The sequence below is a fragment of the Tianweitania sediminis genome, from assembly GCF_017813335.1.
Classification (GTDB): Bacteria; Pseudomonadota; Alphaproteobacteria; order Rhizobiales; family Rhizobiaceae; genus Tianweitania; species Tianweitania sediminis.
Genome location: NZ_JAGIYY010000001.1, coordinates 1,257,990 through 1,314,082 on the forward strand (window position 1 = coordinate 1,257,990; position 56,093 = coordinate 1,314,082).

Annotated in this window: 51 protein-coding genes and 1 riboswitch (2 of these 52 cut by a window edge); of the genes, 29 read left to right on the forward strand and 22 right to left on the reverse strand. The window is 61.6% G+C overall.

The annotated features are described in order from the left end of the window. Nucleotides 1–1,114, forward strand: partial view of an NAD(P)(+) transhydrogenase (Re/Si-specific) subunit beta gene (locus J5Y06_RS06140; RefSeq protein ID WP_209334138.1) — the 3' portion only. Its footprint begins 284 nt before the window's first position; only the last 1,114 of its 1,398 coding nucleotides appear in the window; its start codon lies off the left edge, out of view; its stop codon occupies nt 1,112–1,114. A 52-nt stretch (nt 1,115–1,166) separates the two neighbouring features. Here the strand turns inward: J5Y06_RS06140 and J5Y06_RS06145 are convergent, their stop codons facing one another. The 3 genes from J5Y06_RS06145 to rpsU all read right to left on the reverse strand — a co-directional run bounded on the left by J5Y06_RS06145 (nt 1,167) and on the right by rpsU (nt 3,008). After that, nucleotides 1,167–1,640, reverse strand: coding sequence for a DUF992 domain-containing protein (locus J5Y06_RS06145; RefSeq protein WP_209334139.1), 474 nt, complete (start codon nt 1,638–1,640; stop codon nt 1,167–1,169). A 114-nt stretch (nt 1,641–1,754) separates the two neighbouring features. Then, complete coding sequence (locus J5Y06_RS06150) at nt 1,755–2,582, reverse strand: tetratricopeptide repeat protein (RefSeq protein ID WP_245247578.1); 828 nt, start codon at nt 2,580–2,582, stop codon at nt 1,755–1,757. Between the two features lie 177 nt (nt 2,583–2,759). After that, nucleotides 2,760–3,008, reverse strand: coding sequence for a 30S ribosomal protein S21 (rpsU, locus tag J5Y06_RS06155; RefSeq protein ID WP_209334141.1), 249 nt, complete (start codon nt 3,006–3,008; stop codon nt 2,760–2,762). A 346-nt stretch (nt 3,009–3,354) separates the two neighbouring features. Here rpsU and J5Y06_RS06160 point away from each other — a divergent pair, with 346 nt between their 5' ends. The 4 genes from J5Y06_RS06160 to J5Y06_RS06175 are packed head-to-tail and all read left to right on the forward strand — an operon-like array spanning nt 3,355 to nt 8,577. Continuing rightward, nucleotides 3,355–4,608 carry a sarcosine oxidase subunit beta gene (locus tag J5Y06_RS06160; RefSeq protein WP_209334142.1) on the forward strand — a complete coding sequence of 418 codons (1,254 nt, stop codon included), beginning with the start codon at nt 3,355–3,357 and terminating at the stop codon, nt 4,606–4,608. A gap of 42 nt (nt 4,609–4,650) precedes the next feature. Further along, complete coding sequence (locus J5Y06_RS06165) at nt 4,651–5,040, forward strand: sarcosine oxidase subunit delta (protein ID WP_209334143.1); 390 nt, start codon at nt 4,651–4,653, stop codon at nt 5,038–5,040. Then, nucleotides 5,040–8,033, forward strand: coding sequence for a sarcosine oxidase subunit alpha (locus tag J5Y06_RS06170; RefSeq protein ID WP_209334144.1), 2,994 nt, complete (start codon nt 5,040–5,042; stop codon nt 8,031–8,033). The genes J5Y06_RS06165 and J5Y06_RS06170 overlap by 1 nt, the downstream gene beginning before the upstream one ends. Next, entirely contained in the window at nt 8,026–8,577 is a 552-nt protein-coding gene (locus tag J5Y06_RS06175) for a sarcosine oxidase subunit gamma (RefSeq protein ID WP_209334145.1), read from the forward strand. Before J5Y06_RS06170 ends, J5Y06_RS06175 begins: the two co-directional genes overlap by 8 nt. Nucleotides 8,578–8,592: 15 nt before the next feature. Here J5Y06_RS06175 and J5Y06_RS06180 read toward each other — a convergent pair whose 3' ends face one another. From J5Y06_RS06180 to J5Y06_RS06195, 4 genes are all read right to left on the reverse strand, one after another. Then, on the reverse strand, nt 8,593–9,369 hold the full coding sequence (locus J5Y06_RS06180; RefSeq protein WP_209334146.1) for an SDR family NAD(P)-dependent oxidoreductase: 777 nt from the start codon (nt 9,367–9,369) through the stop codon (nt 8,593–8,595). 34 nt (nt 9,370–9,403) lie between these two features. Further along, nucleotides 9,404–9,886 carry a MaoC family dehydratase gene (locus J5Y06_RS06185; RefSeq protein WP_209334147.1) on the reverse strand — a complete coding sequence of 161 codons (483 nt, stop codon included), beginning with the start codon at nt 9,884–9,886 and terminating at the stop codon, nt 9,404–9,406. Nucleotides 9,887–9,961: 75 nt separating this feature from the next. Continuing rightward, entirely contained in the window at nt 9,962–13,129 is a 3,168-nt protein-coding gene (locus J5Y06_RS06190; protein WP_209334148.1) for an efflux RND transporter permease subunit, read from the reverse strand. Next, complete coding sequence (locus J5Y06_RS06195; RefSeq protein WP_209334149.1) at nt 13,126–14,310, reverse strand: efflux RND transporter periplasmic adaptor subunit; 1,185 nt, start codon at nt 14,308–14,310, stop codon at nt 13,126–13,128. Before J5Y06_RS06195 ends, J5Y06_RS06190 begins: the two co-directional genes overlap by 4 nt. Nucleotides 14,311–14,696: 386 nt before the next feature. Between J5Y06_RS06195 and J5Y06_RS06200 the strand changes: the two genes are divergently transcribed. The 12 genes from J5Y06_RS06200 (at nt 14,697) to J5Y06_RS06255 (ending at nt 28,775) form a co-directional block, all read left to right on the forward strand. Beyond that, nucleotides 14,697–16,067, forward strand: coding sequence for a glutamine synthetase family protein (locus tag J5Y06_RS06200; RefSeq protein WP_209334150.1), 1,371 nt, complete (start codon nt 14,697–14,699; stop codon nt 16,065–16,067). Nucleotides 16,068–16,080: 13 nt separating this feature from the next. Then, nucleotides 16,081–17,247 carry an iron-containing alcohol dehydrogenase gene (locus J5Y06_RS06205; RefSeq protein ID WP_209334151.1) on the forward strand — a complete coding sequence of 389 codons (1,167 nt, stop codon included), beginning with the start codon at nt 16,081–16,083 and terminating at the stop codon, nt 17,245–17,247. Between the two features lie 120 nt (nt 17,248–17,367). Further along, nucleotides 17,368–18,441, forward strand: coding sequence for an ABC transporter substrate-binding protein (locus J5Y06_RS06210; RefSeq protein ID WP_209334418.1), 1,074 nt, complete (start codon nt 17,368–17,370; stop codon nt 18,439–18,441). 138 nt (nt 18,442–18,579) lie between these two features. Next, nucleotides 18,580–19,419, forward strand: a complete 840-nt coding sequence (locus J5Y06_RS06215; RefSeq protein ID WP_209334419.1) for an ABC transporter permease — start codon at nt 18,580–18,582, stop codon at nt 19,417–19,419. Then, complete coding sequence (locus tag J5Y06_RS06220) at nt 19,416–20,207, forward strand: ABC transporter permease (RefSeq protein ID WP_209334152.1); 792 nt, start codon at nt 19,416–19,418, stop codon at nt 20,205–20,207. The genes J5Y06_RS06215 and J5Y06_RS06220 overlap by 4 nt, the downstream gene beginning before the upstream one ends. A gap of 5 nt (nt 20,208–20,212) precedes the next feature. Further along, the gene (locus J5Y06_RS06225) at nt 20,213–21,280 is read left to right on the forward strand and encodes an ABC transporter ATP-binding protein (RefSeq protein ID WP_209334153.1); all 1,068 of its coding nucleotides are present in this window, start codon (nt 20,213–20,215) and stop codon (nt 21,278–21,280) included. 98 nt (nt 21,281–21,378) lie between these two features. Further along, nucleotides 21,379–22,275: an endonuclease/exonuclease/phosphatase family protein gene (locus tag J5Y06_RS06230; protein WP_209334154.1), complete on the forward strand. Its 897-nt coding sequence runs from the start codon at nt 21,379–21,381 to the stop codon at nt 22,273–22,275. Beyond that, on the forward strand, nt 22,272–23,114 hold the full coding sequence (locus J5Y06_RS06235) for an EamA family transporter (protein ID WP_209334155.1): 843 nt from the start codon (nt 22,272–22,274) through the stop codon (nt 23,112–23,114). The genes J5Y06_RS06230 and J5Y06_RS06235 overlap by 4 nt, the downstream gene beginning before the upstream one ends. 125 nt (nt 23,115–23,239) lie before the next feature. Further along, a complete protein-coding gene (locus J5Y06_RS06240; RefSeq protein ID WP_209334420.1) occupies nt 23,240–24,205 on the forward strand; it encodes a Tim44 domain-containing protein in 966 nt (321 codons plus the stop codon). A gap of 201 nt (nt 24,206–24,406) precedes the next feature. Then, entirely contained in the window at nt 24,407–25,510 is a 1,104-nt protein-coding gene (locus J5Y06_RS06245) for an SDR family oxidoreductase (protein WP_209334156.1), read from the forward strand. Further along, a complete protein-coding gene (locus J5Y06_RS06250; RefSeq protein WP_209334157.1) occupies nt 25,507–27,111 on the forward strand; it encodes an alpha-amylase family glycosyl hydrolase in 1,605 nt (534 codons plus the stop codon). Before J5Y06_RS06245 ends, J5Y06_RS06250 begins: the two co-directional genes overlap by 4 nt. Continuing rightward, entirely contained in the window at nt 27,108–28,775 is a 1,668-nt protein-coding gene (locus J5Y06_RS06255; RefSeq protein ID WP_209334158.1) for an alpha-amylase family protein, read from the forward strand. The genes J5Y06_RS06250 and J5Y06_RS06255 overlap by 4 nt, the downstream gene beginning before the upstream one ends. Before the next feature lie 241 nt (nt 28,776–29,016). Here the strand turns inward: J5Y06_RS06255 and J5Y06_RS06260 are convergent, their stop codons facing one another. Beyond that, entirely contained in the window at nt 29,017–29,664 is a 648-nt protein-coding gene (locus J5Y06_RS06260) for a hypothetical protein (protein WP_209334159.1), read from the reverse strand. Here J5Y06_RS06260 and J5Y06_RS06265 point away from each other — a divergent pair. Beyond that, a complete protein-coding gene (locus J5Y06_RS06265; protein WP_209334160.1) occupies nt 29,656–30,420 on the forward strand; it encodes a PRC-barrel domain-containing protein in 765 nt (254 codons plus the stop codon). The two genes, J5Y06_RS06260 and J5Y06_RS06265, sit on opposite strands and share 9 nt — an antisense overlap. Nucleotides 30,421–30,496: 76 nt before the next feature. On the opposite strand, the gene J5Y06_RS06270 is transcribed toward J5Y06_RS06265, so the two are convergent. The 8 genes from J5Y06_RS06270 to J5Y06_RS06305 form a co-directional block, all read right to left on the reverse strand. Continuing rightward, complete coding sequence (locus tag J5Y06_RS06270; protein ID WP_209334161.1) at nt 30,497–31,513, reverse strand: ABC transporter substrate-binding protein; 1,017 nt, start codon at nt 31,511–31,513, stop codon at nt 30,497–30,499. Next, the gene (locus tag J5Y06_RS06275; protein WP_209334162.1) at nt 31,510–32,286 is read right to left on the reverse strand and encodes an ABC transporter ATP-binding protein; all 777 of its coding nucleotides are present in this window, start codon (nt 32,284–32,286) and stop codon (nt 31,510–31,512) included. Before J5Y06_RS06275 ends, J5Y06_RS06270 begins: the two co-directional genes overlap by 4 nt. Continuing rightward, complete coding sequence (locus J5Y06_RS06280) at nt 32,283–33,062, reverse strand: ABC transporter permease (protein ID WP_209334163.1); 780 nt, start codon at nt 33,060–33,062, stop codon at nt 32,283–32,285. The genes J5Y06_RS06275 and J5Y06_RS06280 overlap by 4 nt, the downstream gene beginning before the upstream one ends. 30 nt (nt 33,063–33,092) lie before the next feature. Beyond that, on the reverse strand, nt 33,093–33,701 hold the full coding sequence (locus J5Y06_RS06285; protein WP_209334164.1) for a YkoF family thiamine/hydroxymethylpyrimidine-binding protein: 609 nt from the start codon (nt 33,699–33,701) through the stop codon (nt 33,093–33,095). Then, a riboswitch (TPP riboswitch) is annotated at nt 33,692–33,804 on the reverse strand. Its footprint overlaps the gene before it by 10 nt. A 46-nt stretch (nt 33,805–33,850) precedes the next feature. Further along, nucleotides 33,851–34,225: a DUF1850 domain-containing protein gene (locus tag J5Y06_RS06290; protein WP_209334165.1), complete on the reverse strand. Its 375-nt coding sequence runs from the start codon at nt 34,223–34,225 to the stop codon at nt 33,851–33,853. Further along, entirely contained in the window at nt 34,222–36,345 is a 2,124-nt protein-coding gene (locus J5Y06_RS06295; RefSeq protein ID WP_209334421.1) for a TRAP transporter permease, read from the reverse strand. The genes J5Y06_RS06290 and J5Y06_RS06295 overlap by 4 nt, the downstream gene beginning before the upstream one ends. 143 nt (nt 36,346–36,488) lie before the next feature. Next, nucleotides 36,489–37,445, reverse strand: a complete 957-nt coding sequence (locus tag J5Y06_RS06300; RefSeq protein ID WP_209334166.1) for a TAXI family TRAP transporter solute-binding subunit — start codon at nt 37,443–37,445, stop codon at nt 36,489–36,491. A 134-nt stretch (nt 37,446–37,579) separates the two neighbouring features. Beyond that, nucleotides 37,580–38,242, reverse strand: coding sequence for a GntR family transcriptional regulator (locus J5Y06_RS06305; protein ID WP_280818997.1), 663 nt, complete (start codon nt 38,240–38,242; stop codon nt 37,580–37,582). A gap of 157 nt (nt 38,243–38,399) precedes the next feature. Here J5Y06_RS06305 and dctP point away from each other — a divergent pair, with 157 nt between their 5' ends. From dctP to J5Y06_RS06335, 6 genes are all read left to right on the forward strand, one after another. Then, nucleotides 38,400–39,377 carry a TRAP transporter substrate-binding protein DctP gene (dctP, locus tag J5Y06_RS06310; RefSeq protein WP_209334168.1) on the forward strand — a complete coding sequence of 326 codons (978 nt, stop codon included), beginning with the start codon at nt 38,400–38,402 and terminating at the stop codon, nt 39,375–39,377. Nucleotides 39,378–39,496: 119 nt separating this feature from the next. Next, on the forward strand, nt 39,497–40,054 hold the full coding sequence (locus J5Y06_RS06315) for a TRAP transporter small permease subunit (RefSeq protein ID WP_209334169.1): 558 nt from the start codon (nt 39,497–39,499) through the stop codon (nt 40,052–40,054). Continuing rightward, complete coding sequence (locus J5Y06_RS06320) at nt 40,054–41,370, forward strand: TRAP transporter large permease (protein WP_209334170.1); 1,317 nt, start codon at nt 40,054–40,056, stop codon at nt 41,368–41,370. The genes J5Y06_RS06315 and J5Y06_RS06320 overlap by 1 nt, the downstream gene beginning before the upstream one ends. A gap of 29 nt (nt 41,371–41,399) precedes the next feature. After that, complete coding sequence (locus J5Y06_RS06325; protein ID WP_209334171.1) at nt 41,400–42,716, forward strand: malonyl-CoA decarboxylase domain-containing protein; 1,317 nt, start codon at nt 41,400–41,402, stop codon at nt 42,714–42,716. After that, nucleotides 42,709–44,226, forward strand: a complete 1,518-nt coding sequence (locus J5Y06_RS06330; RefSeq protein WP_209334172.1) for a malonate--CoA ligase — start codon at nt 42,709–42,711, stop codon at nt 44,224–44,226. Before J5Y06_RS06325 ends, J5Y06_RS06330 begins: the two co-directional genes overlap by 8 nt. A gap of 140 nt (nt 44,227–44,366) precedes the next feature. After that, nucleotides 44,367–45,245 carry a potassium channel family protein gene (locus J5Y06_RS06335; RefSeq protein ID WP_209334173.1) on the forward strand — a complete coding sequence of 293 codons (879 nt, stop codon included), beginning with the start codon at nt 44,367–44,369 and terminating at the stop codon, nt 45,243–45,245. Between the two features lie 30 nt (nt 45,246–45,275). Here the strand turns inward: J5Y06_RS06335 and J5Y06_RS06340 are convergent, their stop codons facing one another. The 6 genes from J5Y06_RS06340 to J5Y06_RS06365 form a co-directional block, all read right to left on the reverse strand. Next, nucleotides 45,276–47,489, reverse strand: coding sequence for a mechanosensitive ion channel domain-containing protein (locus tag J5Y06_RS06340; protein WP_209334174.1), 2,214 nt, complete (start codon nt 47,487–47,489; stop codon nt 45,276–45,278). A 202-nt stretch (nt 47,490–47,691) separates the two neighbouring features. Continuing rightward, nucleotides 47,692–48,459 carry an ABC transporter permease gene (locus J5Y06_RS06345; RefSeq protein ID WP_209334175.1) on the reverse strand — a complete coding sequence of 256 codons (768 nt, stop codon included), beginning with the start codon at nt 48,457–48,459 and terminating at the stop codon, nt 47,692–47,694. Then, complete coding sequence (locus J5Y06_RS06350) at nt 48,456–49,223, reverse strand: ABC transporter permease (protein ID WP_209334176.1); 768 nt, start codon at nt 49,221–49,223, stop codon at nt 48,456–48,458. Before J5Y06_RS06350 ends, J5Y06_RS06345 begins: the two co-directional genes overlap by 4 nt. Further along, the gene (locus tag J5Y06_RS06355) at nt 49,220–49,993 is read right to left on the reverse strand and encodes an ABC transporter ATP-binding protein (protein WP_209334177.1); all 774 of its coding nucleotides are present in this window, start codon (nt 49,991–49,993) and stop codon (nt 49,220–49,222) included. Before J5Y06_RS06355 ends, J5Y06_RS06350 begins: the two co-directional genes overlap by 4 nt. Further along, nucleotides 49,990–50,706 (reverse strand): GntR family transcriptional regulator, encoded by a 717-nt coding sequence (locus J5Y06_RS06360; RefSeq protein ID WP_209334178.1) that lies wholly within the window; start codon nt 50,704–50,706, stop codon nt 49,990–49,992. The genes J5Y06_RS06355 and J5Y06_RS06360 overlap by 4 nt, the downstream gene beginning before the upstream one ends. Then, nucleotides 50,703–51,638, reverse strand: coding sequence for an ABC transporter substrate-binding protein (locus J5Y06_RS06365; protein WP_209334179.1), 936 nt, complete (start codon nt 51,636–51,638; stop codon nt 50,703–50,705). Before J5Y06_RS06365 ends, J5Y06_RS06360 begins: the two co-directional genes overlap by 4 nt. Before the next feature lie 94 nt (nt 51,639–51,732). On the opposite strand from J5Y06_RS06365, the gene J5Y06_RS06370 reads away from it, so the two are divergent. The 5 genes from J5Y06_RS06370 to J5Y06_RS06390 form a co-directional block, all read left to right on the forward strand. After that, nucleotides 51,733–52,698 (forward strand): fumarylacetoacetate hydrolase family protein, encoded by a 966-nt coding sequence (locus J5Y06_RS06370; RefSeq protein ID WP_209334180.1) that lies wholly within the window; start codon nt 51,733–51,735, stop codon nt 52,696–52,698. 34 nt (nt 52,699–52,732) lie between these two features. Next, nucleotides 52,733–53,509 (forward strand): cyclase family protein, encoded by a 777-nt coding sequence (locus J5Y06_RS06375; RefSeq protein ID WP_209334181.1) that lies wholly within the window; start codon nt 52,733–52,735, stop codon nt 53,507–53,509. A 224-nt stretch (nt 53,510–53,733) separates the two neighbouring features. Then, a complete protein-coding gene (locus J5Y06_RS06380) occupies nt 53,734–54,027 on the forward strand; it encodes a PilZ domain-containing protein (RefSeq protein WP_209334182.1) in 294 nt (97 codons plus the stop codon). A 175-nt stretch (nt 54,028–54,202) separates the two neighbouring features. Then, complete coding sequence (locus J5Y06_RS06385; protein WP_245247580.1) at nt 54,203–55,552, forward strand: sensor histidine kinase; 1,350 nt, start codon at nt 54,203–54,205, stop codon at nt 55,550–55,552. Beyond that, nucleotides 55,549–56,093, forward strand: the 5' portion of a protein-coding gene (locus J5Y06_RS06390; protein WP_209334184.1) for a response regulator. The gene runs 115 nt beyond the window's last position; 545 of the gene's 660 nt are visible here — the first part of the coding sequence; its start codon is at nt 55,549–55,551; its stop codon lies beyond the right edge, outside the window. The genes J5Y06_RS06385 and J5Y06_RS06390 overlap by 4 nt, the downstream gene beginning before the upstream one ends.

Genomic DNA, 56,093 nt, shown 5'->3' on the forward strand with positions numbered 1-56,093 from the left:
GGTCGGCCTTGCTGCCGTGATGGTGGCCGCGGCCGCCATGTATGCACCTGGAAGCTTCGGCATCGGCTTGGTCGGTGCCATTCATGGCCAGGCGCTGGTGGAGATGAGCCTCGGTGTGGCGATCGGGGCGATCACCTTCACCGGCTCGGTTATCGCCTTCCTGAAGCTCGACGGACGCATGTCCGGCAAGCCGATCCTCCTGCCCATGCGCCACGTGGTCAACGCCGCACTCGGCGCGCTGCTGGTGCTTCTGATCATCCTGCTCGTCGGAACGCAAAGCTATGCCGTTTTCTGGCTGATCGTGCTTGTCTCGCTGGCGCTGGGCGTGCTGCTGATCATCCCGATCGGCGGCGCCGACATGCCGGTGGTCGTGTCCATGCTCAACTCCTATTCGGGGTGGGCTGCAGCGGCACTCGGTTTCACGCTCGGCAACCTGGCGCTCATTATCACTGGCGCGCTGGTTGGCTCATCGGGAGCAATCCTGTCCTACATCATGTGCAAGGGCATGAACCGCTCGTTTATCTCCGTCATCCTCGGTGGCTTCGGCGGCGAAACCGCTGCGGCGGTTGATGACGGCATTGAGCGCACGGTGAAGCAGGGTTCGGCCGACGACGCGGCCTACCTGATGGCGAACGCGTCCAAGGTTATCATCGTGCCCGGTTACGGCATGGCGGTGGCGCAGGCGCAGCACGCCCTTCGCGAGCTGGCCGACCGGCTGAAGGCGAATGGCGTTGAAGTAAAATATGCGATCCATCCGGTCGCGGGACGTATGCCAGGCCACATGAACGTGCTGCTTGCAGAGGCCAACGTTCCCTATGACGAGGTTTTCGAGCTCGAAGACATCAATTCGGAGTTCGCGCAGGCTGACGTTGCCTATGTAATCGGCGCAAACGACGTGACGAACCCGTCGGCACGCGACGACAAATCGTCGCCGATCTACGGGATGCCGATCCTGGACGTCGACAAGGCCAAGACGTGCTTGTTCGTGAAACGATCGCTCGGCTCCGGTTACGCCGGCATCGACAACACGCTGTTCTACAAGGACGGCACCATGATGCTGCTCGGCGATGCCAAGAAGATGACGGAAGACATCGTCAAGGCGATGGACCACTGACGAGTAAAAGGCCGGCGAAAGCCGGCCTTTTACGTTTCAGGCGCGAGGCGCCTCACTTGTAGGAATAGGTGAGCTCCAGACCGGCCACGGCCACCGCGAGGTTCAGGCCGGTTTGTGCCTGAGCGCTGAGCGGCTGCAAGGTGAAGCTTGTGCGAGGACCGCCTGTCAGCAGGTTCGCGCCTGCACCAACCACGATGCTGGCTTCGGCATTGGCACCATAGTAGTTGCCGGCCAATTCGCCTTCGCCGAGGTTATAATTCACACCAAACACGGCCCAATGAAGGTTGCCGTTCTGGGTCATGCCGAGGTCGAGGCCAAGCTTGGAGATCATCCCACTGTAGCGCTGGACCGAACCGCCGCGCGACGGGCGATATTCGCAATCCACCGCCTTGTTGGAGCCGATCACATAGCTGGTGCCGCCCTGAATGTCACAGCTGAGCACGCCAAGCTGGACGCGTTCACTCGCGGATGCAGGGACGGCGACAACGCCAGCTGCGAGCGCGGAAAGAACGAGCAAAGACTTCATGATGAAAACTCCCGATTTGAACGGGGAGTGAACTCAGCGAAGTCCGCCAGGTTCCCGGGACACGTCCGGCCGCCCATCACGATTTGCAACCGGATGTGGTTGATCCGGTTACGGTCAGCCGGTCCTGCGCGTGCGAGCGAGTCCGTCCACGGCGGGCTTGTAGTTCGGATCGAGCTGCGCTGCCCGCGCAAACGATTTGGAAGCGCGCGCGGTGTCGCCGCGCTTTTCGTAAACCAGCGCCTGATTTGCCCAGCTTTCGGCCACTTCGCCGTTGAGCTTGATGGCGACGTTGAAGTCGGCAAATGCGTTTTCATCGTCCCCGAGGGCGAGGTAGGACAGACCGCGACCATTGTAGCCATTCGGCTGGTCCGGCGCGAGCGAGATCGTGGTGGCGAAGTCCTCGATGGCGAAGTTGTGCTGGCCGCTTGTCTGATAGAGCAGACCGCGACCATTGTAAGCGCGTGGATCCGTGGTGTTCATCTGGATCGCGCGCTCATAATCCTGCAGCGCCTGGCGTGATTGCCCGGCGAGGCGGTACACGTCGCCGCGCCCGATATAGGCGACGTCGTAGCTGTTGTTGATCTGCAGCGACCGATTGTAGTCGGCAATCGCCGACGCCTGATCGCCGAGATAACGGTGGATCAGAGCCCGATTTGCATAAGCTTGGTAGAACTGCGGATTGATCGCAATCGCCTGGTCGAAATCCTTGAGCGCCTGGCGATATTCACCGGCGCGTCCATACGCCGAGCCGCGAACGTTGTAGGCTTCGGCGTCGCGCGGGTTGCGATCGATCACCGATGTCAAAGACGCGATGTTTTCACTCGATCCCTGCGCCGCCTGTATGCTGGCTACCTCACCCAAGCTCGCCGTTTGGCAGGCGCCCAAGGCGAGCACCGGCAAAAGAACCAGCAGCGGGGTTGCGCTTCGGCGTTTCAGTTGCATCGAATGATTCCACATCGGAGACTCTCTCCCCATCACGGCGTCCGCAGCGCGAACCCGAATCAAGCTCAGCCAAAGGCCAGCCTAGGCGCTTCTGGTAAACGAAAAGCGGCGGTGCGACCGATCCGTCGCGCCACCGCCTGCCTTAAGTCTCAGAAAAGCGTCGAAAAGTTGACGGGCTCAGCGCGCCGTCGGCCGAGCGGTTGCCGCAGGCTTCGGTGCTGCGATCAGACCTTCGCGCTGGGCGCGCTTGCGAGCAAGCTTGCGGGCGCGGCGCACGGCTTCCGCCTTCTCACGGGCGCGCTTTTCCGACGGCTTCTCGTAATGATCCCGCATCTTCATCTCGCGAAACACACCTTCGCGCTGAAGCTTCTTCTTGAGCGCACGCAGCGCCTGATCGACATTGTTGTCGCGAACGAGTACCTGCACGGGATCCCTGTTCCACCGGTTGGAGAGGCCAAACAAAAATTCGGCCCATGCCAAGCGGCATCGGGCCACTGCTGTCGCGTGCACACGGCCCGCGATCTTTCGCGCCATTATCAGATCGGCGAGGCAGTGTCCATCGGCTTTCCGTAACGTCGCCTCCCGCTTCTTAGCCGGGATGCGACCTCGCGAAGCAGGTGGTGCGGCGCAAAGCGGCAAGCCCCGTCGCAATCAGCGCAAAGGTGGAAGCGGCTTTTCAGTAGTGCTACACACCGGCAATGACGAAGCGGCCGCCGATCGACGCACGAGGGCTGGCGCTTCCGTTTTCACGCGGTTTCGACGAGGCTCTGCCATGCGGAAATATTCGGTCTTTGCGATCGCGCGCGAAGCGATGCGCGGCCATAAGGGCTGGGAACAGCAGTGGACGTCGCCCGAACCGCGCAAGGACTACGAGGTCCTGATCATTGGCGCCGGCGGGCATGGGCTCGCAACTGCTTACTACCTCGCCAAGGAACACGGCATCACCGACATTGCCGTCCTGGAAAAAGGCTGGCTCGGCGGCGGCAACACCGGCCGAAACACCACCATCATCCGTTCGAACTACCTGTATGACGAGAGCGCCGGCATCTACAACCACGCGCTGAACCTGTGGGACGGTCTTTCTCAGGACCTCAACTACAACGTCATGTACAGCCCGCGCGGCGTGATGATGCTCGCGCACAACGTCCACGACGTGCAGGTCTTGAAGCGGCACGTCCACGCGAACCGCCTGAACGGCGTTCCCAACGACTGGCTCACGCCCGAAGAAGCGAAGGAGTTCTGTCCTCCGCTCAACATTTCCAAGCAGGCGCGCTACCCGATCGTCGGTGCAGCGCTCCAGCGCAAGGGCGGCACGGCACGGCACGATGCGGTGGCCTGGGGCTATGCGCGCGCAGCTTCGGCGCGAGGCGTCCACATCATTCAGAACTGCGAAGTCACGGCCATCCGCCGCTCTTCCAACGGCCATGTGATCGGCGTCGACACCAATCGGGGGCCGATCGGCGCCAAGAAGATCGGCGTTGTTGCGGCCGGCCACACATCGGTGCTGATGGAGATGGCTGGCGTGCGCATGCCGCTCGAAAGCTACCCGCTGCAGGCGCTGGTGTCGGAGCCGGTGAAACCCTGCTTCCCTTGCGTGGTGATGTCCAACACGGTGCACGCTTATATCTCGCAATCCGACAAGGGCGAGTTGGTGATCGGCGCCGGCACTGACCAGTACATTTCGTATTCGCAGACGGGTGGCTTGCACATCATCAACCACACGCTTGACGCGATCTGCGAGATGTTCCCAATGTTTGCACGCATGAAGATGCTGCGCTCGTGGGGCGGCATCGTGGACGTGACGCCGGATCGTTCTCCGATCCTGGCGAAAACGCCTGTTCCGGGGCTTTATGTGAACTGCGGCTGGGGAACCGGTGGCTTCAAGGCAACGCCGGGTTCGGGCAATGTTTTTGCCCACACAATTGCCAACGACAACCCGCATCCGATCAACGCCCCGTTCACGCTGGAACGCTTCCGCACCGGTCGCTTGATCGACGAGGCGGCTGCGGCTGCCGTTGCACACTAAACCCTGTCCGCCGCTTGTTGCCATGCACGGGATGTCTTCATCATGCTGTTGATTCACTGTCCTTATTGCGAGGAAGCGCGGCCGGAACTCGAGTTCCGCAACGGCGGCGAAGCGCATATCGCGCGTTCAACCAGCATTGCCGATGAAAGCGACGAAGCGTTCGAAGCGTTCTTCTTCATCCGCACGAACCCGAAAGGCCTGGTGTACGAGCGGTGGCGGCACATCCATGGTTGCGGGCGTTTTTTCAACGCGGTGCGGGATTCCGTCACCGACAAGTTCCTGCATGTCTACAAGGCCGGTGAAGCAAAGGTCGAACCTTCCGCTCTGATGGCGAACCTGCCCGAGCACGGCGCTTATGCGAATGTGCCTGCAGCCGAACTCAACGCGAAGACACCGGCGCGCAAGCGCGCGACCAAGGACGGAGAGGCTTGATGACGGCCGCGAATTTCCGCTTATCGGGGCAGGGGCGGCTTGGATCAGCCAGGCCGGTTGGCTTCAGCTTCGACGGCAAGGCCTACAAGGGGGTGGAAGGCGACACGCTCGCTTCCGCGCTTCTCGCCAACGGCGTGCATCTCGTTGGACGATCCTTCAAGTACCACCGACCGCGCGGCTTCCTTTCCGCCGGGCCGGAAGAACCCAACGCGCTGGTAGGCATCCATCGCGATGCGGCGCGCCGTGCGCCCAACGTGCGGGCGACGGTCCAGGAGCTTTATGACGGGCTGACCGCGGTTTCGCAGAACCGCTGGCCTTCGCTGGAGCGCGACGTCGGCGCGGTGAACGACCTTGCCTCGCCGTTCTTTTCCGCAGGATTTTACTACAAGACCTTCATGTGGCCGAAGGACGCCTGGGCGCGGCTTTATGAGCCGCGCATCCGCGAGGCGGCCGGTCTTGGCGTCGCGCCTCATCTGCCGGACCCGGATACTTATGCGCAGCGGTTCGCCCATTGCGACGTTCTGGTTGTCGGCGGTGGTGCGGCAGGGTTGGCGGCCGCTCTCGCGGCGGCTGAATCCGGCCAGCGCGTCATCCTTTGCGATGAACAGCCAGAACTTGGCGGCGCGCTGCATTTCGAAAACGGTGCCGTGATCGACGGTCAAGATGGGTGGGCGTGGTCGCAATCCGCCGCCGCTGCATTGCGCGCCCGCGACAATGTCCGTGTGCTGACCCGCACCACCGCCTTCGGCTATTATGCGCAGAACATGGTCGGTCTCGTAGAACGCATCACCGACCACCTTGCAGATCCCGAACCGACGGCTCCTCGCGAGCGCCTGTGGCAGGTCCGCGCCAAGAAGGTGATCCTCGCCACCGGCGCGATCGAGCGGCACATGGTGTTTGCCGACAACGATCGACCCGGCATCATGCTGGCTTCCGCGGCACGCACTTATCTCAACCATTTCGGCGTCGCGGTCGGCCGCGAAATCGGTGTCTTCACAGCCAATGACTCGGCGTATCCGGCTGCAATCGACCTCAAGAAGGCCGGGATCAATATCGCGGCCATCGTGGACCTTCGCGACAATCCATCGGGGCCCCTCGTTGAAGAAGCGCGTTCGCTCGGCATCGAGATCAACCACGGTCGCACGGTGGTTCGGACCGGTGGTCGGTTGCGGGTGACGTCGATGACGATCCAGCCGAAAACCGGTGGCACGGAGCGCACGATCCCCATCGATGCGCTCCTGATGTCGTCGGGCTGGACCCCTTCCGTGCATCTCTTTTCGCAGTCGCGGGGCAGGGTTGCCTATGATGAGGCGAGCCGCCGCTTCTTGCCTGGCACCTATGCGCAGGATTGCGCCTCGGTTGGCGCCTGCAACGGAGCGGAAGGTCTCGCCGCAACGCTGGCAGAGGGCTATGCCGCCGGAGAAAAGGCGCTGAAAGAGCTCGGCTTTACCGCCAAGGCAAGCCGCGCCAAGGTCGAGAAGGCCGAAACCTGGGGCGGCGGCATGCTGGGCGCGGTGCCGGGTGCCGGGCCCGAGAAGATCGTCAAAGCCTTTGTGGATTTCCAGAACGACGTGACGGCCAAGGACATTCGCCTGGCGGTGCGCGAAGGCATGCGCTCCATCGAGCATGTGAAGCGCTTCACCACCAACGGCATGGCGACGGACCAGGGCAAGACGTCGAACATGCACGGGCTCGCCATTGCCGCGGAAGTGCTCGACAAGCCGATCCCTGAGATCGGCCTCACCACCTTCCGTGCGCCGTATACGCCCGTCACCTTTGGCGCGATCGTCAATCATGCGAAGGGCGAACTGTTCGATCCGACGCGCCGCACGCCCTTCCACGGGTGGGAAGAAGCGCAGGGCGCCGTGTTCGAGGATGTCGGGCAATGGAAGCGTGCCTGGTATTACCCGCGCAAGGGCGAGGACATGCACGCGGCCGTGAACCGCGAGTGCAAGACGGTGCGCACGTCGGCCGGCATGTTCGACGCGTCCACGCTCGGCAAGATCGAGGTGGTAGGTCCGGACGCGGCCAAGTTCATGGAACTCCTTTACACCAATCCCTGGGCGAAGCTCGAGGCGGGCCGCTGCCGCTACGGCATCATGCTGCGCGAAGACGGCTTCATCTATGATGACGGCGTCGTCGGACGGCTGTCGGACGATCGCTTTCATGTGACCACCACCACCGGCGGTGCGCCGCGCGTGATGCACCACATGGAAGATTATCTTCAGACCGAGTTCCCCCATCTCGATGTTTGGCTGACCTCGATCACCGAACAATGGGCGGTGATCGCAGTGCAGGGCCCGAAAAGCCGCGAGATTATTGAGCCGCTCGTGGAAGGGATCGACATTTCAGACGCGGCGATGCCGCACATGTCGGTGCGCGAAGGGACAATCTGTGGCGTGCCGACGCGGCTGTTCCGCATGTCGTTCACCGGCGAGCGCGGCTTCGAAATCAACGTGCCGGCCGATCATGGCCGCGCGGTGTGGGAGGCCGTTTGGGAAGAAGCGCGCAAGCATGGAGCCTGCCCCTATGGCACCGAGGCCATGCACGTGTTGCGCGCCGAAAAAGGCTACATCATCGTTGGCCAGGATACGGACGGCACCGTCACTCCGGGTGATGCCGGCCTCGACTGGGCCGTGGGCAAGAAGAAAACCGATTTCGTCGGCATCCGCGGCTTGAAGCGGCCAGACCTCGTTGCCCCCGGACGCCGCCAGCTCGTTGGCCTGAAGACCGTCGATCCCAAGGTCGTGCTGGAGGAAGGGGCCCAGATCGTCGCCGATCCCAAGCAGCCGATCCCGATGAAGATGATCGGGTTCGTGACTTCCAGCTATTGGTCGGAAAACTGCGGCCGATCGATCGCGCTCGGGCTTGTGGAAGGCGGTTTCGAGCGGATGGGTGAAACGCTTTACGTCCCGATGGCAGACACGACGATCGCTGTCGAGGTTTGCGGCCAAGTGTTCTTCGACGAGAAAGGGGAGCGGCTCCATGGCTGAGGCAGCAACAACCGCAGCCCGGCGCGGCATGCTTGATCACCGGAGCGACGTCATAAACGGCGTGAGCCTTGTGCCGGCGGCGCCCGCGTACCGTATGTCTTTGCGGGCGCGGCCGGATGATTTGGTGGCGCTGGGGGAACGGCTCGGTCTCGCTTTGCCGACGCGACCCAAGACGTCAGCATCCGCTGGCGAGCGCCACGCCCTTTGGCTTGGGCCGGACGAGTGGCTGGTGCTTGATCTTGGCGGACGCGATCCGATGCAGGACCTGGCCGGTTTGCAGGTTCTTCACTCCGCCGTCGACGTTTCGCATCGAAACACGGCAGTTCTCGTAACAGGCGAAAAGGCCGCGGACGTGATCAACGCCGGCTGCCCGCAGGATCTCTCTTTGCAAGCGTTTCCGGTGGGCGCTTGTTCACGAACCGTGCTCGGCAAGATCGAGATCGTGCTTTTGCGCACCGGAGAAGACGCGTTTCGTGTGGAATGCTGGCGTTCCTTTGCCGAATACGCCTTTTCCTACCTCGCGGATGCCGCCCGCGGGGTTTGAGCTCTTTCCGTGCTGTCAGATGGCGGTGATGCCGCCATCTGCGGTAATGGCCTGACCGGTCATGAAGCTGTTCTTTGGGTCGGCCGCGAACAGGAAGACTTCAACGACCTCGTCCACCTCTGCGAGCCGCTTCATCGGCACGCCGCGGGTCAGTTCAGCCGCCGCGGCCTCCGGTCCGGACAAGGACATGTTGAGGAAATCGAGCGCCATCTTCGTTCGCGCAAAGGCGGGACAGACCGCATTCACGCGAATGCCCTTGGTGGCATATTCGGCCGCCGCTGAGCGGGTGAGCCCCACCACGCCGTGCTTGGCCGCCGAGTAAACCGACAGCCGCGGCGCGCCCGCCACGCCTGCAACCGAAGCCACGTTGACGATCGCGCCACCTTTTCCGGTCGCACGGAACTGGCGCTCCATTTGCGGGATCTGGCGCGACAGGGCGAAAAAGACGCCCAGCAGGTCGATTTCGAGGATGCGGCGGGCTTCATCGGCCGGGACGTTCGGAAGCTTGACGTAGCTTTGCGCGATGCCGGCATTGTTGAGCGCAACATCCAGGCGTCCGAAGCGGTGGACGGCCAGCGCGACAAGATCCTTGGACAGGCTTTCCTGACTTACGTCGCCGGCGAGCGTCGCAATCTCTGCGTCCACCCCAGCAGCAAACGCTTCCAGCGCTTCCCTGTTCACGTCGGACAGGACCAGCCGCGCCCCTTCAGCGGCGAAGCGCTCGGCTGCGCGCCGACCAAAGCCCCCGGTCGCGCCGGTGATCAGAACGGTCAGGCCATCAAAGCGCTTCATGATCGTCTTCCTTCTCGTATACTAGCTGGCCGCATCAGCCGTTGTTGGATCGGTCCGGCATGGCGAGCGTCAACCAGTAGGCGGTGAGGGCCGGCTTGATGCTGCCTTCCAGTTCGATCGTCACGTCATAGGCAATTTCGACAATTCCGGACGGGCGCACCTTCAGCTTGTCCAGAAGGAAGCGGCCGCGGATGCGCTGGCCGGTTTTCACCGGGGTCATGAAGCGCACCTTATCGAAGCCGAAGTTCACGCCCGATGCCGTACCCTCAAGCACGGGCACGGCCTCGAAGGTCAGGGCCGAAAGCATTGAAAGGGTCAGGAAGCCGTGTGCAATCGTGCCGCCAAACGGCGTTTCGCGTGCGGCTCGCTCAGGATCGACGTGAATGAACTGATGATCGTCGGTGGCATCGGCGAAGCCGTCGATCATGGTCTGGGTCACCGCCCGCCATTCCGAAAGGCCGACTTCCCGGCCGACAAGCTTCTGCGCTTCGTCCAGCGAAATGGTTTTGAACTGCACGCGCTGAACGCTCCCTGCGAGGCTAGAACCGTCCTTGCGACACCGGCCTGGAAGCGTCAAGTCCGCCTGTTACGTTCATTCGGCCGGTGCGGGCGGCGGCGTATGTGCTGCCGCAAGTTCACGTTCAAGCCGATTGGCTTCCTCAACGTTCGGCGTGACGAAGCGGCCAAGCAAAAGATAAGCGACCGGGGTGATGAAAAGCGTCGCAAGAGTTGAAAGCCCAAGTCCGCCAACCATGACCCAGCCAAGCGCGATGCGGGCTTCGGCGCCGGCACCCGACGCCAGCACCAGCGGCACGCCGCCGACGATGGTACAAAGCATCGTCATCGTCACCGGGCGCAGCCGGATGTTGGCTGCTTCTTCGATCGCTTCGCGCAGGGGCAAGCCGCGGTCTCGCAACTGGTTGGCGAATTCAACGATCAGGATGCCGTTCTTGGCCATGATCCCGACAAGCAGAACGAGACCGATCTGGCTGTAAACGTTGAGGCTCGTTCCGGTGAGCAGCATGGCGAACACCGCACAAGCTAGGCCTAGGGGGACAGTGAGCATGATGATGATGGCGCTCACGAAGCTCTCGAACTGCGCGGCAAGCACCAAAAGCACGATCACGAGGGCAAAGCCGAAGATCGTCAGCATGCCCCCGGATGTTTCATTCAGCGTCGCTGCTTCGGCCAGCGGCACGATGCGGCTGCCGGGCGGCATGTGTTCAGCCGCGATTTGCCCGGCGCGCTGGAAAGCTTCACCAAGGGCAAGGTCGGGCGTCAAGGCGGAGGTGATCGCCACAGCGCGCATCTGTTGTTCGCGGGCAAGCGACGGCGGCACCGCCCTTTCTTCCAGGCGGGCTATCGTCGACATCGGCACGTAGCGACCGTCGGATGCGCGCAAGAAGATGTTTTCGAGATCCGTCGGGTCATTCACCGGATTGGTGGTGGAAACGAGCTTCACGTCGAAAGCCCGATCTTCGATGAAAACCGAGCCGATGTTCCGGCCATCGAGCATTGCCTGCATGGCGGCGGAAAGCCCGCTGATCGGGATACCGAGATCCGACGCGCGGTCGCGGTCAATCGTGACAAACAACTGAGGCTGGGTGGATTCCACGCTCAAGCGCGGGGTCTGGAAGCCAGGCTCGTTTTCCAGATCGCGAACGGTGGCTTCAGCCGCTTTGGTAAGTTCGGCGTAGCTGGTGCCGACGATCGCGAATTGCAGGCCGCTGCCCGCACCACGAATGCCTAGGCTGTTTGGCTGGAAGGCGAATGCGCGCACACCATAAACGTCGCGGATGCGGCTTTGAATATCATCGAGGATCGCCTGCTGCGAACGCTCGCGCTGATCCCAGGGTGCCAGCGACATGACCATGAAGCCGCTGTTGAAGTTTCCTCCACTGCCCGCAATGGCATAGATCGACCGCACCTCGCCATTGTCCCGCAGCGGCTGAACCCGAGTTTCGATATCACGCATGCGCGCGGCCATATATTCGAGGCTGACGCCTTGCGGCGCTTGCACACGAACGAAGGCTTGCGAGCGGTCCTCTGATGGCGTCAGTTCCGAGCGAATGGTGCCGAACATGGCGGCGGCCGCGCCGGCAAAGATCAGGGAAACGACGATGGCGACGAGTGGCGCATTCAGCGCCGCGTGGAGAATGCGGCGGTAGATGCCGGCAAGCCCGCCGCCGATCCTGCCAAGGATGCCGGTATGTTCGTGCTCAGTGTAGCTGCCGAGCATGCGCGATGCCAGCATAGGGCAAAGCGACAGTGCCACGCCCGCGGACAGGATCACCGACAGGGCCAGAACGAAACCGAACTCGCGGAACAAGCCGCCGGTCTGGCCGGGCAAGAACGACAAAGGCACGAAAACCGCGATCAGCGTCGCGGTTGTGGCGACCACGGCGAAAAACACTTCCTGCGTGCCAAGAACGGCTGCGGCGCGTGGGCCGAGCCCCATGTTGCGGCGACGCACGATGTTTTCGAGCACGACGATCGCGTCATCCACCACAAGGCCTGTTGCCAGGACCAGCGCCAGCAGCGTCAGGATGTTGAGCGAAAAGCCGGCCAGGTAGATGCCGGCGATCGTGCCCACCAGCGCAACCGGAAGCGCGACGGCCGGGATGATGGTGGCGCGAAAATCCATCAGAAAGAGGAAGATGATCAGCAACACGACGCTGACGGAGATCGCCAGCGCAATCTCGACTTCGTGGATCGCGCCTTCCACGAATGTGGCATCATCGCTGGTGATGAAGATTTCCATGCCTTCCGGCAGGGTTTGCTTCAGCTCTTCCACGGCAGCCGTCACGCCGGCCGAGATGTCCAGCGTGTTGGACTGCGCCTGCCGGATGATGCCGAGGCCCACGCCGGTGCGGCCATTGGCACGCAGCTGGGTTTGACCGAGGTCCGGTCCGAGCGTCACTTGCGCGACATCGCCCAGCCTGGTGCGGTTGTTGAGGATGACTCCTTCGAAGGCTTCGGGCGTGGACAAGGCAGCGGTGGCACGCACGATCAGGTTCTGGTTGTTGCTCGACAAAGCGCCTGCTGGCGCATCGAAGGCCATCGAACTTAAGGCGCCCGTAATGTCGGCAACGGTCAGTCCCGCGCTCGCGAGCTTTGCCTGGTCAACATCAATACGGAAGATCTTGTCGCGATCGCCGTAAACGGGAACGTCCGCCACACCTTCCACCGACGCCAGCGCGTCGACGACCTGATCCTCCACCAGAACCGTCAGGTCTTCCACCGACAGAGTGTCGGATGTGACGGCAAGCCGGATGACCGCATCGGAATTGGCATCCGCCTTCACGATGCGCGGCGTTTCGATGTCTTCGCCGTCGGGCAGCTGGTTCTGGATGCGGCCCACCGCGTCGCGCATGTCGGATGCGGCGACATCGAGATCGACGCCGTCGTTGAATTCAACCGTGACGCGGCTGCGTCCATAGGACGAACTCGAGGAAATCGACTTCACGCCGGCAACACGCGAAATGCCGCCTTCCACGATGGCGGTAATCTCACGATCAACCGTTTCTGCCGCAGCACCCGAATAATCAGTCGTGACGGTGATCACAGGGCGATCGACGTCCGGGAGTTCGCGTACGTCGATGCCAAAAAAGGCAGCCAGTCCGGCAACGACGATCAGCACGTTGATGACGAATGCGAGCACCGGGCGGCGGACGAAGATCGCGGTGGAGCCGGTTTCCTGCTTCGGGGCCGCTGTCGCCTCAGGCAGGTCAGCATCATGGCCAGGAGTTGGCGCCGTCATTGCGCGCTGCCCTGCACGTCGGTGGTAGCAACCGGCTGGGGTTGCGGTGCATTGGCGATGCGAACCGCCGCACCCTCGCGCAAGGAATGAACGCCTTCCGTCACCACCTGCCGGCCGTCTGGGATGTCGGCTTCGACAAGAACGGAGTCTGTGTTGCGCTGAACGATCCTGACCGGCATCCGCTCGGCCTTTCCGTCGTTCACCAGCCACACGAAAGAGCCTTCCGTGCTCCATTGGATCGCAAGCGGGTTCACGGAAGGATAGGTGTCGCCCGGAAAGCCCATCTGCACCTGAAAGGACATGCCAGCACGTAGTGTGTCATTCGAATTGTCGACCTGTGCCTGAACCCGAAGGGTCCGGCTTGCCGCATCGAGGCGATTGTCGAGCGCGCTGACTTCACCAGTGAAAGTCTGACCAGGCCGTGCAACGGAGGTGGCGCTGATCGGCGCACCGACCTCGATCGCGTTGGCGAACCGCTCCGGAGCCCAGAAATCAATCACCAGTTCGGATCTGTCGTCCAGCGTGACGATCTGGGTCTGGGACGTGACGTAATCCCCGACCTCCACGGGCAAGATTCCGACAACGCCGTTGATGGGCGCGACAATGGAGCGCCGCTCCAGCGTCAGTTCTGCCTGAGCGAGTTCCAACCGCGCATTCTCGACCGCGAGCTTGGCTTCCGTCTGCGCCACCGCGGTGACGGTTCTGCTGTTCAAAAGCGCGGTGGTGCGATCAAGCGCCGCTTGGGCGTTTTCAAGCGCGATGCGGGCCCGGTCGACCGCGATCCGTTCCACATCGGCGTCCAGATTGGCGATGACGTCGCCAGCCGTTATCCGGTCGCCTGAGCGAACCCGCACCTCGACGATGCGGCCGGACACAAACGGCATCACCGCGACAGAGCGAAGCGCTTCGCCCGTGCCGATGGCGCTCAAGCGGTCGTTGATCGTGCCTCGCGTCGCGGGATAAGCCACAACCGCTGCGGCTCGGTCTCCCGAGCCTCCACCTCGGTTGTTGGGTCGTCCGGCTTCTGCGTTGTCGCTAGTCGGCGCGATTGCGGCGAAGGCCGGAAGCTCCAATCCCCATCGTGCGAGCGTTTCGCGCGACCCCGGCGCGAAGCCGATCCAAAGCAGCACGCCGCCAAACAGCACGAGCAGGCAAAGGACCAGTTGCTTCCAGACCGCCATACGTAACTCCAGAAATCGTCGGGGACAGCTTCAAACGACGGAACGCAGCCGAACTGACCGCACGCCACGAGCCCGGCTGTCACCTTGCCACGAGACAACCGCCCCTAAAGTTAAATCTCAGCAATGTTTTGACAGAGCGGCTGACGCCTTCGTGAACAAAGCAGCTTCAACTTAGCGGAAGTTCCACCGGTAATCGAAGCGTCTCTTAAAGAAAAAGGTTCTGTCCAATCGTCGCGGCGGCGTGGCCCAGCCGTTTTGGGGCTATCGAAGCAGTGGCAGAAGGCATTTTCGCTGGAGAACGCTTCCAAAGCATGACAGCTTGAAGGGAACAGCGCGCCGCCAACAAACGGCGCGCTTTCGCGTGATCAACCAGAACAGGTGGAAGAATGGCCGGAACCTACACGTTCAACGATCTGAAGAAAGATGTCGCGTCAGGTGATATCGACACGGTGCTTGCCTGTGCCGTGGACATGCAGGGTCGTCTGATCGGAAAGAGGTTTCTTGCCAAGTACTTCGTGGAGTCCGCTTTCGATGAGGCGCATGGCTGCAACTACCTGCTGGCAACCGACATCGATATGGAAACGGTGCCTGGCTACAAGGCGGCTAACTGGACGAAGGGCTATGGCGACCTGGTGGTGAAGCCTGATCTGTCCACGCTGCGGCGCGTCCCTTGGCAGGACCGAACCGCCATGGTCTTGTCGGACCTCCAGGATCACGGAACGCATGAGGACCTGCCGCATTCGCCGCGCGCCATCCTGAAGAAGCAGGTGGCGCGGCTGACCGAGCGCGGGTTTCGCGCGTATTTCGCTTCCGAGCTCGAATTCTACCTGTTCAGCGAAACCTATGGCACGGCGAGGGCCAAACACTGGCAGGACCTGCAAACGGCGTCGCCTTATATCGGCGATTACCTGATCGGCATCACGGGCAAGGAAGAAGGCGTGATGCGCCGTCTGCGCAACGAGATGGATGCCGCCGGCATCCCGATCGAAAACTCCAAAGGTGAGTGGGGCCCCGGCCAGGAAGAAATCAACGTCCGCTACGCGGAAGTGCTCGAAACGGCCGACCGCCATGTCATCCTGAAGAACGGGGCGAAGGAGATCGCCGAACAGGAAGGCAAGGCCATCTCGTTCATGGCCAAGTACAACTACGCGCTTGCCGGCAATTCCAGCCACATCCACAACTCGCTTTGGAGCGCGGACGGCAAGACGCCGCTGTTCTTCGACAAGGAGGCGCCGCTCGGTCTGACGAAGCTCGGCCGGCAATGGGCGGCAGGGCAGCTGAAATATGCACGCGATTATACGCTGATGCTGGCGCCCTACATCAACTCCTACAAGCGCTTCCAGGCGGGCACGTTCGCCCCCACCAAGATCACCTGGTCGGATGACAACCGTACCGCCGGCTTCCGTTTGTGCGGGCAGGGCACAAAGGGCGTGCGCATGGAATGCCGGATCGGTGGCGCAGACCTCAATCCATACCTTGCTTTTGCTGCGCTGATCGCCGCGGGACTTGCCGGTCTTGACGAAGAGCTGGAGCTGCCCGAGCCGTTTGTGGGCGATGCCTATGGTGCCGATGCGCTGCCGGAGATCCCGAAAACGCTGCGTGAGGCCACAGACACGTTTGCGGCATCAACCATGATGCGCACCGCCTTCGGAGACGATGTTGTGGAGCATTACCTCCATACCGCGCGCTGGGAGCAGCTTGAATATGACCGCCGGATTACGGACTGGGAGCTCCACCGCGGCTTTGAGCGGTATTGAGAAGGTCGGATCCATGACGAAGCTCGTTGCCAAGTGGAACTACCCGACAACCGTCCGCTTCGGCGTCGGCCGCATTAGCGAGCTGCCCGAAGCGCTGCTGGCGGCTGAGATCGCCAAGCCCTTGTTTGTTACCGATCCCGGGTTGGCCAGATTGCCCGTTGTTGCAGATGCGCTCGCGATCCTTGATCGCGGCGGGGTGGCCTATGAGGTGTTTTCCGACGTCAAGCCGAACCCCGTCGAAAGCAACCTCACGACCGGCATCGACGCCTATCGTTCGGGCGGGCACGACGGCGTGATTGCCTTCGGCGGTGGTTCTGCGCTCGATCTCGGCAAGCTCATTTCCTTTCAGGCGCATCAGACTCGGCCGATCTGGGACTTCGAGGACGTTGGCGACTGGTGGACCCGCGCCGACAGTGACGCCATTGCCCCGATCGTGGCGGTTCCGACCACGGCTGGAACCGGCTCGGAAGTCGGGCGCGCCGGCGTGCTGACCAACGAAACCACGCATACGAAGAAGGTGATCTTCCACCCGAAGATGCTGCCGTCGATCGTGATCGCGGACCCGGCACTCACCACCGGCATGCCCCGCTTCATCACGGTGGGCACCGGCATGGATGCCCTGGCGCATTGCCTTGAGGCCTATTGCGCCCCTGGCTACCACCCGATGGCGGACGGCATCGCCCTCGAGGGGATCCGGCTGGTGCTCGAAAACCTGCCGACAGCCTTTGCAATGGGCAACGACCTGACGGCCCGCGCCCACATGATGAGTGCCGCGGCCATGGGCGCCACCGCTTTCCAGAAAGGGCTCGGCGCCATCCACTCGCTGTCACATCCGATCGGCGCGCTTTACGACACTCATCACGGCATGACCAACGCCGTGTTCATGCCCTATGTGCTTGCCTTCAACCGCCCGGCGATCGAAGGGCGGATCGAGCGTCTCACAGGCTATCTCGGCATCCAGGGCGGGTTCGACGGCTTCGTCCACCGCATCATGGATCTGCGGGCGCAACTCGGCGTCCCTTCAACTCTCACAGATCTGCTGGGAGGAAGGGTGCTTTCCGACGAAGAGATCGATCGTGTCGCCGCCATGGCAATCGTGGATCCGACCGCAGGCGGCAACCCGTTGGAACTCACCAAGCAGAACGTTCGCTCTCTTTTGGAAGAGGCAATCAGGGGATAACCCAACTGCTTCTTCATCTAAGTGTCACATGAGGTGGATACCGCTCCGTCGGCGCCAGGTGGGCGATTGAGACAACGGAGAAGACGCGTGACGAATTTGGTGGGGAAAGTGCTTTCCGTCATGGCTGCAACCATGATGGCATCGACTGCAATCGCTTCGGCTCAGAACATGGACGAACTGGTGGCTGCCGCCAAGAAGGAAGGCATGCTCACCACGATCGCGCTGCCGCATGACTGGTGCGGCTACGGCGCGGTGATCGACAGCTTCAAGAAGAAGTACCCGGAGATCACGGTCAACGAACTGAATCCCGATGCCGGCTCAGGCGACGAAATCGAGGCCATCAAGGCCAACAAGGACAACAAGGGCCCGCAGGCGCCTGACGTGATCGACGTCGGCTTGTCATTCGGTCCTTCGGCCAAGGCCGAAAACCTCCTGATGCCTTACAAGGTTTCCACCTGGGACTCGATCCCGGACGATGCCAAGGATCCGGAAGGCTACTGGTATGGCGATTATTACGGCGTGCTTTCAATGATGGTGAACACGGACCTCGTTGAGAACGTACCGCAAGACTGGGCCGATCTCCTGAAGCCGGAATATGCCAACTCGGTTGCGCTTGCCGGTGATCCGCGCGCATCCAACCAGGCCATCCAGGCCGTTTACGCCGCTGGCCTCGCTGCCGGAGCTACGGATCCCAAGGAAGCTGCCGAGAAGGGCCTCGACTTCTTCAAGCAGTTGAACGCTGCCGGTAATTTCGTGCCAGTGATTGCTAAGCCGGCGACGCTGGCGCAGGGCCAGACCCCGATCCTGATCAACTGGGACTACAACGCGCTTTCGGGCCGCGACACGCTGAACGGTAACCCGCCCGTTGAGGTCGTGGTGCCGAAGTCAGGCGTCGTGGCCGGCGTTTACGTGCAGGCGATCAGCGCTTACGCGCCACATCCGAATGCCGCGAAGCTCTGGATGGAGCACCTTTATTCCGACGAAGGTCAGCTCGGCTGGCTCGACGGTTACTGCCACCCTGTTCGCTTCAACGATCTCGCCGCCAAGGGCAAAATCCCGCAGGAAATGCTCGACAAGCTGCCGCCGGCAGCGGCCTACGAGCAGGCCAAGTTCCCGTCCGTCGAGGAACAGAATGCGGCCAAGGAAGCCATCACCAAGTCGTGGGACTCGGTTGTTGGCGCCAACGTTCAGTAACGAGCCTCAGGGTAGGGGCGGCTTCAGCGCCGCCCCTCCTTTCAGCCGCAACGAGCCATGACCACGGACATCACCCGCATCGAACCAGGCGCCGTGGTTCGCCCCGGCAATCCGCCGGCCCGACGGCGCACCGCGCGCATGCCGACGCACTGGCTGGGCGTGGCTCCCTTCTTTCTTTTCGCTATCATGTTCCTGATCCTGCCGACCGGTTATCTGGTTGTCGGCGCTTTCCAGAACCCGCAAGGCGGTCTGACCCTGGCCAACATCGCGGCACTCTGGGAACCGACCATCCGAGCGGCCTATTGGATTTCGATCAAGGTCAGTTTCGCATCCGCCGTGCTTGGCGCCCTTGCAGGGCTTGCCATCGCGATCGCCATCGTCCGCGGCGGGCTGCCGGGCTGGGTGCGTGGCGCAACGCTGACCTTCTCGGGCGTGGCTTCGAACTTTGCCGGGATTCCGCTGGCTTTCGCCTTCCTGGCAACACTTGGCCGACTGGGCCTCGTGACGATCCTGCTGAAGGACGTTTTTGGCTTCAACCTTTATGCTACCGGTTTCAACATCCTGTCCTTTTGGGGGCTGACGCTCACCTATCTTTATTTCCAAATCCCTTTGATGGTCGTGATCATCACGCCGGCTTTCGATGGCTTGAAGAAGGAGTGGGGCGAGGCGGCCGCGACGCTCGGTGCGACCCAATGGCAATATTGGCGCATGGTGGTGATCCCCGTGTTGTGGCCGAGTTTTCTCGGCACCGTGATCCTGCTGTTCGCCAACGCCTTCGGCGCGATCGCCACGGCTTACGCCCTGACCGGTTCCTCGCTCAACATCGTCCCGATCCTGCTTTATGCGCAGATTCGCGGCGATGTTCTCCACAACCCGCATCTCGGCTACGCGATCGCGTTCGGAATGATCTTCATCACCGGAATGGCCAATGTGTTCTACATCTGGTTCCGCACGCGCTCGGAACGGTGGCTGAAATGAAAAGGGGCAAGTTCTGGGCCTGGCTCACCTTCGCGCTTGGCGCGGCCTATTTCATCATCCCGCTGCTGGCGACGATGGAGTTCGCCATGCGCATGCGCCGCGGCACCTACTCCTTCGACGCCTTCGCTGTGGTTTTCGGTGATCCGCGCTTCCAGGCGACCTTTATGTACTCGGTGGTCGCGGCCATTTTCACCATCCTGCTCGGCGTGCTGATCGTCGTGCCGACGGCCTACTGGATCCGTTTGCGCATGCCGCAGATCCGACCGGTGATCGAGTTCATCACGCTCCTGCCGCTGGTCATCCCGGCGATCGTGATCGTGTTCGGTTATATCCGCATGTATGGCTCCAACTCGCCGCTTCCCTTCCTTGGTTCGGCGCGTGGAACGGATGCCTTGCTGGTGATCGGTTACGCGACGCTGGCATTGCCCTACATGTATCGGGCGGTGGATACCGGGTTGCGCACGATCGACGTGCGGACATTGACGGAAGCGGCACAGATCCTCGGCGCGGGCTGGACGCGTATCATCACCCGCGTCATCCTGCCCAACGTGTTGATTGCGGTTCTGTCAGGTGCTTTCCTCACCTTCGCGATCGTGATCGGCGAGTTTACGATCGCCAGCCTTCTCAACCGACCAGCCTTCGGTCCTTATCTCCAGAACATCGGCGCTAACCGCGCTTATGAGCCCGCGGCGCTGGCTGTCATCACCTTCGTGATCACCTGGGGCTGTATGACCGTGATCCAACTCCTTGCCCGCTTTGCCCCCAAATCCGCCAACCGTCCGAATTGAACCCGATGCCCGATCCGTTTCTTTCCATTCAGAGCGTCAAGAAAAGCTTCGGCGAAACGGCCGTTGTTCGCGACTTCAACCTCGATGTCGGACGCGGCGAGTTCATCTCTTTTCTCGGACCTTCGGGATGCGGCAAAACAACCATGCTGCGGATGGTGGCAGGTTTCGAGGAGCCCAGCGCCGGCCGCATCGTGGTGGACGGCAAGGACGTCACCAACCTGAAGCCGAACCAGCGCAAGATCGGCATGGTTTTCCAAGCCTATGCCCTGTTCCCGAACCTGACCGTGGCGCAGAATATCGCCTTCGGCTTGAACGTGGCCGGGACTCCGCGCGCCGAAACCGCCAAGCGTGTCTCGGAAATGCTGGTTTTGATCGGCCTGCCGCAACTCGGAGACCGATTCCCCTACCAGCTTTCGGGCGGACAACAGCAGCGCGTGGCCTTGGCCCGGGCGCTTGCGCCGAAGCCGCGCCTGCTTTTGCTTGATGAGCCGCTTTCGGCACTCGACGCCAAAGTTCGCGTGTCCCTGCGCGAAGAAATCCGCCAGATCCAGAAGGAACTGGGCATCACCACCATCTTCGTGACCCACGACCAGGAAGAGGCACTCTCGATTTCCGATCGCATCGTGGTGATGAACAATGGCCGCGCGGACCAGGTCGGCACGCCCTTCGAGATTTACAACCGCCCGACCACGCGCTTCGTGGCCAATTTCGTCGGCACGCTAAACGTGCTGGAGGGCCAAGTGGTCGATGCCGGTGCAGGAACCATTCAGGTTGCCGGACAGACAATCGAACTCGGCCGCTCGTTGGCGGGCCGAAGCGGCGGAGATGGTGTCAGTCTCGCCTTGCGGCCTGAGGCCGTTTCGCTAGGCCGTACGCCTGGTCGCCCTGGCGCGCTCAACGGCACCATCGCCGACGTGCATTTCCTCGGTTCCGTCATCCGCGTGCGCACAAAGGTTGGGGATCGCACGGTTTCGCTCGACACCTTCAACGATCCAGCCCTGCCGCCACCGGTGTCCGGTTCTGCGGCGGAGATCGCTTTCGCGCCGCGCGACCTAATGGTGCTTGGCGACTAGACCGATAAACAAAAGGCTGGCTGCATCTTTAGCCGGCTCTGCCCATAGGCAGGGCACCGAGCGTGTTCTATTGCTTGCAGCAACAGAGCCCAGCCCAAATGAAACTCGTCAGCCTCAACATTCAATACGGCTTCGGTGCCGACGGTCGCTATGACCTTTCGCGCGCCGCCAGGGCGGTTGCGCAAGCCGATATCATCGCCCTGCAGGAGGTGGAGCGGAACTGGGAACGCACCGGTTTCGACGACCAGCCGGCGATCCTTCAGGAACTTCTTCCGGAGCATCACGGCGTCTTCGGCCCTGCCTTCGACATGGATGCGAGCTCACGGGTCGCGGGCGGACCGATTATCAATCGCCGGCGCCAGTTCGGCACAATGGTTCTGTCGCGCTGGCCGATCCTCTGGTCGCGCCTTTATTGCCTGCCGATGAGAAAGGTTCTTTATCCGCTCAACACCCAGAACGCGGCGCTGGAATGCATGATCCGAACGCCCTTGGGACCGATCCGCGTGTGGTCGATTCATCTGTCCCATATCGGTGTTGAAGAGCGTTTGGAGCAGATTGCCTTTTTGAAGGACTTGCATCGCCGCGCCGCGAAGCAAGGAGGGCCCTGGAGTGGCGTGGATGACGAGCCCCACCGCAACTGGACGGCCGGGGAAGCGGAACCGGAAGCGCCCCTTTCCGCAATCTGGATGGGCGACTTCAATTCGGAGCCCGGTAGCGCCGAACATCAAGCCATCATTGGGTCCAATCCTTACCACCCCAGCGCCCTTTACGCGGATGGCTTCGTGGACGCGGCAGAGATCGCGCCGCCGGTGCAGGACTACAGCCATGTTCGGCAGATCAAAGGGACCGCGCAGCAAAGGCGCCTCGATTATTGTTTCGTCGGCGCCCCGCTCGCCGGCCATATCCGCTCGCACCACATTTCCGTGGATGAGCTGGCGTCGGACCATTTTCCTGTCTGGACCAGTTTCGATCCCGTAGCGCAGCCACGCCGATGAGCCCGGCGGTTTTCGCCGCGGTGATTGCGGCCGCAGCCATGCACGCCATCTGGAACGCGATGGTGAAGGTCCATCTGGACCGTTTCGTTTCAGTCACGCTGATGACGCTCGGCATGGCGGTGCCGGCTCTTCTGATTGCGCCTTTTGTGACGTTTCCGGCGCTCGAGGTCTGGCCCTACATCCTTGCATCGGCTGCCTTCCACCAGGGTTACAAGCTGTCGCTCATCAAGGGCTATGCGGTTGGCGACCTCGCACAGGTTTATCCGCTGGCGCGCGGCACGGCTCCTTTGCTCACGACGATCGGCGCGATGGTTCTGATCGCGGAGATCCCGGGTGCGTGGACGATGCTTGGCATCGCACTGTTGTGCGCCGGTACGGTGCTGATGTCGTTGCGCGGCGGCGGATTGGAAAAACTCAACGCGTCGGCCGTGGGTTTTGCGCTCGCCACGTCGTTCTTCATCGCCTGTTATACGCTGAGCGACGGGACAGGGGCACGCACGGCTACCGACGCCGCTTCTTATGCCGTCTGGCTTTACCTCACGGATGCCTTGGTCTCCCTGGCGCTGGTGTTGGCGCGCCGGGGTGCGGCCGTGCTGCCCGTGATGGCGAGGGCCTGGCGCGCCGGCTTGATCACAGGGCTGCTTTCAGCTGCCGCCTATCTCATCGCCATGTGGGCCATGACCAAGGCGCCGATCGGGGCGGTGGCGGCGTTGCGGGAAACCTCCATTCTGTTTGCGCTGGCGATTTCCGTGCTTTTCCTCGGCGAAAAGCTCAGTTTCTGGCGCATCTTGTCCGGATTGCTGATCGTGGCGGGGGTTGTTGCGCTCCGTTTGGCGTGAAGATCTAGGTCCTGACGCGGAAGTGATGAAAACCGTTGAGAGCGACCTTATATGAGATCAGCAGATCATTTTGGAGGATTGCGCTGGTGCTTGGTTCGCGTGGAAAACGCTTCACTGCTTTGTTCATGGGCCTGTTCCTAGCCCTGTCCATGGTTGCCGTCGACCATGCGGAAGCGCGGCGCGGCGGCAGCTTCGGCAGCCGTGGCATGCGCACGTTCCAGGCCGCTCCCCCGACCCGTACAGCGCCGCAGCAAACAGCACCGGTGCAACGCTCCATGACGCCCGGCACCGCACAACAGCCTGGCGCTGCTGCGCGGCAGACCCAGCCGAATGCGGCGCGACCGGGCTTCTTCAACGGCATGGGCGGTTCGCTGATGCGTGGCCTCCTGATCGGCGGCCTTATCGGCATGCTGCTCGGCCAGGGCTTCGGCGGCCTTGCCGGCTTGTTCGGCCTCCTCGTCCAAGGCCTGCTGATCGGTCTCGTCATTATGCTGGTCATCCGCTTCTTCCGTAGCCGCCAGCAGGGCGGTCCGGCTTATGCCGGTGCCGCTTCGGGCGGTCGTTCGGCTGGCGCTTCACCGGATTGGCAACGCAATGCCGCTCGTGAACAGGCTGGTCGCCCGTTTCAGGTACCCGGCATCGGATCGGGCAGTGGCGCAGCGCGCGCGGCTGCACCGGTGCAAAGCCGTGACCTCCAGCTCGATGGCAGTGACCTCGACACGTTTGAGCAGCGGTTGAGCGAGGTGCAGGTTGCCTTCACGCGCGAAGACCATGCCGCGCTGCGGCGCCTGCTGACGCCGGAAATGGTGTCGTATTTCTCGGAAGAGCTAGCCCAGAACGCGCAACGTGGCGTGCGCAACGACGTGTCGGACGTCACGCTTCTGCAGGCGGATATCGCCGAAAGCTGGAGCGAAGGCAGCGACGATTATGCCACGGCCGCGCTCCGTTACGAGGCGCGCGACCGGATGCTTGATCGCGAAACCGGAGAGATTGTGGAAGGCGACGATGCGCCGTCCGAAACAACCGAGCTTTGGACGTTTACCCGCAGCCGCGGCGGGGAATGGAAGCTTTCCGCCATTCAGGAGGCGTGAGGGTCGCTCCCCTGCCAGCTTATTCCTGCCTGATGCCGCCTTCGGGCGGCAATTTCTTTGACCAGCAGACGCTGAGCTCTCGGATTGGTGTGGGTTTGGCGGGGCCCACCACCGCAAATTCGGGCTGCAATGGGTTGTCGCGCCCTGCCCGGGAGCCATCTGTTCGAAGCGAGCAATGCGAACAGTTTTGGCGAGGCGGAAATGGCGGAACAGAAAGGGCGGCGACGCAGTCCAGTGGTGGTGATCACCGGTGCGACGGCTGGCGTGGGGCGCGCCGTCGCGCGCGCATATGCTGCCGATGGCGCACGCATCGGTCTGATCGCTCGAGGGATCGACGGATTGCAAGCGACGGCGCGCGAGGTGGAGGCGCTCGGCGGAACGCCGCTCATCCTTCAAACTGACGTGGCCGATCCCGATGCCGTGGAAGCTGCAGCCGCCCGCGCAGAAGCGGAACTTGGGCCGATCGACATTTGGATCAACTCGGCCTTTGCCGGCGTGCTGTCGCGCTTCATCGACATGTCGCTTGTTGATTACCGCCGCGTCACCGACGTCACCTATCACGGCCAGGTCCATGGCACGATGGCGGCCTTGAAGCGCATGCTGCCGCGAAACCGTGGCTCGATCGTGCTGGTCGGGTCCGCATTGGCTTATCGTGGCATTCCGCTGCAGGCCGCTTATTGCGGCGCCAAGCACGCGATCCAAGGGTTCCAGGATTCTCTTCGCTCGGAACTGTTCCACGCCGGCAGCAAGGTGCAGGTGACGATGGTTCAACTGCCGGGGGTCAACACGCCCCAGTTCGACTGGATCCGCAACACGCTTCCCAAAAAGGCGAAGCCCGCCAGTCCACCCTATCAGCCGGAGATTGCCGCCAGGGCGATCAAGTTTGCAGCCAAAACCAGGCGCAAGCAGGTCGTGGTTGGCTTTCCATCCATGCAAGCCATCCTGGGCGACATGGTAGCGTCGCCCTTGCTCGACCGTTACCTGGGCTGGGTCGGCGTTTCGGGCCAGCAGGATACCGAAGCCAAGTCACCGGACCATCGAAACAATCTGTACGAGCCGGTGCCGGGAGACCACGGCGCGCACGGCCGCTTCGACAACGAGGCGCGGCGCTCTAGCCCCATGCTGTGGATGACGATGAACCGCAACCTGCTGGCCGTGGCGGCACTGGGGCTCGCTGCCGGCGCGGCGCTTCTCAGCCGCCGCGATGATCGGAAAGGTCGACGTCCGCTGGCGCAAGAAGCGGCGCCTTTCCTGACCCGTCTCAAACCTCGGCCTGATCAGCGAAACGCAAAGGAAGCGCTTTGAGCAAATGGTGGCGACACGGCACGATTTATCAGATCTACCCTCGCTCCTTTCAGGACAGCGACGGGGATGGCATCGGCGACCTCCGAGGCATTCGTCGTCGCATCCCATATCTTGCCGAGTTGGGGGTCAATGCCATCTGGCTGTCGCCCATCTTCCAGTCTCCCATGGCAGATTTCGGCTATGACATTTCGGATTACCGGGCGATCGATCCGATCTTCGGCGACATCGCCGACTTCGATCGCCTGCTTGAGGAAGCACATGATGCCGGACTGAAGCTCCTGCTGGACTTCGTGCCGAACCACACCTCCGATCAACATGCCTGGTTCCTCGAAAGCCGATCTAGCCGCGAGAATCCCAAGCGCGACTGGTACATCTGGTGTGATCCGGCGCCGGATGGTGGTCCGCCCAACAACTGGATCAGCAATTTCGGCGGCCCCGCGTGGACCTTGGACGAGGCAACGGGCCAATACTACTACCACGCATTTTTGAAGCAGCAGCCCGACCTCAACTGGCGCAATCCCGAGCTTCGTCGCGCCATGCTCGACACGCTGCGCTTCTGGCTCGACAAGGGCGTTGACGGTTTTCGCGTCGATGTGATCTGGCACCTGATCAAGGATGACAAGTTCCGCGACAACCCGCCCAATCCATTCTACCGGCCGGGGCAGCCCGACATCGATCGCAACCTGCAGGTCCATTCTGCCGACCAGGAGGAGGTGCATGAGGTGATCGCCGAGATGCGGTCGGTGATCGACTCTTATCCCGAGCGGCTGCTGATCGGCGAGATATACCTGCCGGTGGAAAAGCTCATGACCTATTACGGCCGCAGCGGCGAGGGCGTGCACCTGCCGTTCAACTTTCAGCTGATCCAATCGCCCTGGCAGGCGGATGCGCTCGCCAAGCTCATCGACGACTATGAAGCGGCGCTGCCTGAAGGTGGCTGGCCGAACTGGGTGTTGAGCAATCATGACCAGCCGCGGATCGCGGCCCGCGTCGGAACGGCCCAGGCGCGGGTTGCCACCATGCTCTTGCTGACGCTGCGCGGAACGCCGACCTTGTATTACGGGGACGAACTTGCAATCGGCAAAGTCGAAATCCCGCCGGAGCGCATCCGCGATCCTTGGGCGGCAAACGAGCCCAGTGCTGCATTTCTGCGAGACTCATCGCGCACGCCCATGCAGTGGGACGGTTCCGAACATGCCGGCTTCAGCCAAAGCGAACCTTGGCTCCCCTTGTCCGGCGATTGGCAGCAACGAAACGTGGATGCCGCAGCCGCAGATCCCGACTCCATGCTCGCCTTCACACGCAAGCTGCTGCAACTCCGGCAGGAAGAGGACATCCTGCAGGAGGGAAGCTATTCGCTGCTTGTTTCACGCGGCTCCGTTCTGGCGTTTGAGCGAAAGCTTGAGGGCGAAATCATCGGAGTTGTCCTCAATCTTTCAGCCGAACCGACTGAGGTCGACTTGCCGCCCCAACTTGCGGCCGGAACGCTGCTGATTGCAGCTCAGGCCGCTGATGCTCCACAGGAGCTTGCCCGTACGGTGACGCTCGCGGGCGACCAGGGTCTCGTGATCCGCGCCGCCAAGGAGGAAATCCGTTCATGATCCGCGACCTCTGGTACAAGAACGCCATCATCTACTCGATGTCGCTGGACAGTTTTCTGGATTCCGACGGCGATGGAGTCGGCGACTTCCACGGCGCCATGAGGCGACTCGATTACCTGCAGGGATTGGGTGTCACCGCCGTCTGGCTCGCTCCCTTTCAACCATCGCCCAAGCGCGACCACGGCTACGACATCGCGGATTATTATGGCGTCGATCCCCGCTACGGCACACTGGGCGACTTCGTCGAGTTTACGCGCGCCTGTCATCAGCGCGGCATCCGCGTGATGATGGACCTTGTGGTAAACCATACATCCGACGAGCATCCGTGGTTTCAAACAGCCATTGCCGATCCGAAAAGTCCTTATCGCGACTTCTATATCTGGGCCGACGAGAAGCCGAAGGACGCGCACAAGGGGGTGATCTTTCCGGGTGTTCAGGAATCCACCTGGACCTTCAGCAAGAAAGCCAAATCCTGGTACTTTCACCGCTTCTTTCACTTCCAGCCTGACCTCAACATCGCGAACCCGGCTGTCCAGCAGGAGATCCTCAAGATCGTCGGCTTCTGGCTGGAACTCGGGGTGTCCGGCTTCCGCATCGACGCCGTGCCGTTCCTGATCGCGCGCGAAGGCATCAACGTCGAAGACCCGGAACCGGCCTATGGTTTCCTGCGGGAACTGCGCGCCTTCGCGCAATGGCGACGGGGCGATGCTGTTTTGCTGGCGGAAGCGAACATCCCGGTTCAGGAAGCGCAGCACTATTTCGGCGACTCCGGTGATCGCCTCCACATGATCTTCAACTTCCCGGTAAACCAGGCGCTGTTTTATGCGCTGGCGACAGCGGACAGCAGGCCCTTGCGCAAGGCGCTGGAAGCGTCGCATGTCAACTTGCAGACCGCGCAATGGGCGAACTTCCTGCGCAATCACGATGAACTCGACATTGGCGCCTTGCCGGACGACCAGAAGGCTGCCGTGTTTGAAGCCTTCGGTCCTGAGCCAGACATGCAACTCTACGGCCGCGGCATCCGCCGGAGACTTGCACCGATGCTCAGCGGCGACGGGCGGCGCCTGCGGCTGGCCGTCAGCCTGATGATGACGCTCCCCGGAACACCCGTGCTGCGCTATGGCGACGAGATCGGAATGGGCGATGATCTGAGCCAGCCCGAGCGGGATGCCGCGCGCACCCCCATGCAATGGTCCAACGAGAAAAATGCAGGTTTCAGTGCTGGCGACGAGCTTCAGCGACCGGTGATCGAGGGCGGGCCGTTTGGCTACTGCGATGTCAATGTCGCAAAGCAGCGGGCGGAGGAGGACTCGCTCCTCAACTGGACGGAGCGCACCATTCGCTTGCGCAAGGAAGTGCCGGAGGTCGGCTGGGGCGACTACGTGGTGTTTGAAACAGACCCTCAGATCGTGGCGATGCGCTATGACTGGCACGAAAGCGCTACGGTTTTCGTCCATAATCTGTCCGACACGCGCCGCGAGTTGATGCTCGACGTGCGGGCGAAGGACGAGCCGCAGAGAACCATGGTTTGTTTCCAAACCGATGTGGCCAGCGAGCCCGACGAGAAGGGCCTGCATCGCCTGGTGCTGGATCCTTACGGCTATTATTGGTTCCGTCTTGGCGGACTGGACACCCTCGCCACGCACCGGCCTAAAGGCGCCTAGGACAGGTCAAGCCAATTGCCGCCGTGCCGCTCGAGGGACTGCGACCCTCCTCTTTATACGTTGACGATCATCCAAGGAGCTTCTGCCCCTTTGCAGGTGACGCCTGCAACGATCGCGGCTGCGCAGATCTTCGAAAGGAACATCAAAGATGATGATGTTTCTAAATCAATATTGGCTATCACGTTCTCAGTGAGCTCATGATTGGATGAGCTACTTCAATAATGTAGATGCTCACGCACGCTCATGAAATGAAATAATTCGGGAACAAAAGCCGCCTGCAATTATTGGGGAGGGGAGGCGGTTGGCAAACGGTCACCGCATCAATCATCCAGATCAGATCACTTGAATGGAGGCTTATTCCATGAAAACGATGTATGTTGCAGCTTTGATGGCTACCACTGCTCTTGCGCCGGCTAGCGCGTTTGCGCAACAACAGCCCGCCACGGGGACACAGCCCGCTGCGGCAACTCAGACTAATGGCGCTGGCCAGCAGAACGCTGCTTACCGCCAGGTTCAGCAGCAGGTTCGGCAGGCCCGCGAAGCACTCGACGCCAACGATATGGACCGCGGCCGTCAAGTTCTTCAGCAGGCCCAGCGCAACGTCGAGCAGCAGACACAGAATCAGCAGAATCAAACGCTTGTGGTTTTCGTTGAGCCACTGCGAGCAGCCGTACTTGCCTTTGAACAGCAGGACGCCGAGGGTGCACGCCGAGCGCTTGATCGTATTGATCAGCAGGTGGCTCAGCGTCAGCAGACCGGCGGCGCCGATGTTGTTGTCGAGCAGAATGCCGCAGCCATTCAGGTTGAGGTGCCGGAGCCCGATGTCACCGTTCGCCAGGCCAATCCGCGCGTCAGCGTGAACCAGGCGCAGCCGGAAATCATGGTGCATCAGCCGGCGCCGATCGTGACTGTGGAAATCCCGCAGCCGCAGATCACCGTGCGCATGCCGCAGCCGCAGGTTGATGTCAGCCAGGCGCAGCCGGAAGTTCTGGTGGAGCAGGGCGAGCCGCAGGTTCGCGTCAGCGACAGCCAGCCGCAGGTTCGCACCCAGGCAAGCGATACCGAGGCTAATGTCCAGATTCAGCGCTCCGGCCAGCCGGTTGTGCAGATCCAGGAAAATGAACAGCAGGCACGCATCCAGTACACGGCCGAAGAAGCGCAGGTTCGCGTCAACCGTGCCGAAGGTGAGCCGGAAGTTCGTTTCGAGGAAGGGCAGCAGGCGGCAGCTCAGCGCGCTGAGGGACAACCTGCTCCTTCGAACGAGGAAACGGCAGCTGTTTCTCAGCGCCAGCCGCGAGAAGGTGCCAATGAAGCCGTCGGATCCGCTTCCTCACGGGACGTTGCCCTGACCGTCAACGACATCAAGAACTACGATATCGTGGGCGCCAACGGCAACAACCTCGGCGACATCGAGGACGTGGTCACCGTGAATAACCGCCTTTATGCAGTTGTGACGTCGGGCGGTTTCCTCGGACTTGGTCAGGACCGTGCAGCGGTTCCGTTGTCCTCGCTTTATGTGACGGATCAGGAAACCCTCTTGGCTCCGAACGTCACAGAGCGTCAGATCGACGGCATGGCCAACTTCCCGGTTGACCGCTACGAGGCGCTGCCGGATGAGCATCCGGTGACACTCGGCGCGCAGTAAGCGCCGAAGTGACAATCACGAAATAAAGGAACGGCCGGTCGTTGACCGGCCGTTCCTTTTTCGAGCTCTCAGATCGTCAGCCAGCGGCAAAGAACTCGTTGGTGAACCAGTCAGAGAAGGTGGGCTCTGCGGCCAGCGGCCGTCCATCCGCATCGAGCAGAATCCCGGCCGAAAACAAGAACGCACCCATGGCCTCGAACTTGGCGGAGTCGATTTCGCCAACCGTGCCGTCGGCGCGGGCAAGATAATCACCCTCCACCAAAGCCTTCAAGGACGCGCGGACCAGCGCTGGATCCGTGAACATGTCCTTGTTGGCATTCACGAGAATCGCGGCGGCTTCCTCCTGGTTGTCGACCGCGAAAGCATAGCCGCGCCGGGTTGCCTGAATGAAAGCCGAAGCTTGCTTCGGGTTCGCCTCGAGGTAATCCGGGCTCGATGCAAGAAAGGTCGTGTGCTGGTCTGGCACTCCGAAGTCGGCGTAGCGGAAGGCGCGCTGCGGCCGACCTTCAAGTTCCGCCTTGACCCCTTCCCAGGTGTAGACCTCCAAGGTGAAGTCGATCGCCCGGTTGGCAAGCGCCTCGTAGGCGGAGGTGCCGAGTGTCACGGTTTCGAAGTTGCCTTTCCCGCCATCGTTGCGGATCAGCGACGTAATCAGAGCCTTTTCCCAATTGCTGCCGAAGCCGCCATAGGTGAGGCCGTCAAGATCCTTTGGGCTCTGGATGTCAGAGCGGTCGGCATTGAAGACGAGGCGCCCCGTTTCGGTTTGCACCACTGCATAGACCGCCTTCAGGTCTGCACCGGCTGCTTTTTGCGTAAAAAATCCGAGTGCGCCCGTGACGCCGAAATCGGCGATGCCGTTGCTGATCAGGGCCCCTGCGCTGGTGTCGCCGTATGGCAGGATCTCTACATCAAGACCTGCTTCGGCATAGAAGCCCTTGTCTCGGGCAACGAACAGGCCGATGTGGTTGGTGTTTGGGGTCCAATCCAGCGCAACCTTCACCGGGCTGCCTTGTTGCGCTCTTACGGGGATCGTCCAGGATGCGGTCGCGGCCAAGCCGAGCATCAGCGCCGTGCGACGGTTCAGTGAGGTCATGAGCTTTGTTCTCCGGCAGGTTCGGGGGTCAAAAGGGTGGCGAGCACCATCGCCTCGATCCGGCTCGCTTCCTCCAGCCTCGATGAAGAAGCGTCGCGCGGGCGGGGCAACGGCACATGAAATTCGTGCAGAACACGCGCAGGGCGCGGCGACAGCACATAGATGCGGTCCGACAGGAACACGGCTTCCCGAACATCGTGGGTGACCAGAAGCGCCGTCCAGCGATGACGCTTCCACATGGTTTGGAGCCAGCGCTGCATGGCCGCGCGGGTGAGGGCATCCAGGGCGCCGAATGGCTCATCGAGCAGCAGCATGTCGCGATCCTGCACAATCGTGCGCAGAAGAGCGGCCCGCTGACGCATGCCGCCCGAAAGCTGGGCAGGGTAGTGACGTTCAAAGCCCTGGAGCCCGAATTCCGCGAAAAGCGGCGCGACCTTGGCTCGCGCTGCGCGGCGATCCATGCCCTGCACTTCGAGCCCTAGCGTCGTGTTGTCGAGGATGCGCCGCCAGGGCATCAGCGCATCCCGTTGCGGCATGAAAGCGAAGCGAGCCGTTCCATTGTGCAGGGGTGCGCGATCGAAGTGGATCGTGCCGCCATCGGGTCTGATGCCGCCGATCAGGAGTTGAAACAGCGTCGACTTGCCGGCCCCCGAAGGGCCGAGGATGGACACAAACTCTCCTTCGTGGACCTGGAGATCGACGCCGGCCAGGACTTCCGTTTCACCGAAGGCTTTCTGAACGCCTCGGAGTTGCAGGCGAGCCGCCGCGGTCATGGAGCCGGGTCCCGATCAAAGCGGATCCACGGCATGGCGGCTCGCTGGATCAGCACCGTCAAGCCGAAAAGGATCAGCGTCAGCCCAGCGCTGACACCCACGGCGGCAAGCACCAGATCGGGTCGGAAGTTGTTCTTGGCATTGAGAATATAGATGCCCAGGCCTCGGGCAGCGCCGGCATATTCCGCGAAGATCGCACCCACAACGGCATAGGTGATCGAGATGCGCAGGCCGGCAAAGAAGAACGGCAGGGCGGACGGCAGGCGTGCGAGCCGAAAGACGCCCCACCGGCTGGCTCCCATGGAGCGCAGAAGCAGAACAATCTCCTTTTCCGTCGCCGCGTAGCCCTGCACCAGCGCGACGAGCATTGGGAAAAAGGTGACCAGTGCCACCAACATGATCTTCGGAAACAGACCGAAGCCGAACCAAAGCACTACCAAGGGTGCAATGGCGACCAGCGGCAGGGTTTGGCTGATGATAAAAACTGGGAACAGGGCACGGCGCAGCAGCCCGGAGAAGTCCATCAGGACGGACAAGAGAAGGGCTGCCGTCAGTGAGCAGGCGAACCCCAACAGCGTCGCACGGACGGTCGGCACGGCATTGTCGAACAGCGCCTGCCGGTGAACCCACGCCTGTTGCGCAACCCGCAAGGGGGACGGCAGGGTCGTGACGCCGATGCCGGAAAGATCGGCGTAAAGGTGCCAGGCAAGCACCACGACGCCCACCGCAACGACAGCCGGGCCGACCTTGGCTGGAAAGGATAGATTTTCGGACATGAGAGGGCACTCAGCGCGGAACGCGCTGCTTCAGATGGCTGTCGGGCTGTTTGCCGAAACCGTGAGATCAAGCGCGAGATGACCTTCGGGTGATCCGAAGCGGAGGAATGCTTCGCCCAATGTCGCAAAAACCGGCCCCGCATCACCGCGCAGGGTCGTGCAGAAGTTCTTGGATTTGCCGAACACGCCCGAGCGCTTCAGGAAGTCGATGCAGCCGTAGATCTCATCCATGTGGTGGCCGGCGCCGAGCGGATACAAAGACAGCTGGGCTGCCACATTCTGGTTCAGCACCGGGGCGCCCTGCGCTGCAGCCAAAGCGGCATCGATGCGCGTGGCAAGCGGTGCACCGTGCTCGCGACCTTCGATCGGTGTGCAGATTGGATCGTCCGGTTCGCCGGGACAGCCCCGCGACACGGTCGCATGGAGCACGCAATGGATGTTATTGCGCGATGCAGCGACATGCAGGTCGCGCATGGCCGGGAACAGCTCTTCCGGCGGGCCGACAAGGAGCGTGGACAAGTCGTCGGTCTCGATCCGAAACCGGCTTCGATAGGGATCCAGCGCCGACAAGCTGCCGAGAATGATGCGGACGAAATCGTCCGCCATCGGATACAAGGAAATTTGTGCGCCAGAAAACATCGTCCGCCTCGCTCCGCTGGTATTATCCAGATCAGCTTGAGGGTTCCGCAGCTTGTCGCTGCGCTCTCAGCCCCGACGTTACGGAGCACCCCTGTGGTGGGCGAAGTTACATCACGTTGCGCGCGGGAGCGCAAGAGCTGCTTGCAGACTTAAGGGAGCGCATCGCAGGGGGCGATTGTAACCGGATCGGCGGATTGCTTCCCGATCTCGCGGCACGCGGTTTTGTCCTGGCTGCAAATCTTCCAGCCGCCTCCTGTTGCTCCGGAAGCAGCCAGAACGAGGCTCCGCTGCGGGGGAAGGTCAGGCGTCCAGCGCCACCAGCCGTTCATCAGAGTGGCGTCCGATGCCGGCTCCATTCCGGCGCCGGACCCTTGAACTCGCGCTTCGGTGATCGCAAGCCTGTTCGCTTGGAGATACCAGTCCTCTTCCCAGCGAACGCGCTCCACGGAATGGGTCCAGGACAGCGTGAAGGCGGTGAAGGCGAACGCGGTGACCTTGCTCCCTGCCGCCAGACACAGGCTCACGCCGCCGCTCGCGATGGTTGTCGCGAGCGCCAGCCATGCCAAACAAGGAAGGCGATCGACAGAGCGAAGCCGACTTCATCGGTTATCGGTAGCGCAAGCACCAGGCTTGCACCTGCCAAAAAGGCCCAGATCCGTTCCCACCATGACAGGCGGGCGAAGAACCAGCCGACAAAGGCCCCGCCCCAAAGCGCAATGGCGAGCACCGCTTTCAGGAGCACATAGGCCACTTCAACGGGGTAGCCCCAGGCTTCGGCGATCGCCCCGCCGTCCTGCAGCATCAGAGCGGGCGTATAAACCGCCATGAACGGCACCACGAAGCCCGCGATCGCAAGCTTCACCGCTTGCAGCGAGATCTTCAGACCAGATTCCTTCGCGATCGGTGCTGCCGCGAAGCAGGCAAGCGCGACCGGCGGTGTCAGATCGGCGAGAATACCGAAGTAGAACACGAACATGTGGCTGACGAGCAGCGGCACATCGAGCGCCAGAAGGGCGGGACCGGCCAAGGAGGACGTGATGATGTAGTTGGGGATCGTCGGAATGCCCATGCCCAGCACCAAACAGGTAATCATGGTGAGCACGAGCGACAAAAACAGGTTGTTCTCACCAATGGCGATCACGGCGCCGATGAAGGTGGAAGCGATGCCGGTCAGCGTCAGGGTGCCGATCACGATGCCGACGATCGCGCAGGCAATCCCGACCGGCAGGGCGTTCTTGGCGCCTTCGGCGAGGGCATCGCGGCACAGCCAAACGGTTTCGCGGCCGCCTTTCACGAAAAAGCAGCCGATCACGAGGAGCACGATGACGGCGAGGAGGAGATTGACGCCAAAGCGGAGGAAGCTCGCGGCGGCAAGCCCGATCACCAGCCAGAACACGAGGCGGAAGGCAAACGGCCCGATGCGCGCGGCAAGCGGCGCACCAAGGATCAGCACCGTCACCAGCGCCAGTCCCATCGTGCCGGCAAAGATCGGCGTATAGCCAGCAAACAGGAGCCAAACCAGCGCGGCCAGTGGCAGGATCAGCGGCCAGTGTTCGCGGACCGCTTTCCAAGGGTTCGGCAGTTCGGCTTTGCTCAGCCCGCTGAGTCCGGATCGGCAGGATTGCAGGTAAACCGTCCAGAAGCAGACGCCGAAGTAAAGAATGGCGGGGATGATGGCGGCTTGAACAACGGCGGCGTAGGGCACGTTCAGCGTTTCAGCCATGATGAAGGCGACAGCACCCATGACCGGCGGCATCAGCTGCCCGCCCATGGATGCCGTGGCCTCAACACCGCCCGCGAAAGCAGGGGAAAAGCCGAAGCGCTTCATCAAGGGAATGGTGAACTGGCCGGACGCCACGACGTTGGCAACGCCCGAGCCCGAGATCGTGCCCATCAGGGCCGACGACAACACGCTGACCTGCGCCGGGCCGCCGCGCGCTCCACCCACCATGCCAAGTGCGAAATCATTGAACAGCGCGATCATGCCGCCGCGCTCGAGAAAGGCTGCAAACACCACGAAGATGAAGATGTAGGCTGCCGAAACATAGATCGGCGTGCCGTAGATGCCTTCCGTGCCGAAGGCGAAATGCTCGATGATCAGCTCCGGATCATAACCTCGGTGGATGAACGGCGCGGGCAGAAACTGGCCGAAGAAGCAGTAGGCCAGAAAGATGCCTGAAATTACCGCAAGCGGCAGGCCCATCAGGCGACGCGCGGCTTCAAAAACAAGAACCAGCAGCAGGACGCCCATGAACAGATCGGCATGGGTCAAGAAGCCGGAACGCCTGATCAGGTCGACATAGAAGTACCAGTTGTAAAGGCCGGTGCTCATTCCGAGAACGCCGAGACACCAGAACCAGGCCTTTCCGGCCGTTGTTCTGGCGCGCAGCGTCGCCAACAGGCCAAACCCGAGCAGCAGCAGGAACCCCACATGCATGGCGCGCACAACCTGCGAGGGCAGGGTTCCGTAGGCGGCCGTCCACAGCTGGAAGAGGGAGAAAACGACCGCGATGGAAAAGGCGATGCGCCCACCCCAGCCAACCCCGAAGCCTGGTGGCAGCCCTTCGCCGTGGTCTTCAACAGGCGAGTGTGCTGCATCGCGGCCGGAAACAGGAGCGTTGGGCCGCTGCAGTTCGGCATCCATCGGGGTGGTCATGGGCGGTCCGTTTGGTGGAAGGAGTTGACCTGCGAAAAAGCGATGCATGCGCCGCATCGTTCAGACACGGCTCCTACAGCGGTCGAAAGCTCGCGAAAAAAAGCGCCGGGATGGACCCGGCGCTTGTCGGCTTACTTCAGCACACCGACTTCCCGGTAGTAACGCTCGGCTCCCGGATGCAGCGGCAGCGGCATGCCTTCCAGCGCCTTTGCCGGATCGATCATCTTAGCCGCCGCGTGCGCAGCCACCAGCGTCGGCAGGTTCTCGTAAAGCTGCTTCGTCATCTGGTAGGCGACGTCATCGGAAACGCCGGTGTGGCTGACCAGGATGTTGCCCACGGCCGCACCCGGCACATCTTCCGTTTGCCCCTCATACGTGCCGGCAGGAATGGTCACCGCGACATAAGGCGCGCCGATCTTTTCCACGATCTCGCTTGGAACCGACACGACGCTGATTGGAACGGATGTGGCAAGGTCGCGGATGGATGCAACGCCCAGACCTGCAGACTGCAAGGTGGCGTCGATCTGGCGATTCTTCATCAACTCCACGGATTCAGCGAAAGGCAGGTATTCGGTCTTGCTGAGATCGTCGTAGCTCATGCCGGCTGCTTCCAGGATCGCGCGGGCGTTGAGCTCGGTTCCGGACGCCGGTGCGCCAACCGACAGGCTTTTGCCTTTCAGATCGTTTAGAGTGGTAATGCCGGAATCCTTGCTCGCCACGATCTGGATGTAGTTCGGGTAAATGGCGGCAATGCCGCGCAGCTTGTCGAGCGGCGCCGGAAAGCCAGCTTCCTTGTTGCCTTCCACCGCAAGCTTCACCGAGTCTGCCAGGGCAAAGCCGATTTCGCCGCGACCCTGCTGAAGAAGGTTGAGGTTTTCCACCGAGGCCTTGGTGGCCTGGACCTGCGTGCGGGCGCCTTCGATGGTGCGGCCGTAGATTTCCGACATGGCGACGCCGAGCGGGTAATACACGCCCGACGTGCCGCCGGTCAGAACGTTGATGAATTCCTGGGCCTGTGCCGCGACAGGCGCAGCGCTGAGTGAAACGGCCATCGCTATGGATGCGAGACCAGCCTTGAGCTTGTGCATTCTTTCCTCCGGTTTCTTTGATCGAGCCACTGTAGCGGCTCGCCTCGTCTTGCCAACCCCGGCCTTTAGCAGCATGCCGAAGATGTCAACCGAAAGCGCGCCGAAATCCTCCACTGCGTTGCCTTGGAAGCCAATCAACCAGCCTTTCGGGCTGTCCGTCGATAGCTGACGATCAGGTCATTGAACTTGCCGCCCTGGATCGCGATGTGCGCGCGCATCTCATTGGCGGCGGCTTCCGCATCTCCCCGCGTCAGGGCCTCCACGACGCGTCCATGTTCCGCAAGGGAATGCGCCATGCGGCCCCGGTTGTTCAGTTGCAGCCTGCGATAAGGCTTCAAACGTCGGTGCAGGCGGGTCGCTTCGGCTCCAAGGAAGCTGTTGCCCGAGGCCTCATAAATGAGCCCGTGGAAACGCTCATTGGCATGGTAGTAGCGATTGACGTCGTCGCTTGCCACCGCCTGGCGGCATTCCACCACGGTTTCCTCGAGATCGGCAAGGAAAGCTGGCGTCACGCGGCGGCTTGCCAACCTGCAGCAGAACGCTTCCAGTTCCGCCATCACCTCGAACATTTCGAAGACTTCTTCGAGTGCAGGGAAGCGGACAAATGCGCCGCGGCGGGGTTCGAGCACCAGCAGGCCTGACGCGGCCAAGGCTTGAAAGGCCTCCCGCAAGGGGGTGCGCGAAACGTCGAAGCGCTGTGACAGCTTTACTTCATCCAGGCGCTCGCCTTGGGAAAAGGCGCCTTCCACGATCATTTCTTCAAGTTTCTCGCGAACAAGGTCAGAGCGGCTGGTCAATGCATTTTCCGCGTGCACAGCAAAGATCCTATCTTGCATACAAGATGGTTGACACGAAATGCAAGACACGGTTGGATCGTTCGACGGTGCGGTTGGGAGGCTGTGCTGCTGTTGAACCGGAGCCGCTGCTCCGCTGCGTTTTCTGGGAGGAAATCGAATGATCAAGCACCTTCTTGCCACGGCTGCATTTTCCATCGCGGCTTTCGGCGCCCATTCTGCGGAACTGCGTTTGTCGCACCAGTTCGCGCCCAACGACATTCGTCACAAGGTGGCGCAGATGGTGGCTGATGATGTGGAAGCAGCCAATGTCGACCTGTCGATCCGCATCTTCCCGTCGTCGTCGCTGTTCAAGGCCACTGAGCAGTACCAGCCCTTGTCGCGCGGCCAGCTCGACATGACCGTGCTGCCCCTGTCTTACGCGGGCGGGCAGCGGCCGGAATACAACCTAACCCTGATGCCAGGACTTGTGAAAGATCACGATCACGCAGCGCGGATGAACGAAAGCCCGTTCATGCAGGCGCTCGAAGACATCATGGCCGAAGACGACGTCATGGTTCTGGTACATGGCTATCTGGCTGGCGGTTTCGCTTCCAAAGAGAAGTGCATCACCAAACCCGAGGACGTGAAGGGCATGACCGTTCGCGCTGCTGGCAAGGCCTTCGAGCAGATGCTGGAAGGGGCGGGCGCTTCGATCTCCTCGATGCCGTCGTCGGAAGCGTATAGCGGCATGCAGCAGGGCATTCTGGACGCGATGAACACGTCCTCGTCTTCCTTTGTGTCGTTCCGCTTGTATGAGCAGGTGAAGTGCTACACGCCGGCGGGCGATGTCGCGCTCTGGTTCATGTACCAGCCGTTGCTGATCAACAAATCGACCTTTGAAGGCCTGACACCCGAGCAGCAGCAGGCTTTGCGGGATGCATCCGAAAAGGCGCAGGCCTTTTATCTCGAGGAAGCCAAGAAGGAAGACGCCGCATCCATTGAGCCGTTCGAAAAGGCGGGCGTCGAGATCGCCCGCATGACGCCGGAAAATTTCGAAGCCTGGCGCAAGCTCGCTGAAGAAACCTCCTACAAGGCGTTTGTGGAGGAGGTGCCGGAAGGCCAGAAGCTGCTCGACATGGCCTTCGAGGTGAAGTGATCCCGTGCAGGAGCGCTGCCGCAGCAGCGCTCCTGCAAGCGGTAACTTTGGGTGCAACGGGGTCTCCCCGTTCCCCCTCCCTTTCCGAGCGCCGCCTTTCGTTTCCGGAGAAGCATTGCATGGCTCATTCCGTTGTGAGTGCCAGCCCCTCTCTTGCGCGTCGTGACCAGCCCTTCGTGCTTCGCGCCATTGGGCAGATCTCCACTCTGTGCGGGTGGTTCGCGGCTGCGCTGATCGTGGTGTCCATCTTCATCACCTGCCACATGATCTTTGTGCGCTTCGTGTTGCGCCAGTCCACGATCTGGCAAACGGAAGTCGTGATCTACATGATGATCGCCACCACCACGATCGGGCTCGCGTATGTGCAGAAGCTGCGCGGCCATGTGAATGTCGATCTTGTGCCGGCCATGCTGCCATACGGAGTGAGGCGGGCCCTTGCTTACCTCGTGCTGCTCCTCACCATGGCCGTCGTTGCCACCATCGCCTGGTATGCCGCCCATACCTGGTACGAGACCTTCGACCGCAACTGGAAATCTAGTACGGTGTGGGGCGTGCGCCTCTGGATCCCCTGGCTCGCCGTGCCGGTCGGCTTCGTTCTTTATCTCCTTCAGCTCGCGGCCGATTTCTTCGCGCTGTACCTGCGCATTGACGAGCCGTTTGGAAAAGGGCGCGATTGATGGATCCTCTGACACTCGGACTTCTGGTTGCCCTGGTAACCGTGGTGGTTCTGTTTTCCGGCACTTCCGTGGCGGTCGGACTGCTGATCGTTTCGGCCTTTTTTCTTCTTGTGTTTGACGGCACGCGCTCGCTTCAGATGCTGCCAGAAGTGTACTTCGCCGATCTCAACAGCTTTGCGATTCTGTCGATCCCCATGTTTATCATCATGGGCGCGTCCATCGCTTCCACCCGGGCGGGCGGCGACCTGTTTGAAGCCATCGAGCGCTGGATGACGCGCGTGCCCGGCGGCCTCGTGGTGTCCAATCTGGGCGCCTGCGCGTTGTTTTCAGCGATGTCCGGCTCGAGCCCGGCGACCTGCGCAGCGATCGGCAAGATGGGCATTCCCGAGATGCGCCGGCGCGGTTATTCCGACGAAGTGGCGGCCGGCTCGATTGCCGCCGGTGGCACGCTTGGCATCCTGATCCCGCCATCCGTGACGATGATCGTCTACGGCATCGCCACCGAAACGTCGATTGGTCGACTGTTCCTGGCCGGTATCCTGCCGGGTGTCCTGCTCGTCGGATTGTTCATGGCCTGGACAATCTTCAGCACGTGGCGCAGCGGCGCTATAAACCTTCTGTCACCGCGCACCTATTCTTTGCGGGAGCGCCTGGAAGTTCTGCCGCGCGTGGTACCCTTCCTTGTTGTGATCGCGGGTGTTCTTTACGCCATGTATGGGGGCATCGCGACGCCCTCAGAGACCGCAGCCGTGGGCGCGCTTTTGTGCCTGTTGATGGCAATCATCATCTACCGCATGTGGCAGCCCACCGCGCTTTGGGCGGTCTTGCGCGACTCCACGCGCGAGTCGGTCATGATCCTTTTCATCATGGCTGCGGCCGGCGTGTTCGCCTACATGATGTCGAGCCTGTTCATAACGCAGTCCATTGCGGAATGGATTTCGCAGTTGGACGTGAACCGCTGGGTTCTGATGGGCGTCATCAACGTCTTTCTGCTGGTGGCGGGCTTCTTTCTGCCGCCTGTGGCCGTGATCCTGATGACAGCGCCGATCCTGCTGCCCATCCTGACAGCAGCGCAGTTCGACCCCTACTGGTTCGCGGTGATCCTGACCATCAATCTCGAAATCGGCCTGATCACGCCGCCGGTGGGCTTGAACCTTTACGTCATCAACTCCATCGCGCCCGAGATTTCCCTGAAAACGATCCTCAAGGGATCGATGCCCTATGTGCTTTGCATGGTCGCGGCCATCGTGATCCTGTGCTTTGTCCCTCAGATCGCAACATGGCTGCCCGACGTCGTCATGGGGCCTGCGATATGAGTGCAAGTCCCGCAACAAAGGCCGGAGGCATGAAAACGACCAGCTTCTTCGCCGATTTCCTTACAACCCTGCTTGAACGCAGGCCTTGGGCCGAGGCATCCGCGGCTGGCAAGCCGCCCCGCGAGATGTGCGACGCGCTTATGTCCAACCATGGCGAGATCTCGGGAATTCGGCTCGCTGGTGCCATCCTGGCACGCTTCGAGACAATGAACGAGGCCGAGCGCATCGCCTTTTTCGAGTACCTGACCGAACAGCTCGACGTCGATGCCGACGCGGTGGAAAAGGCAGCGAGGGCGTATCGCGACGAGCCTGACGGGTCCCGTTTGGAAGCGCTCCACAGTGTCGCAGAGCCGCGCCGCCAAGAACTGCTGCGCCGATTGAACCAGGCGCCGGGCGCCACGGGCCGCCTCGTGCGCATGCGGCTCGATCTGCTTCAACTGACCAAAACACATCCCCAGTTTGCGCGAACGGATCTCGACTTCGTTCACCTCTTCAAGTCGTGGTTCAACCGCGGCTTTCTGCTTTTGCGCCACATCGACTGGCACACGCCGGCCAACATTCTCGAAAAGATCATCGAGTATGAAGCGGTGCACGCCATCAACAACTGGGAGGAATTGCGTCGCCGTCTGCTGCCGCCCGATCGTCGCTGCTTCGCCTTTTTTCACCCCGCGATGCCGGATGATCCGCTGATCTTCGTGGAAGTCGCGCTGGTGAATTCCGTTCCGGGCTCCATCCAGGGTCTGCTCGCCGAAACGCGTGTTCACGTCGAACCACAAGCGGCCGATACTGCCGTGTTCTATTCGATCTCCAACTGCCAGGAAGGCCTGCGTGGTATTTCTTTCGGCAATTCGTTGATCAAGCAGGTTGTGGAGGAACTCAGCCTTGAACTTCCCTCTCTGCGCAATTTCGTGACTCTTTCGCCCATTCCCGGGCTGGCGCGCTGGATCGAGGCGTGCGCCGAGGACGGGGACGAGCGCGCCGGACGCGTCTTCCGTGCGTCACGCGAAGAGCCTGGCGCTTTGGAGGAGCTGCGCGCTGAAACGCGGCAGCTCGCGGCACTTTACCTTTCCGAAGCAAAGCGCACGGACGGCCTGCCGTTGGACGCGGTAGCGCGCTTTCATCTCGGCAATGGCGCGTTGATCCACGACGTGCATGCACTTGCGGACAATTCGCCGAACGGTTTGCGCCAATCCTGCGGCGCGATGGTCAATTACCTTTATGACCTGCGAACAGTGGAACAGAACCACGAAGACTTTGTCACCGGCCGCGTGGTGGCGAGTTCGCGCGAGATTAAAGCACTGGCGCGAGCCGCATCGGCGGCAAAGGGAAGAAAAGCGAATGCCTAACCTGCTCTATGACGCCCTGTTTTCGCCGCTGGCGGAGCGCGACACGCCCTTCCTCCATCTCGCGCAAGGCCAGACCATCAGTGGCCGAACTTTCCACGACCTTGTGCTCCATTTCGCGGCGGCTCTCCAGGCAATCGGTCTCGCGCCAGGTGACCGTCTGGCGATGCAGGCTGCGAAGTCACCGGAAGCGCTTGCCCTTTACGGCGCAGCGGTCGCGGCGGGCGTCGTGTTTCTGCCGTTGAACACAGCCTATACTGCCGATGAAGTGGCGTATTTCGTGGAAAACTCCGGCGCAAGGCTGCTGCTGGGCGACAGCGCCAATGCCGCCACGCTTCAGCCAGTGGCGCAGCGCACAGGGGCGCGTTTCCATACGCTGGATGCCGATGGCAGCGGCTCCTTCTCATCGTTTGCTCAAGAAGCAAAGCACAGGTTCACGCCGGTTGATCTTGGCGAAGATGACCTTGCGGCTTTCCTTTACACGTCCGGCACCACCGGGCGCTCCAAAGGCGCCATGTTGACCCAGGGCAACCTCCTTTCGAACGCCGAGGTGCTTGTAAGGGAATGGCGGTTCACCGCGGACGATGTGTTGCTCCACGCCCTGCCGATCTTCCACACGCACGGGTTGTTCGTGGCGTCGAACGTCGTTTTGCTGAGCGGCGGCTCGATGAACTTCCTGCCGAGCTTTACGATCGAGAGCGTCCTGTCCGCCTTGCCACAGGCCACCAGCATGATGGGGGTGCCGACCTTCTACACTCGGCTTTTGGACGAGCCCCGTTTCGATCGGGCACTCGTTCAACATATGCGGCTTTTCACCTCCGGTTCGGCGCCGTTGCTTGCCGAAACCCACACGGCTTTCGAGAAACGCACGGGACACAAGATCCTCGAGCGCTACGGAATGACCGAAACCAACATGAACACGTCCAATCCCTATGAGGGCGACCGTCGACCCGGAACAGTTGGCTTGCCCTTGCCGGGTGTGGAACTCAAGATCACCGACCCGGCCACCGGCGAAGCTTTGCCTCAGGGGGAAGCCGGCATGATCGAGGTGCGCGGCCCAAACGTCTTCAAGGGCTATTGGCAGATGCCGGAGAAAACGAGGGAGGAACTGCGCGACGACGGGTTCTTCATCACGGGTGATATCGGCCAGATCGACGCGGACGGCTATGTCAGCATCGTCGGCCGCCAAAAAGACCTCATCATCACCGGCGGCTACAATGTGTATCCCAAGGAAATCGAACTCATCATCGATGAACAACCAGGCGTGCTGGAATCAGCCGTGATCGGCTTGCCGCATCCCGACTTCGGCGAAGCTGTGGCTTGCGTCGTCGTGCCGGAAAAAGGCGCCGCGCTCGACCCTGATGCGCTGGGTGCTTCCATCAGAACTCGGATGGCGCGCTTCAAGCAGCCAAAGGCGATCTTTGTTGTGGATGCGCTGCCGCGCAACACGATGGGCAAGGTCCAAAAGAACGTTCTGCGCGAAACCTACAAGGCACAGTTTGCGACCGGATGAGAGATGCTTCGGGCGTCGATAACGGAGGTGCCAAACGCCCGGCCGTTCTTTTTGCCTGACACTGCTGCTCGACCGTCCTAGCTAGTGTGGATGTTTCTCTTGTTCGCAGGAGGGTACACCAAGCAGGTTGAGCGGATACGATGACAGTGGAAAATCAAGAAAGCAGTGAGCCGGACCGACGGTCTTCAACAGAGCCAACCGTTTCGGCGCTGCTTGAAGCGCGTCAGCGGGGCCAAAAGTCTGAGCGCGTACCCCACGCTCCCTGGCGTCAGCGCCTTCGCGACCTTTACATTGGCACCGACAGGCGCGCGATCCGCTTTCAATGGGCGGTGGCGAGCATCGACCTCGTGATCATCGTGTTCTTCATCCTGAGCCCCGTACTTCAGGATCTTGAAGCCTTTCTTTGGCTCGACTACACGGTGGCGCTGCTCCTGACACTCGATCTTGCGGCGCGTGCCTTCGCTGCCAATGACTTCAAACGCTGGCTGCGACGGCCCGTGGTTTTGGTGGACCTTGTTGTCCTGGCCACACTTCTTGCACCGCTTTGGCTCGTTAACCTCGGCTTCCTGCGGGTCCTTCGCCTTTGGTCGCTGTCGCAAAACGACATCTTCTGGCGATCCTTGCGCCGGCGCGGGTACCGTGAGTGGGAGGATGTCGGCCGGGCCGGGATCAACCTGATCACCTGCTTGTTCGTGATCACCGGCTTCATCTACACCTTCTTCGCTAGGCCCGGCTCCGGCATCGAAGGCTGGGTGGACGCGCTCTACTACACTGTGGCAACGATCACCACGACAGGGTTTGGCGACATCACGCTGCCTGGAACGGCCGGCAAGCTGACCTCGATCGTCGCGATGATCGTGGGCATTTCGCTGTTCGTGCGGCTCGCGCAGGCCCTATTCCGGCCCTACAAGGTGTCGTTTCGCTGCCCGCAATGCGCCTTGCTGCGCCACGAGCCAGACGCCGTTCATTGCAAGGCTTGCGGCCACCTCCTGGCAATTCCGAATTCAGGCACGGGCTGATCGCACGGCGATCGCCCTGCAGCCCAGGCTTCAGGATTCCGGATGGTCCACGGTTGGCCGATCTGAAACATCGCTCCCTTGCGCAACCTGGCGCCTTGGCTTCGGGAGGATGTCGCCCGCGTTCGGGTCCGCCATGTGGTAGGTGACCTGCGGGAAGGGGATTTCGATGCCGTGACGATCGAAGGCATCCTTGATGAGCTCGTTGTATTTGCGGCCGAGCGCCCATTGCGCCCCCGGCGCGGTCTTGATGCGTGCCCGCACGGTGATGGCAGAGTCGCCGAACAGTGTGATGCCGTGCATCTCCAGCGGTTCCAGCACCGAGTCCTTGAAGTCCGTTTCCATCAGGTGATCGAAGGCTTCATGCATGGCCGTGCGGACGTTGTTGATGTCGCTGTCATAGGCAACGCCAATCTCGGCCATGTGGAAGGAGAACCCCTTCATTGAGTTCGACACCATGTCGACGGAGGAGAACGGAATGAGATGCAGCGTTCCATCGAGCGAGCGGATCGACACAGAGCGGATCGTCAGCTTCTCGACCACGCCGGACTTCCCGCCGGCTTCCACCACGTCGCCCTCGTTCATGATGTTCTCCAACTGGATGAAGATGCCGGTGATGATGTCCTGCACAAACTTCTGGGCGCCGAAGCCGATGGCGAGACCCAGAACACCCGCGCCGGCAAGCAGCGGTGCGATGTTGATGCCGACCTGAGCCAAAGCAAGCATGACCACGAACACCGCAAGAGCGATGGTCGAGGCGTTGCGGAACAACGAAAGCAGGGTCTTTTCGCGCGCTGTCGGCACGGTGCCGAAGTTGGGGTTCAGCCGATACTCGACCCATGAGGAAAGGGCGAGGTAGATGACAAAGCCGACCAACAGGATGATCAGGGCCGAAAGCACCGACCCAGTGACGCGCTGACCTGTTTCGCTGGCCGCCCAGCCCAGGAAGTCGATCAATCCCCAAGCCTGTGCAATGGCGATCACGATGCCGATCAGGACGACCGTCCTGACGACTTGCATCACACGAGGCACAAAGGCGTGCAGCCTTGCTTCAAGCAGGGGCAGCCGTGCTTTCACGTCGTCGGGAAGGCGAACGCCGACATGGATGAAGCGGGAGATGAACGAGATGATCAGCACGCCAACGAGAACGGACAGAATGGACTGCACCGTGGCGCCAAGCATAAAGGGCAGCGCTTCTTCCGGGTTGGCGAGCCAAACCACGAAGATCGCGACAAGGTAAGCAATGGCCAGGATGTGCCAATAGGCGCCGATCAGTGCCAACGTTCGGGAAAGCGCATCATGCCGGCCGTTCTCGGCACGCCACTTCAGCGCGCGGCGCACCGCCGTCTTGTTTTGCAGGATGATCAGCACGCCGATCACCAGCGCCGTCAGCATCGCCAAGACGCGCAACGCCTGGGCCGCCGCCAGGCTTACGCCATCCGCCACGATTGGCGCGAAGAACATGAACGAATACCCGATCAGGCCCACCAGGCGCGACGCCCAGAAGTACCAGTAGGCGGCGGTGGTGTCGCTCATCGCGGCGAAGCGCAAGGAAGCATTGCTTGGCTGCAGAACCAGCCGAAGGAGCACTTTGGTAGCCTCGACCACGAGGAACGCATTCAAGAGCAGCGTCTGATTGATGCCCATGCTGCCAGTCGGGCCGCCGAGAAAATAAAGCGACACGGCATAGCCCATCGCCCAAGCTGCGAGGACGGCGCCAGCATCGATGATGAGGGCAATCACCGCTGCCACGATCCGCGGCAACCATCTTCGCCCGGATGCGCGAGCGCCGAGCGCCCGTTCGATACGCGTCGCAACGGCGCGGAGGAGAAAGAAGCCGACAAGCAGCACAAGGGCAAGAACCACAACATTGGTCATTGCCCTTAAAAACTGGGCATAGTCCTGGCTTGTAGAGCGCGCTACGACCTCGCCGATCTCTGCGGTCAGGTCGACAGCAGCCGCAACCGTGTCGGACGCGCTTTCAGCGATGTTGCGGGTGTATTCCGCGATCTGCCTGGCGATCGTTGGCTCGAAGCTCTCCTCCGCCGCTTCTGCGGCAGAGGGCGGTTCGGCGCTTCGAAGCCGCTCGATCAGCTGGTTGCGCGTTGTTTCGTTTTCCAGGAGCCGGATCAGGTCCTCAACCCCGGCTTCCGCTTGCATGGGCTCTGCTGGTGGCTGCGGCATCTGTGCCCAGATCGGGCTCGTCATGAACAGGAAAACAAGCAATGTGCGGAAGATCAGAGACATGAAAGCGGCAATCTGCTTCTCGATTCGGCACGGATGAGGCTGCGGTGCCTTCCTACGTCAAACGGCTGGGGATCAAAACCCGGGGCGTTCGCCCGATGAAGATCGGATGGTCGCGCGATGTGTCAGCCAGCGGCGTGCGGCCGCCTCTACGCGCGAAATCGGACGCAATTTCGACGTCCGGCTTTGCAGTGTTGATCCTCGGTTACCGTGCCCGGCTGCGCCAAACCAGAAGTCGCGCTTCAAGCAAACCGATGGCGATGGCGGTGAAATAGCCAAGAAGGCCAAGCAGGATCACGCCGGCGTAAAGGTCCGGTGCGCGGAAAGACCGGGCAGCAAGGAGGATCCAGTTGCCGAGCCCGTCGCGGCCGGCAATCATCTCGCACACCACGGAAAGGATCAGCGCCACGGTCAGGCCGAGGCGCATGCCAGCAAGGATATCAGGACTGGCGGAAGGTAGCGCAATCTTGGCGATCACGGTTGCGCGCGACAGCCTCAATGCGCGGCCGACTTCATAAAGCCGCGGCTCCACGGCTGCAAAGCCATGGATGGTGGCGAGCAGCACCGGCCACAGCGCGCCGAAGGCAATCACGGCAAGGACCATCCCGTCAGAAAGGCCGAGCACGGCGATTGCCACGGGAATGGTGGCCGAAGCGGGAAGGGGACGCAGAAACTCCAGCATCGGCGCGAGGTAAGCGCGGAGCTTCGGCGACGTGCCGATGGCCGCGCCAAGCGCAACGCCGATCAGCGACGCAATCAGCCAGCCCCAGAACATGCGTTCAACCGTTGCTAGGAACTTGACGCCGAGGTCGCCCGTGGTGAAGCCGCGCACCAGCGACGTCCAGGCGCGGTCTGGTCCCGGCAGGAAAACGGGGCTCACGAGCTTGTAGTCGGCCACCAGCTTCCAGGCCAACACGAACAAGGCTGTAACCAAGAAGCTTGCAAGCAGCGACAGAAGGCGAGACCATTTCATGCGCCGGCGGCCTCCACTTGTGCCGCCCTACCGAACAAGCGCTTTTCCGCAAAGGCGAGCGTGGCGTTCAGGCTCCAGCCGACTACCCCGATCCACACGAGATAAGCCAGCATCAGATCAGGCTGCAGCCCTTGCTGAGCCACGAGAATGCCGTAGCCAAGTCCGAGCGGATTGGCTGCAATTTCGACCGTGACCGCCACCACCAAGGCAATGGCGGCGGCGAGCCTGACCGCTACCATGATGCGCGGCAGGGCGGCCGGCAGCACGATCTTGGCGATACGCTGGGTCGTGGACAGGCGTAGCGCACGCGCGACTTCGATCAAGCGGGGCTCGATCCCTGCCATGGCGGCGCGGGTCAGGATCATCACCGGCCACAAGCAGGAGAAGGCGACGATCGCAATTTCCATGCTGTAGCCGAAGCCAAACACCAGCATGGCAATCGGCAGCACCGCAACCGAAGGGATGGGGCGGATCGCTTCAACGGTGACTTCCATCAGCCGGTTGACGATAGGGATTAGGCCGAAGATCATCCCCAGAAGAAGACCGAGCAGGCCGCCGAGGAGGAGGCCTGCTCCGGCGCTTGCCAGGGTGTCGCGGGTTGCAACCAGCATAGAGCCGTCAAACAGCGCCCGCAGGAGCGCCGCGAGGATGTCGCTTGGCGCAGCAAGCGACATGGAGGTGGTGTTCGACAGGCGCATGGCGATCTCGGCGGCCACGATCAGCGCCGCCGGTACGACAAGCCCCTTCCACCAGCTGCGTTTCATGCCTCGGCCTTTTCGATGAAGTCGAAGAGCGTCCGGCGCAGTCGCAGGAACTCGGGCATTTCGCGTGTTTCGAGCTGGTCGCGCGGGCGCGGCAGGTCGACCTTCAGGTCAATGCCGATGCGGCCCGGGTTGGGCAGGAGGCCGATCACGCGATCTCCGAGATACACCGCTTCTTCAAGGTCATGTGTGACGAAGAAAACGGTCGCCCCGGTTTCGGCCACGATGGACAGCATCTCGTCCTGCAGCCCCTGGCGCGTCATGGCGTCCAGTGCGCCAAAGGGCTCGTCCATCAGGAGCACGGCCGGATCCTGTGCCAGGCAGCGCGCGATCTGGATGCGCTGCTGCATGCCGCCCGACATTTCCGTCGGGTACTTGTCCTCATGGCTGGCAAGCCCGACCTTCGCAAGAAGTGTCCGGATGCGCTCGGGCCGCTCGCTGCGCGGCGTGCCGGCAGCTTCAAGGGCAAGTGACACGTTGGCGGCAGCCGTGCGCCACGGCAGCAAGGCCTTGCCGTAGTCCTGAAAGACGATGGCCACGTCGCGGCGCGGCTCGGTGAGCGGCTCGCCCAGCACCCGAACAGTGCCGTCCAGGGGGCGAACCAAACCGCCGGCCATCCGCAAAGCGGTGGTCTTGCCGCAGCCGGATGGACCGATAATGCAGACAATTTCGCCCCGACCGACGTCCAGCGAAAGATCCGAGATGATCGGGCGACCGCCATAAGCAAGGCTGACGCGGTCGAACACGATCGCAGCATCGTTGCTGGTGTTCATTCTGTTGTTCCATCCAGGCTGTAAACGATGCGTAGGGTTTGCCGCAGATGGCTGGCGAGCTCCGCTTCCGCCTTTTGCGCGTCACGAGACAAAACAAGATCCGCAAGCAGCTTGTGGCTCGTGACAAAGGTTCCGTGTTCGCTGAACCGGCTCATCATGGTGCGGCGGTACCGGTAGGCCTGGAAATAAAGATCGTCATGCAAGCGTAGCAGCCGCTCCGATCCGCAGGCTTCCAGCAGGGAGCGGTGGAAGGCTTTGTGCAGGTGATCAAAGCCCGGGAGGCCTTCGCGCATGGTTTCCGGTTCGCGTTCAACCGAGCGGGTCAGCCGATGCAGGGCGGATAAGACTCGCGTTTCCCATTCGTCATCGCCGTGACGCATCGAGCGGCGTAGCGCTTCGCTTTCCACCACGATGCGGACCTCGGTGATATCCACCAGATCGGCCTGCGAAAGCGTTGCGACGCGGAAGCCCTTTTGACCCGTGGCCGAGATCAGGCCGCGCGAAACCAGGCGTGACAGCCCTTCGCGCAGCGGGGTGGCGCCGATCTTGTACCGCTCTGAAAGCGCCTGGATGCCGAGCCGATCGCCTGGCTGCCAAATGCCGGCCAGGATGTCGTGTTCCACCAATGCTGCAGCTCGCTCGCTCAGCGTGTCGGAAGCCGCAAGGTGCGCGGCTTCCCCAAAGAGCTCGACCGAAGCACTGCGTCCACTCATTTCTGGATCAGCGTCGCGGTGTCCGGCTCGCCCTGAAGCATCGATTGCTCGTTCATGGTGGCCACCCACCAGTCGAGCTGTTCCTGCTCGATCTTCGGATCCGACACTGACAGCTTCATCTTGGACAACACGTCCAGCGGGATCTTGGTGAAGTTGGCAATCGCCTGGCGACCCTTTTCCGGATTGTCGTTGACGATCTTGGCCGCTTCCTCGATCGAGGTGCGGAAGGCCTGCACCGCCTCCGGATTGGCATCTGCCCATTCGCGCGTGGATGCATAGAAGATCGCCGGGCGTCGCTCGGGCAGCTTCTCAAGGAAGTAGCCGGCCACTTCGCCGGTGCCGCTGGCAATGATCCGCGACATCATCGGCTCGGCCGTCACCACCGCATCAACCGCGCCGGACTTTAAGGTGTCGTTCATGGTGGGAAAGGTCACCTCGACGAAGTTGACCTGCTTGGGATCAACGCCGCTGTCGATCAGCCACTTCGAAAACAATACCTGCAGAAAGGCACCAATGCCCGGCGCACCGACCTTCTTGCCCACGAAGTCTTCCGGCGATTTGATGTTGGCCGAAGGAGCGGCGACCACGCCGGCCGTGTCGAAGGTGGCCTTTGCCGTGGAACTCGCGCCGGCAACCGCAACCAGATCCAGCCCGCCATCCACTGCCTGAAGAAACACGGAAGGCGTCGGGCCGCCGATCTGGATCGAGTCCGACAGGAGCGCCGCCGGAATATTTGAGTTCAGCCCGATCAGCGTCATTGTGACGTCGAGCCCGTTCTTCTTGAAGATGCCTTCTTCCAGCGCAACCGCCGCCGAAGCGCAGTCGGTTGTTGCCGTGCAGCCGACATTCACAGCCGTTTGCGCCCAGCCCGCGCTCGACAAAGCGGTAAGCATCAGTGCCGCGCCCAGCGCGGTTTTCCAGATCGTCGTCATCGAAACTCCTCCCAGTTGCCTCTTCCCAAAGGACGAGGTTTCAAATATCGATAAAATCACGGAATGTATATGATCGCAAGCGGGAGGGAGTTCGATGAAGCTCGCAACATTCGTGACAACTAAGGGCGAGAACCATGTCGGCGCCGTGATCGACGGGGACACGCGGGTGCTGGACCTTACCGGCGCAGCGTCGGGTGATCCGCGCTTTGCGTCCATGCTGGCGCTGATTGATGCGGGCGATGCTGCGCTTGAAGATGCACGCCGCCTCCTTGACGCCCATGGATCCGACTCGTCGCTCGTTCACGCACTCGGCGACGTCGTGTTGCTTTCGCCGCTGCCTGAGCCGCGCCAGATGCGCGACGGCATGAGCTACGAAACACATATCCGCAAGTCCGGCCGCGGCATGCGCCACCTGATGAGTGGCGGCGACATGAGTAAGGTGGATGAGCAAGACCTCCCGCCGCTGGGCGAGGTTTATAGTCAGATCCCGATCTACTACATCACCAACCGCATGACAGTGGCCGGGCCAGACGCCACCGTCCACTGGCCGCGCTATTCCATGGTCATGGATTACGAACTCGAATATGGCATCGTGGTGGGCAAGACGGGCGCCAACATCACCGAAGAAAACGCCCGCGACCACATCTTCGGCTACACAATCTTCAACGACTTTTCCGCCCGCGACCAGCAGGGGCTCGAAATGCCGGGCTGGCTTGGACCGGCAAAGGGCAAAAGCTTCGATGGCGGCAACGTGCTTGGTCCATGGATCGTCACCAAGGACGAAATCGAGGATCCCTACACGCTGAAGGCAGCTGTGCGGGTGAACGGCGAAACGCGCTGCGAAACCACCACGGCCGGCATGCTTTTCTCGTTCGAGAAGATCCTTGCCCACATGTCGCAGGACGAAACGGTTTTTGCCGGCGAGTTCATCGGCTCGGGCACGATGCCCAATGGTTGCGGACTGGAAACCGGACGGTTCCTCGAAGACGGCGACGTGGTGGAACTCGACGTCGAAAAGATCGGCGTCCTTCGCAACACCGTGGTGCGCCAGAAAGCCTGACGCGCCGAGATCATTCAGCCGGGGAGGAGAAACCATGGCCCGCCGCATCATCGACCTGTCGATCCCGATCGCCAACGACATTCCCGCCGATCCGCCGATCCAGGTTCCGCATATCGAGTACGTCGATCACCAGCAGAGCTTGCCGCAGCTGCTGCCGTTCTTTCCAGGCTTGAAGGCAGAGGACCTGCCAGACGGCGCGGGATGGGCCGTGGAAAAGGTGACCCTTTCCACCCACAACGGCACCCATCTGGATGCTCCCTGGCACTACCACCCCACCATGAACCACGGCGAGCCTGCCTGGCGCATCGACGATGTGCCGCTCGACTGGTGCTTTCAGCCTGGCGTTAAGCTTGACTTCCGTCATTTCCCGGATGGCTATGTTGCCACCGCTGAAGACGTGGAAACCGAACTCAAGCGGATCGGCCATAAACTGAAGCCGCTGGAGATCGTTGTGGTGAACACCTCCGCCGGCGCCAAGTTCGGCCAGCCGGACTATGTCGCAAGCGGGTGCGGCATGGGATATGAGGCCACCATGTACCTGCTCGATCGCGGCGTGCGCGTCACCGGTACGGACGGCTGGAGCTGGGATGCGCCTTTCGTGCATACGGCCAAGAAGTACACCGAAACGAATGATGCCTCGCTGATCTGGGAAGGTCACAAGGCTGGACGTCACATCGGATATAGCCACATCGAGAAGTTGCACCGGCTGGAGGAACTGCCTGCCACCGGCTTCACCATCAGCTGCTTTCCGGTGAAGATCGAAAAAGCCTCGGCGGGCTGGTGTCGCGCCGTCGCGATTCTCGAAGACTGAGGCACTTTCCCGCCTTCTTGGTGCGCCAATGTAGGGTACCGCACCGTGCTTGGGACCAAGGTCTGAGCCTGCACAGGACCTAGGTCCTCATAACATCGGAGCTCTTTGCCTCTATAATCAATGGAGGGTCGCCGCACCCGTCCCTTCCGGCGATCCAGCGATCAGAACCCGTTTTGGCCCGGCCAAGACGGGTTCTTTTGTTTCGAGACTGAGCACCTCTGTTTATGCCCGATCCGACCAACGACGACACACGAAAGCTGCATCGCCAGCGCGTTCTCAAGGGTGCTACCATCCTGAACGGCGTATCCAAGTCGGAGATCACTTGCACCATTCGGAACATGCATGAACAAGGAGCGGAGCTTCGCGTCCCGCTTGAAGCAACCGTCCCGAAAAGCTTCCTGCTTTATGTCCCCGTCGACGGGATCGGATATCTTTGCGAACTGCGCTGGCGCCACGGCACTCGCGTGGGCGTTCACTTCACCGGAACTGCTCCGAAACCGCATTGGCATTATGGCTGAGGCGGGCCTTCCGGCTGATCTTCTTCTCCGGTTGCAGACTGCCCCATGACAGCATCCGGTGCTGGCCTCGATCCCGAACCTCCCTATGATACTGCCTAAACAAGCCCTAGCTGCGAGCACCTTCCTGAAACGGCCTTTTGCAAGCTTCTACCCACGGTCGCTGAGCGCACAATTCTTGCTCGCCGGCGGACTCGTTTCGCTCGCAGCCATGCTTTGTGTCGGCACCGTGGTGACCAAGGTCATCGAGGACAATGTCAGCCGTCACGCCGGAGCGGCTACTGCGCTTTACGTGGACAGCGTCATCGCGCCCCTGCTGCCGGATATGCAGCGCAACGAGATGCTGGACGTCGGGATCACCCGGGCGCTCGACGAAACGCTGGAACAAGGTGCGCTGGGTGACCGTCTGCTTTCCTTTCGGCTTTGGCGCGGTGACGGAACGATCCTTTACGCAAACGACAGCACCCTCGTAGGCCGCCAATTTCCTGTCAGCGCGAGCCTGAAACAGGCGTTTGCCGGCGAGTTGGTAACCGAACTGGAGCGCGTGGATGATGTGGAGAGTGCAGCCGAGCGCGACACCAATCTGCCGCTCCTCGAGATCTACAACCCGATCCTGCAGCCCTGGTCGGGTGAAGTGGTTGCCGTGCTCGAGTTCTATGAGGTGGCGACCGAACTTCAGCGCGATCTTCGCGCAGCGCTTGTTCGCTCCTGGCTGGTCGTGGCCGGCGTTGTGGCAGGCTTCTTTCTCGCCTTGTCGGCCATTGTGATTCGAGGAAGCAGGCTGATCGACCAGCAACGCACTGCTCTGCAGGACCACGTTGGGGAACTTTCGGAAGCGCTCCGCCACAACCGCGAGCTGCGCGATCGCGTGCAGAAGGCTTCGCAACGCGCGGTTGCCTACAACGAACGCTATCTGCGCCGCATCGGTGCGGATTTGCATGATGGTCCGGCACAGCTTCTGGCCTTCGCATCCTTGCGGCTGGACAGCGACATGCTGGTTGGCGAAAGCGCGCCCGATGCGCGTGATCGTGAGGTGACACGCATTCGCGCAAGCCTTGATGAGGCGATGACGGAATTGCGCACCATCTGCCGTGGCCTTGTCTTGCCGCATGTGGAAAGCGCGGATGTGCCGGAAATCTTGCGCAGCGTGGTGGAGGCTTACGAGCATCGCAGCGGCAAGGCCGTAAAACTTACGGTTTCGCAACCAGTCCCCGAACTATCCCCGTCCGAGAAGATTTGCGTCTACCGCTTCGTTCAGGAAGCGCTTAACAACGGGTTCAGGCATGCAGATGGCCGCGAACAGCGGGTTACCCAGACCTGGAGCGGAGACGTGTTCAGCGTGGCAGTCGCCGATGCAGGGGCGGGGTTCGACACAGAACGCGTGCCACCAAATGGAATAGGGTTGTTGGGACTTCGGGAGCGGGTGGAAAGTTTGGGCGGCCAGTTCGAGATCGATACGTCTCCCCAGGGGACGACCGTTCGGATGAGTTTCGAGCGTGCCCTCCTTGCAGAAGGAGCTGTGCAGTGATCCGCGTGGCCATCATCGATGACCACCCGCTCTTTCGCGAAGGGGTCAGTCGTAGCCTCGCCGAGCTGGAGGGCTTCGAAGTTGTTGCGGAAGGCGCTTCGGCCGAGGATGCTCTTCGCATTGCGGCTGAGCATTCGCCCGACATCGTGCTCCTTGACCTTTCCATGCCCGGTAGCGGGTTGAAGGCCATCACGCCCATCCTGATGAACGATCCTGATCAGAAGATCGTCGTGCTCACGGTTTCCGAAGCCAGCGAGGACGTTGCTGAAGCCCTGAAATCGGGCGCGAAAGGCTTTGCCCTGAAGGGCGTAGGCTCACGAGCCTTGGCCGAGATCCTGCGTACTGTCGCTGGCGGGGAAACCTATGTGGCACCCAAGCTTTCAGCCGCATTGTTGTCGCGCCTGACGACACCTGCGTCACCTCCAGAGCCCGATCTGCTTGCCTCGCTCACTGCTCGCGAGCGCCAGATCCTCGATCTGGTGGCACGTGGTCTCAGCAACAAGCACGTGGCAATCGAACTCGACCTTCACGAGAAAACCGT

What these genes read in the sequence shown, in the direction of transcription:
- J5Y06_RS06145 (WP_209334139.1), bottom strand. Translation starts at nt 1,640, where the DNA reads ATGAAGTCTTTGCTCGTTCTTTCCGCGCTCGCAGCTGGCGTTGTCGCC.
- J5Y06_RS06150 (WP_245247578.1), bottom strand. Translation starts at nt 2,582, where the DNA reads ATGCAACTGAAACGCCGAAGCGCAACCCCGCTGCTGGTTCTTTTGCCG.
- J5Y06_RS06160 (WP_209334142.1), top strand. Translation starts at nt 3,355, where the DNA reads ATGCGGAAATATTCGGTCTTTGCGATCGCGCGCGAAGCGATGCGCGGC.
- J5Y06_RS06165 (WP_209334143.1), top strand. Translation starts at nt 4,651, where the DNA reads ATGCTGTTGATTCACTGTCCTTATTGCGAGGAAGCGCGGCCGGAACTC.
- J5Y06_RS06170 (WP_209334144.1), top strand. Translation starts at nt 5,040, where the DNA reads ATGACGGCCGCGAATTTCCGCTTATCGGGGCAGGGGCGGCTTGGATCA.
- J5Y06_RS06175 (WP_209334145.1), top strand. Translation starts at nt 8,026, where the DNA reads ATGGCTGAGGCAGCAACAACCGCAGCCCGGCGCGGCATGCTTGATCAC.
- J5Y06_RS06180 (WP_209334146.1), bottom strand. Translation starts at nt 9,369, where the DNA reads ATGAAGCGCTTTGATGGCCTGACCGTTCTGATCACCGGCGCGACCGGG.
- J5Y06_RS06190 (WP_209334148.1), bottom strand. Translation starts at nt 13,129, where the DNA reads ATGACGGCGCCAACTCCTGGCCATGATGCTGACCTGCCTGAGGCGACA.
- J5Y06_RS06195 (WP_209334149.1), bottom strand. Translation starts at nt 14,310, where the DNA reads ATGGCGGTCTGGAAGCAACTGGTCCTTTGCCTGCTCGTGCTGTTTGGC.
- J5Y06_RS06200 (WP_209334150.1), top strand. Translation starts at nt 14,697, where the DNA reads ATGGCCGGAACCTACACGTTCAACGATCTGAAGAAAGATGTCGCGTCA.
- J5Y06_RS06205 (WP_209334151.1), top strand. Translation starts at nt 16,081, where the DNA reads ATGACGAAGCTCGTTGCCAAGTGGAACTACCCGACAACCGTCCGCTTC.
- J5Y06_RS06210 (WP_209334418.1), top strand. Translation starts at nt 17,368, where the DNA reads ATGGCTGCAACCATGATGGCATCGACTGCAATCGCTTCGGCTCAGAAC.
- J5Y06_RS06215 (WP_209334419.1), top strand. Translation starts at nt 18,580, where the DNA reads ATGCCGACGCACTGGCTGGGCGTGGCTCCCTTCTTTCTTTTCGCTATC.
- J5Y06_RS06220 (WP_209334152.1), top strand. Translation starts at nt 19,416, where the DNA reads ATGAAAAGGGGCAAGTTCTGGGCCTGGCTCACCTTCGCGCTTGGCGCG.
- J5Y06_RS06225 (WP_209334153.1), top strand. Translation starts at nt 20,213, where the DNA reads ATGCCCGATCCGTTTCTTTCCATTCAGAGCGTCAAGAAAAGCTTCGGC.
- J5Y06_RS06230 (WP_209334154.1), top strand. Translation starts at nt 21,379, where the DNA reads ATGAAACTCGTCAGCCTCAACATTCAATACGGCTTCGGTGCCGACGGT.
- J5Y06_RS06235 (WP_209334155.1), top strand. Translation starts at nt 22,272, where the DNA reads ATGAGCCCGGCGGTTTTCGCCGCGGTGATTGCGGCCGCAGCCATGCAC.
- J5Y06_RS06240 (WP_209334420.1), top strand. Translation starts at nt 23,240, where the DNA reads ATGGGCCTGTTCCTAGCCCTGTCCATGGTTGCCGTCGACCATGCGGAA.
- J5Y06_RS06245 (WP_209334156.1), top strand. Translation starts at nt 24,407, where the DNA reads ATGGCGGAACAGAAAGGGCGGCGACGCAGTCCAGTGGTGGTGATCACC.
- J5Y06_RS06255 (WP_209334158.1), top strand. Translation starts at nt 27,108, where the DNA reads ATGATCCGCGACCTCTGGTACAAGAACGCCATCATCTACTCGATGTCG.
- J5Y06_RS06265 (WP_209334160.1), top strand. Translation starts at nt 29,656, where the DNA reads ATGGTGCATCAGCCGGCGCCGATCGTGACTGTGGAAATCCCGCAGCCG.
- J5Y06_RS06260 (WP_209334159.1), bottom strand. Translation starts at nt 29,664, where the DNA reads ATGCACCATGATTTCCGGCTGCGCCTGGTTCACGCTGACGCGCGGATT.
- J5Y06_RS06270 (WP_209334161.1), bottom strand. Translation starts at nt 31,513, where the DNA reads ATGACCTCACTGAACCGTCGCACGGCGCTGATGCTCGGCTTGGCCGCG.
- J5Y06_RS06275 (WP_209334162.1), bottom strand. Translation starts at nt 32,286, where the DNA reads ATGACCGCGGCGGCTCGCCTGCAACTCCGAGGCGTTCAGAAAGCCTTC.
- J5Y06_RS06280 (WP_209334163.1), bottom strand. Translation starts at nt 33,062, where the DNA reads ATGTCCGAAAATCTATCCTTTCCAGCCAAGGTCGGCCCGGCTGTCGTT.
- J5Y06_RS06285 (WP_209334164.1), bottom strand. Translation starts at nt 33,701, where the DNA reads ATGTTTTCTGGCGCACAAATTTCCTTGTATCCGATGGCGGACGATTTC.
- J5Y06_RS06295 (WP_209334421.1), bottom strand. Translation starts at nt 36,345, where the DNA reads ATGGATGCCGAACTGCAGCGGCCCAACGCTCCTGTTTCCGGCCGCGAT.
- J5Y06_RS06300 (WP_209334166.1), bottom strand. Translation starts at nt 37,445, where the DNA reads ATGCACAAGCTCAAGGCTGGTCTCGCATCCATAGCGATGGCCGTTTCA.
- dctP (WP_209334168.1), top strand. Translation starts at nt 38,400, where the DNA reads ATGATCAAGCACCTTCTTGCCACGGCTGCATTTTCCATCGCGGCTTTC.
- J5Y06_RS06315 (WP_209334169.1), top strand. Translation starts at nt 39,497, where the DNA reads ATGGCTCATTCCGTTGTGAGTGCCAGCCCCTCTCTTGCGCGTCGTGAC.
- J5Y06_RS06320 (WP_209334170.1), top strand. Translation starts at nt 40,054, where the DNA reads ATGGATCCTCTGACACTCGGACTTCTGGTTGCCCTGGTAACCGTGGTG.
- J5Y06_RS06325 (WP_209334171.1), top strand. Translation starts at nt 41,400, where the DNA reads ATGAAAACGACCAGCTTCTTCGCCGATTTCCTTACAACCCTGCTTGAA.
- J5Y06_RS06330 (WP_209334172.1), top strand. Translation starts at nt 42,709, where the DNA reads ATGCCTAACCTGCTCTATGACGCCCTGTTTTCGCCGCTGGCGGAGCGC.
- J5Y06_RS06335 (WP_209334173.1), top strand. Translation starts at nt 44,367, where the DNA reads ATGACAGTGGAAAATCAAGAAAGCAGTGAGCCGGACCGACGGTCTTCA.
- J5Y06_RS06340 (WP_209334174.1), bottom strand. Translation starts at nt 47,489, where the DNA reads ATGTCTCTGATCTTCCGCACATTGCTTGTTTTCCTGTTCATGACGAGC.
- J5Y06_RS06345 (WP_209334175.1), bottom strand. Translation starts at nt 48,459, where the DNA reads ATGAAATGGTCTCGCCTTCTGTCGCTGCTTGCAAGCTTCTTGGTTACA.
- J5Y06_RS06350 (WP_209334176.1), bottom strand. Translation starts at nt 49,223, where the DNA reads ATGAAACGCAGCTGGTGGAAGGGGCTTGTCGTACCGGCGGCGCTGATC.
- J5Y06_RS06355 (WP_209334177.1), bottom strand. Translation starts at nt 49,993, where the DNA reads ATGAACACCAGCAACGATGCTGCGATCGTGTTCGACCGCGTCAGCCTT.
- J5Y06_RS06360 (WP_209334178.1), bottom strand. Translation starts at nt 50,706, where the DNA reads ATGAGTGGACGCAGTGCTTCGGTCGAGCTCTTTGGGGAAGCCGCGCAC.
- J5Y06_RS06365 (WP_209334179.1), bottom strand. Translation starts at nt 51,638, where the DNA reads ATGACGACGATCTGGAAAACCGCGCTGGGCGCGGCACTGATGCTTACC.
- J5Y06_RS06370 (WP_209334180.1), top strand. Translation starts at nt 51,733, where the DNA reads ATGAAGCTCGCAACATTCGTGACAACTAAGGGCGAGAACCATGTCGGC.
- J5Y06_RS06375 (WP_209334181.1), top strand. Translation starts at nt 52,733, where the DNA reads ATGGCCCGCCGCATCATCGACCTGTCGATCCCGATCGCCAACGACATT.
- J5Y06_RS06380 (WP_209334182.1), top strand. Translation starts at nt 53,734, where the DNA reads ATGCCCGATCCGACCAACGACGACACACGAAAGCTGCATCGCCAGCGC.